Consider the following 56,353-nt stretch of genomic DNA (forward strand, 5'->3'; position numbering starts at 1 on the left):
TCGGACACCCGGTCGCGCAGCTCGGTGATGAGCGGCTTGATGTCCATGCCGGGCACCAGCGGCCCCAGCAGCTTGGCGAACCGGCCCAGTTGGGTCAGATCGGACAGCAGCGCCTCACCCGCCCCCGGATACTGCACCTTGACCGCGACGTCGCGTCCGTCGTGCCAGACCGCCCGGTGCACCTGGCCGATCGAGGCCGCCGCCGACGGCTGGTCGTCGAACTCCAGGAACAGATCCCGCCAGTCCTCCCCGAGCCGCTCCGCCAGCGCCGCGTGCACCGACTTCGTCGGCATCGGCGGCGCGGCCTCCTGGAGCTTGGTCAGCGCCGTCCGGTAGGGGCCGGCGATCTGCTCGGGGAGCGCCGATTCGAAGACGGACAGCGCCTGACCGAGCTTCATGGCACCCCCCTTGAGCTGCCCGAGCGTGGTGAAGAGCTGTTCCGCGGTGCGCTGCTGCAGCTCCGCGGCGATCTTCTCCGCCGGCCGTCCGCCGATGCGTTTTCCCAGCCCGAGCGCCGTTCGCCCGGCGAACCCCAACGGCAGCGCGGCCAACTTGGCGGTACGGGTGACCGCCTTGCGGGGTAGATCAGACATGCGCCCCTCCAACTAGCTGAACAGCCACGCCGCGGACGGCGGTTACCGGGTCATTGTCCCGTGTGGTGCCCCTGTGGCCGCGGCGGATCCGGATGCCCGGAACCCGCCGCGCCGCACGGACACCGCGGATGCGGCTCGACGGGCCGGGGAGACCAGGCCGGACCCGGCAGTGCCAGCTCCAGCCGGACCCCCGCTCCCGACGAGGAGCCACCGTCGAGGAAGGCGAGCGCCCGCGCCACGGTCAGCCCCGCCACGACCGTGGCCAGTGCCATGTCGCACGACGGTACCCCCGAGGAGCGGCCGGACTTCCACTGGGCGAGCATCCGGGGCCACGCGGTGTCCCGGTCGGCCCGCCCCAGCTCAACGCAGCCCGCGCACGCCGACACCCGTGGCAGCACCAGCGGCCCCACCACCCCGGTGGCCTCCAGCACCCCCGCGTACATATGAGGTGTACCGGAGGAGACCAGCTCATGTGCCGTCAGGGGATCCGGTGCGTAGGCGCCGAGGCCGTCGCGGGGTGCGAGGACCACCAGGGCCAGGGGCGGCTCGGCCTCCGCCCCCGCGCGGTCCGTCCCCGCCCCGCCGCCCCGGGCCCGCGGCCGGGGCACGGGCGCGACCTGCCGGACCACCTGCCGCGCGGCGGCGTCCCGCCGCTCCCCGGTCCGCTCGGGCCCCACCCCCGCGGGCGAGACGTCCCACGGCTCGACGCGACCGCCGTCCAGCACGTCGACCCGGCCCACCCCCGAAGCCGACAGCAGCGCCGCCACGGCCGCCCCCACCCGTCCGGCACCGCGCACCTGCACCCGCATTGCCTGCCGCGCCGCCATCAGCCGCATCGCCGCCCCCGGCCCGGAGTGCAGCACCGACAGCGACGCCAGGTCCGGCCGCAGCCGCTCCAGGGCGCCGCCCCGGCTCCGCAACGCGGCGGCCCCCTCGCCGCCGCCCCGCGCGTCGTCGAGCAGCCCGGCCTCGCCCAGCCGCTCCACCAGTGCGTCCGCGCGGCCCTCCGGCAGCCCCATGCCGCGCGCCTCCTCACGCAGCAGCGGCATGCCACGCGTCCCGTCGAGGAGGCCGAGGAAGGCGCCGGTCGCCGTGTCCACCGGCCCCACGACCACCGCGTGCGCGGGCGCGATCCCGAACTGCACCATGTCCCGGTTCCGCCAGGAGCGCCGCAGCGCGGGCTTGACCATCGGATGCGCGAAGCCAGCGGCGGCCACGGGCACGGCAGCGGCCGCGGAATCCGCGAAGCCCGCGGCGGGCGCGGCGGGCGCGGCGGGCATGGTCGGCGTGGAGCTCAAGGACGTCGTCTGCATGGTTCCCCCCTCGGTCGGACCTCAGCTTGCCCGCCCCGGCCGGTCACCGTGCGAAGTTATCCACAGGCGCGGAGTGATTGTCGTACAAGCCCTGCGAACTGCGGGTGTTTCCCCCGACAACCGACGGAGGGGCGGGACTTCCCGCACCGCCAGCGGGTAACGTCGGGCTCGTGCCCGTCGACCCCCTGCACAGCGCCGCAAGACCACCGCGCAGCGCTCCGAGCCCGCTCCAGTCGGCCCCGGAGGCCCGTGCGGTCGAGGTCCGACGGAGCGCGCGCCGACGCAGGACGGTCTCCGCCTACCGCGAGGGCGACCGCACGATCGTCCTCATCCCCGCCCGCATGTCGGACGCCGAGGAACAGCGCTGGGTCACCGTGATGCTCGACAAGCTCGCGGCGCAGGAGAGCAAGCGGATGCTGGGCGACGCCGAGCTCGCCGAGCGGGCCCGCCGCCTCTCCGAGCAGTATCTGGACGGCCGGGCCCGCCCCGACTCGGTCCGCTGGGTGACCAACCAGAACACCCGCTGGGGCTCGTGCACCCCCGCCGAGGGCAGCATCCGCCTCTCGCACCGCCTCCAGGGCATGCCCGAGTACGTCGTCGACTACGTCCTCCTGCACGAGCTGGCGCATCTGCTCGTACCGGGCCACGGCCCCGAGTTCTGGCGGCTCCTGGAGTCCTACCCGCGCACCGAGCGCGCCCGCGGATACCTCGAGGGCGTGGTCTCCGCGGACCGGCTGCCCCACCTTCCCGGCGCCCGCAGCGAGTGACGGGCCCGCCCCGGAATCACGTCCTGTCGGTATCAGCCGTTAGCCTGGCGCAACGCATTCACCACAGGTTCGGATGGGGGACGGTCGTCACGCATGTCCAGGGAATTCCAGCGCGGCCACAAGGCCAAGATCACTGACCTGACGGCGGGGACCGATCTGTACGTGGGAGTGCAGATCGGCGGCCCCGGCCTGTCCTTCGACATCAGCTGCTTCGGCCTCGACGCCGCCGAGCGGCTCTCCGACGACCGGTACTTCATCTTCTTCAACCAGCCGAAGTCGCCCGAGGAGGCGATCCAGCAGCTCGGGGCGCAGGCGGGGGACACGGAGTCCTTCCGCGTCACCCTCGACCGGATCCCCGCGCACATCCACAAGCTCTCCTTCACCGCGACGGTGGACGGCGCGGGCCAGATGTCGCAGATCGGCCCCGGCTACCTCCGTGTCGTCGCGGGCGGCGTGGAGGTGGCCCGCTACTCCTTCACCGGTGCCGAGTTCAGCACCGAGCGCGCGGTGATGCTGGGCGACTTCTACCTGAAGGACGTCTGGCGGTTCGCCGCCGTCGGGCAGGGCTTCGACGGTGGTCTGGAAGCGCTGCTGAGGAACTTCGGTGGCGAGGTGCTGGAAGAGGAGGAGCCCGCGCCCGCCCCGGCGGCGGCCGCCCCCTCCTTCGCGCCTCCGGCGCAGGCCAGTGCGCCTCCCGCCTTCGCACCGCCCGCCGCCGCCCAGGCGGCCCCCGCGGCGCCCGTCGCCCCGGCTCCGGCCCCGGCGCCCGTGCCCGCGCAGGGCTTCGCACCCCCGCCCGGCAGCACCCCGCCGCCCGCGGCCGCCCCGCAGGCGCACATGGCACCGACCATGGCCGCGCCCCTCGCGCCCCCCGGGTTCTTCTCCGGCGGCCAGACCCCGGCGGGCGGCGTCGTCCCGCCGCCCCCCGGCCCGCCCGGAGTGCCCGGCCAGCACGCCCCGCACGGCCAGCCGGCGCCCGCCCACGGCTACCCGGCCCAGCAGTCCTACGGTCAGCCGGTCGCGCCCCCGCAGCCCGCCCCGCCCTACCCGGGCCAGCCGGCCCCGTACGGAGGCCCCGCGCCCGTCGCGGCGCCGCAGGGCGCCGGTGCGGCCCCCGTCGCCCCCGGTGTCCAGGGAGCCTTCGACAAGTACCGCGAGGCGCCCAACGGGCAGCGCTGGACCCTGCAGAACCACAGCCTCATCCGCGTCGACCTGGGCGCCGACCCGCAGCCCGTGCTCGCCCGGCAGGGCAGCATGGTCCTCTACCAGGGCAAGGTCGACTTCAGCTACAAGGGCGCCGGCTTCATGGGCCGCATCGTCGGCAACGCGACCGGCCAGGAGATGCAGCTGATGCGCTGCACGGGCCGCGGGCAGGTCTTCCTCGCCGAGAACTCCGCGCACGTCCACCCCATCCAGCTGGAGAACGACGCGATCTGCGTCTCCGCGGACGCCGTGCTCGCCTTCGACGAGTCGCTGCACCACGAGGTCCGCCGGATCGAGGGCCACGGCATCCCCGGCGGCGCGCTGTTCACCATGCAGTTCCAGGGCAGCGGCACCGTCGTCGTCAAGACGCACGGCACCCCGGTGGTGCTGCCGGTAACCCCGACCACCTACGCCGACAGCAACGCCATCGTCGCCTGGTCGGCGGCCGCCCAGGTCGTCATCTCCAGCCAGGTGCGGCTGCGCCGCAACTCCTACCCGGGCCACAGCGGGGAGACCGTCAATCTCCAATTCCGCGGCGCGCCCGGAAACTTCATCGTCGTCCAGCCCTACGAGGTCTGAGGGAGCCCGTCATGGACCAGTCGCTGATCGCGGGCCACGCCCCGACCCCGCCCGCCGCCCGCATGGAGAACCACGGCAGCAGCATGCTCAAGGTCGCCATGCAGAGCGGCCACGACCTGTTCGCCCGCACCGGCTCGATGGTCGCCTACGAGGGCTACATCCAGTACGAGGCGAACGCCCCCGCCGTCCGCCAGATGGCCTCCCAGTGGCTCACCGGCGAGGGCGCGCCTCTCATGAAGTGCACCGGTGACGGCATCCTCTACCTCGCCGACTACGGCGCGGACGTCGTCTGCATCAACCTCAACGGGGAATCCGTCTCCGTCAACGGCACCAACCTGCTCGCCTTCGACGCACACCTGCAGTGGGGCGTCGAACGCGTCAAGGGCATGGCCAAGTTCGCCGGCCAGGGCCTGTTCAACGTCGCCGTCAGCGGCACCGGCTGGGTCGCCCTGACCTCGCGCGGCGCGCCCATCGTCGTCGACTGCGGAAGCGGCGAGGACGAGACGTACGTGGACCCCGACGCCCTCGTCGCCTGGTCCAGCAATCTGCGGATGAAGGGGAAGCGCAGCTTCAAGGCTTCCTCGATGATCGGCCGCGGCAGCGGCGAGGCGTACCAACTGGGCTTCTCCGGCCAGGGATTCGTGGTGGTACAGCCCAGCGAGGACAGCACCGACCGGCTCCGGGCCCGGGGCTGAGGGGACGACGACAGACATGCAGAGCCCGCTCTTCGGCCACACCGAGGCCCAGACGCAGGACCGCTACGCCCTGCAGAACCCGCAGATGCTGCGCGTGGCGCTCACCGGACACGACGACGTGCTCGCCCGCAAGGGCTCGATGGTCGCCTACCAGGGCCTCATCGAGTTCGACGGCGAATACCGCACGCGCACCCAGCAGTACGCGCAGGCGCACACCGGCGAAGGCCTGGATCTGATGCGCTGCTCCGGCCAGGGCACGGTCTTCCTCGCCAACCTCGGCCAGCACGTCCACGTCGTCGACGTGGACCACCAGGGGCTGACCGTGGACGGTTCGTACGTCCTCGCGCTGGACTCCACCCTGCACTGGGAGACGGTCGCGGTGGACAGCCAGCAGGGCATCTCCGGCACCGGCGCGTACAACCTCAACATCACCGGCCAGGGCAAGGTCGCGCTGATGACCTCGGGACAGCCGCTGATGCTCCACTCCACGGGGCACAACTACGTCTACGCCGACGCCGACGCGGTCGTCGCCTGGTCGTCCTCGCTGCGCGTCAACATGCAGGCGCAGACGTCCTCCTCGAGCGTGTGGCGGCGGCGCGGCAGCACGGGCGAGGGCTGGGAGCTCAGCTTCCAGGGCCAGGGCTACGTACTGGTCCAGCCCAGCGAGTTGCTGCCGCCGCAGGGCGCGCAGATCGGCCAGGGCCTCGCCGCGCAGTACGGCTTCGGCCAGAACGGCGCGCACGGCCAGAACCAGGGCAACATCTGGTCCAACTGAGCCCATGGGTAAGGGGCGCCACCCACTGGGTGGCGCCCCTTACCCATGACTTCTAGAGGCGCGTGAGCGTCCGCCGCACCAGCTGGACGACGGAGTCGTCGGCCACGCCGGCGACCTCCTCATAGGGGAACCAGCGCAGGTCCAGCGACTCGTCGCTGATGGCGGCCTCCGCGCCCTCCGGCACCAGCGCCGCGTACTGGACGTCCAGGTGCCAGTTGCAGGGCGCCGGAATCGGGTGCCGGTCCAGCCGCACCGGGCCGCCCGGCAGCAGCGTCAGGCCCGCGATACCGGACTCCTCGGTGGCCTCGCGCAGCGCGGCCTCCTCGAGCGTGGCGTCACCGGGCTCGCAGTGGCCGCCCATCTGGAGCCACATCCGCAGCTTGCGGTGGAGCGTGAGCAGCACCCTGCCCTGTGCCGGATCGATCACCAGGGCGCTCGCCGTGACGTGCCCCGCCTGGCAGGGCTTCCACATCCCGTCCGGGTGCGCGGCGAGGTGGTCCAGGTACAGGCCGCGCAGCTCCTGCTGGTCCCCGTACTCCTTCAGGACGAGGACCGCGTTCTCGTGAAGGCTCACTTCTTCTCGTCGCCCTCGCCCTGGTCGCCCTCGTCGGACTTCTTCTCCGCGGAGCCCTTCGCGGCCTCGCCGAGCATCTTGTCGATCTCGGAGAAGTCCAGGTGCTCACGGTGGACGAACCCGTCCGGGTCGTCCAGGTCCGCGGCCGTCGGCAGCATGTCCGGGTGCTCCCAGAGCCCGTCACGGCCCTCCAGGCCGCGCGCGTCCGTGAGCGAGGCCCACAGCCGGGAGGCGTCCCGCAGCCGGCGGGGACGCAGCTCCAGGCCGATCAGCGTGGCGAAGGTCTGCTCCGCCGGGCCGCCGGAGGCGCGGCGCCTGCGCAGCGTCTCGCGCAGCGCGCCGGCGGACGGCAGATGCGGCGCGGCCGCCGCGTGCACGACCGCGTCCACCCAGCCCTCGACCAGCGCGAGCGCGGTCTCCAGGCGGGCCAGCGCGGCCTTCTGCTCCGGGGTGTCCTCCGGCTGGAACATGCCCTGCTGGAGAGCCTCCTGCAGCTGCTCCGGGTGCGAGGGGTCGAGCTGGCCGACGACGTCCTCCAGCTTGGAGGTGTCGACCTTGATGCCGCGGGCGTAGCCCTCGACGGCACCGAACAGATGCGAGCGCAGCCACGGCACATGGGCGAAGAGCCGCTGGTGGGCGGCCTCGCGCAGGGCCAGGTACAGCCGCACCTCGTCCTGCGGGACGCCCAGGCCGGAGCCGAACGCCTCGATGTTCACCGGCAGCAGCGCCGCCTTGCCCGCGGGGCCCAGCGGCAGGCCGATGTCGGTCGAACCGACCACCTCGCCCGCCAGCACGCCCACGGCCTGGCCGATCTGGGTGCCGAACATGGCACCGCCCATGCTGCGCATCATCCCCAGCAGCGGGCCCGCCATGGCCTGCATCTCCTCGGGCAGCACACCGCCCATGGCCGCCCCGACGCGCTCGGCGACCGGGTCCACCAGGTCCTTCCACACCGGCAGGGTCGCCTCGACCCACTCCGCGCGGCTCCAGGCGACGGCCGTGCCCGAGCCCGACGGCAGCGACGTCACGCCGTCCAGCCACAGGTCGGCCAGGCGCACCGCCTCCTCGACCGCGGCCCGCTCGCCGGCCGTGACGCTGGCGTCCTTGCTGCCGTCCGCCGTGCCCTGGGCCACGGTCTGGCGCGCGATGTCCTTGGCCATGCCCCAGTTCACCGGGCCGCCCTCGTAGGAGAGCATCTGCCCGAGCTGCTGGAAGGCGGCGCCAAGATCGCCCGGGTTCATGGACCCGAACATCGCGGCGAAGGGGTTGTCCCCGCCGCCGGCGGGCCCGCCGAACCCGAACGGATTCGCGGGTCCCTGGCCGCCCTGGCCGCCGCCCTTCTTCTTGCCGTCGTCGCCGTTCTCCGGCTCCTCCGGCGGAAGACCGAATCCGAATGGGGTGTCACTCACGGGTTTCCTCGGCTCGTAGGGCCGCCGGCTGTGGACCGGCGGCGAAATGCCCGACAACACCACCAAGCGTAGACACCTCGCCGCTATCCGGGCTTGGTGCTCCGCTCGCCCGGGGCCTGCGGCAGGATGGACGTCACCTGGTACGTACGCGTCATGACAAACGTGATGGCACATACGTACTGAAGACAACCGCTGGAGACGCCCGGTGAGTTCCCCCGACCGAGAAGTTCGCGCAGCGCGAAACGGTTCCGCGCTGGACAGTACGACCCCGCACGGCCGACGGCCAGTCGTCGCGGTCACCGGCGCTGCCCGCGGCGTCGGCGCGCTGCTCACGCGGCGGCTCGCCGCATCCGAGGAGATCAAGCACGTCGTGGCCATCGACGAGCGCCGCGGAGACGTGAGCGAGGCGCAATGGCACGTCCTCGACGTCCGCGACCCGGTGATCGCCGAGAAGCTGCGGGGCGTCGACGTCGTCGTCCACCTCGCACTCGACCTCGACCTGGAGACCGACGCCGCCGCCCGCACCGCCTACAACGTGCGCGGTACACAGACCGTGCTGACGGCCGCGGCGGCCGCCGGCGTGCACCGGGTGGTGCTGTGCACCTCCGCCATGGTCTACGGGGCCCGCCCCGACAACGACGTGCCCCTCGCCGAGGACGCCGAGCTGCGGGCGACCGCGGAGGCGACGGGCGTGGGCGACCTGCTGGAGATAGAGCGGCTGGCCAGGCGCGCGCCCCGGGCGCACCCCGGCCTGAACGTCACGGTGCTGCGCCCGGCCGTCCTGGTCGGCGGCACCGACACCGCATTGACCCGCTACTTCGAGTCGCCCCGCCTCCTGGTGGTCGCCGGATCCCGGCCCACCTGGCAGTTCTGCCACGTGGAGGACCTGGTGAGCGCGCTGGAGTTCGCCGCTCTGGAGAAGGCCGAGGGCGAGCTGGCCGTCGGCTGCGACGGCTGGCTCGAGCAGGAAGAGGTCGAGGAGCTCACCGGCATCCGGCGCATGGAGCTGCCGTCGGCCGTCGCCCTCGGCGCCGCCTCGCGCCTGCACCGCCTGGGCCTCACCCCGTCGCCGGCCGGCGACCTGGAATACACGATGCACCCCTGGGTGGTCAGCGGCCACCGCCTCCACGACGCCGGCTGGCGGCCCCGGTGGACCAACGAGGAGGTCCTCGCGGAGCTGCTCGACGAGGTCGCGGGCCGGCACACGGTCGCCGGCCGCCGGCTGGGCCGCAAGGACGCCACCGCCGCGGGCGCCGCCGGCGCCACTGTCGCGCTGCTGGGCACCGCCGCACTGGTGCGCCGGGCCCGTAAGGCCCGCCGTCGGCTGTAGGGCCGTGAAGGGCCCGTAGAAGCGCACGGAGCCGGGCGCACGAAAACTGGTCGAACCGCCGTTCCCCGCGGCCGGTCCCGTACGGCACGATGGACCGTATGGCGCGCACCCACGACCACCCCGGCGAACTCGCGGCCGCGGACCCCATCCGGCTCCTCGCGGTCCGCGACGCCCCGCTGTCCCTGGACGAGGTCTTCACGGCGGTCGGCGACGACGCCGCGGGCGGCACCGCGCTCTTCGTGGGCACCGTGCGTGACCACGACGGCGGCGCGGACGTCTCGGCGCTCGGCTACTCGGCGCACCCCACCGCGGAGGCCGAGCTGCGCCGCGTCGCGGAGAAGGTCGCGGCGGACTTCCCCGTGCGGGCGATGGCCGCGGTGCACCGCGTGGGGGAGCTGGCCGTCGGGGACCTGGCCGTGGTGGTGGCGGTCTCCTGCCCGCACCGGGCGGAGGCGTTCGAGGCGTGCCGAAGACTGATCGACGACCTCAAGAGCGAGGTGCCGATATGGAAGCACCAGAGGTTCGCCGACGGGGCCGAGGAGTGGGTGGGGATCTAGCCCCGTCCGGGGAGCGCCAAAGTCGCCCACTTACGGACCGTCCCTGGTTGCGTAACCGGCACCCTGACGTAAGCGTTGAGACCGAAGACGACTAATCTGCTCATCAGTTCAGTTGTGATCGCGTATGGGGTCGGAGGCCGGCATGGCGGCGCTTGCTTGGTTGCTGATTCCGGTGGGTGCGGCCGTCGTCGCCGCCCTGTGGGGGAGCTGGGCGGCCCGGAACCGCAAGGCCGGGGATGTCGCGGAACTGGCGGGTTATGAGAAGTTCCGGCGGGCGATGGAGCGGACCGAGTCCGGTTCCTGACCGCCGCCTGAGCGGAGCGGCCGGTATCTGCCCCGTACGGACCGCCCCGGAAGTGGACTGTCGGACCCGTCCCGTACTGTCGTTCCATGCCCCGCCGCACAGCGACGATGCTCGCCTCCCTTCTTATGCTGATCGCGCTCCTGTGCGCAGGCGTGCTGATTCCCGTGCCCTACTCGGAGATGTCCCCGGGCCCCACGGTCAACACGCTGGGTGAGCACGGCGGCGAGCCGGTGCTGCAGATCTCCGGGCACAAGACGTACCCGACCACCGGTCACCTCAACATGACGACGGTCCGGGTGACCGGCTCGCAGTACCGGATGAATCTGGTCGAAGCGGTCTACGGCTGGCTGGCGCACGACAATCTGGTCGTTCCGCACAGCACCCTCTACCCCGACGACAAGTCCCCGGACGAGCTCAACCAGGAGACGGCGGAGGAATTCAGCCAGTCCCAGGAGAGCGCCAAGGTCGCGGCCCTGAAACAGCTGGGCATCCCGGTCGGCACCCGCGTCGTGGTGTCCTCCGTGGTCAAGGGCAGCCCCGCCGAGGGGGCGCTGCACGCCGGTGATGTGATCAAGGCCGTGGACGGCACGGAGATCAAGGAGCCCGGGGACGTCGCCCGGCTGGTGACCCGGCACAAGCCGGGCGAGAAGGTGACCTTCCTCGTCGTGCCCGCCAAGGAGGCCGCCGCCGCGGAGAAGGAGAAGCGGCAGCCGAAGGTGGAGGACACCGTCGCCCTCACCACGAACAAGGCCGCCGACGACAGCCGGGCCATCGTCGGCATCCAGGCGGGGACGGACCACACCTTCCCGTTCTCCATCAACATCAAGCTGGCGGACGTGGGCGGCCCGAGCGCCGGGCTGATGTTCGCCCTGGGCATAGTCGACAAGCTCACGCCCGAGGACCTGACCGGCGGGAAGTTCATCGCCGGCACGGGGACGATCGACGAGTCCGGCAAGGTCGGGCCGATCGGCGGCATCGAGATGAAGACGGTGGGGGCCCGCTCCAAGGGCGCGCGCTACTTCCTGACCCCGAAGGACAACTGCGCGGCCGCTGCGAAGGACACCCCCTCGGGTCTGACCTTGATCAAGGTCGACACGATGAAGGACGCGATGCAGTCCCTGGAGAAGCTCCGCAAGGGGGACACGGCCGGCCTGCCGCAGTGCGCGACACGCTGACCGGCCCCGTCCCCCTGCGGTGATGGCGCCTTCGGTCCGCTAGTCCGCGAACGTGGCGGCAAGGGCCTCCGCGAGGCCCGGCACCAGGTCGGCGCCGGTGAGGACCTCGGTCGGCGAGTCCTTCTCGCGCAGCCGCAGGGCCGACTCGCGCGCGCCGTCGCGCAGGACCGCCACCGTCATCCGGACCTCCTGGCGGTCCGGGTGCTTGGCGACCCACGCGGCGAGCTGCTTGTCGTTCATTCCATGGGGCACGGACGCCTCGGCCGACGGCGGGAGCATCAGCCGCTCCACGGTCAGGGCGCAGCCCACGACCGCTTCGGGCCAGGCGATGGTGCCGAGGAACTTGTCGAGGGCGGTGCCCTTGGGCAGCTCCTCCTGCTCGATGGGGGTGTAGGAGGTAGTCGTGGAAGGGGCGTCGTCGAGGCCGAGCTGAGCGGCCAGGTTGGGCTCCTGGGAGCGGAGCTTGGCCGTGTCGACCAGGGCGAACAGCCGTGCGGGCTGGTCCCAGCCGAGCCCGGACGCGTACTCGTCGATCTCGAGCACGGCGCGCGTCAGCGGACTGGCGGCCATCGGGGTGCCGGGCTCGTGGGAGCCGGGAAGGTTCGAACCGGTATTGCTGGACATGGTCAATATCGTGCCCTGAGAGAGCCCGAAATCGGGAACCGAGTAAAGCCTCGGTAAGTTGCCACAGTGGGTCCTACTATCACCTGGGCCTGATCGACAGCTCCATCGACAGCGAACTTCGAGGTGCGCACCTTGGCTTTCCAGATGCCGGACCGCGGCGGAGGCCCGACAGGGCCACGGATCAGAGTCGGCCGACCGTCCCGGCGGGTCCGGACCCTGCTGATGACCTTGGGCGTGCTGGCCGTGCTGGCCATGCTCTTCGTCATGTTCGCGGGGTTCTGGACCGACTGGCTCTGGTACCGCTCGGTGGATTATTCCTCCGTCTTCACCACCACTCTCGGCACCAAGATCGGCCTCTTCGCCGTCTTCGGCCTGCTGATGGCCCTGGCCGTGGGGACCAACATCTGGCTGGCGCACCGACTGCGCCCGCCGCTGAGCGCGATGTCGGTCGAGCAGCAGAGCCTCGACCGCTACCGCATGAGCATCGCCCCGTACAAGAAGTGGGTGCTGCTGGCGGTCACCGCGCTGGTCGGCCTGGTCGCGGGCGCCTCCGCCGCCGGGCAGTGGCGCACGTGGCTGCAGTGGGTCAACGGCGTCTCCTTCGGCCAGAAGGACCCGCAGTTCCACAAGGACATCTCCTTCTACACCTTCGACCTGCCGTGGTACCGCTTCCTGCTGAGCTTCGGCTTCGCCGCGGCGGTCCTGTCGCTGATCGCGGCCGCGCTGGTGCACTACCTCTACGGCGGTCTGCGGCTCACCAGCCCCGGCGGACGGGCCACGGCCGCGGCCACGGGCCATCTGTCCGTGCTGCTCGGCCTCTTCGTGACGCTCAAGGCCGTCGCCTACTGGCTGGACCGGTACGGGCTGGCGGTGAAGTCCAGCGGGCTGAAGTCGACCGAGGGCTGGACGGGTCTGCGCTATGTGGACGCCAACGCCTATCTGCCGGCCAAGACGATTCTCTTCATCATCGCGCTGATCTGCGCGGTGCTGTTCTTCGCGACGCTGTGGCGGCGCACCTGGCAGCTGCCGGTGATCGGCTTCGGTCTGATGGTGCTGTCGGCGGTGCTGATCGGCGGGCTCTACCCGGCGATCGTGCAGAAGTTCCAGGTCCAGCCGAACGAGCAGGCCAAGGAAGCGCCGTACATCAAGAAGAACATCACGGCCACGCGTGAGGCGTACGGCATCGACGGCGCCCAGGTGAAGGATTACCAGGGCACCAGCGACCTCAAGGGCAAGGACAAGGAGAAGCTGCGGGCCGAGGCGAATTCCACGGCCAGCCTGCGCCTTCTCGACCCCAATATCGTCTCGCCCACCTTCCAGCAGCTCCAGCAGGTGCGCGGGTACTACCAGTTCCCGTCCACCCTGGACGTCGACCGCTACAAGGTCGACGGCAAGGAGCAGGACACGGTCATCGGTCTGCGCGAGCTCAACATCAACGGCATTCCCGAGCGCAACTGGATCAACGACCACTTCAAGTACACCCACGGTTACGGCGCCATCACCGCGAAGGGCACCTCGACCGGCGACGGCGGTTCCCCGGACTTCACCGAGAAGAACCTGCCGACGGAGGGCAAGCTCGGGAAGTACGAGCAGCGGGTGTACTACGGCGAGAAGACCACGCAGTACTCCATCGTGGGCGGCCCGCAGAAGGAGCTGGACTACTCCGGCGACCAGGGCGAGAAGAGCTTCAGCTACAAGGGCAAGAGCGGCGTCGACCTCTCGAACCCCGTCAACCGCGCCGCCTACGCGGTGGCCTTCGGCGAGCCCCAGATCCTCTACTCGGGCGCCATCGGCGAGGGCTCGCGGATCCTGTACAACCGCACGCCGAAGGAGCGCGTCGAATCGGTCGCCCCGTGGCTGACCATCGACGGTGACGCCTACCCGGCCGTGGTCGACGGGCGCATCCAGTGGATCGTGGACGCCTACACCACGACCAACGGCTACCCGTACGCCTCCCGCACCACCCTCGGCGACACCACCGCCGACTCGCTGACCACCGGCCAGCGTGCCGTGGTGGCCCAGCAGAACCAGGTCAACTACATCCGCAACTCGGTCAAGGCGACCGTCGACGCCTACGACGGCACGGTCAAGCTGTACCAGTGGGACACCAAGGACCCGGTGCTCAAGACGTGGATGAAGGCCTTCCCGGGGACGGTGAAGGCGAAGAGCGAGATCGGCGCCGGTCTGATGGACCATCTCCGGTACCCGCAGGACCTTTTCAAGGTCCAGCGTGAACTGCTCACCCGGTACCACGTCACCAACCCCGGTACGTTCTACACCGGCAGCGAGCGCTGGCAGGTGCCGGACGACCCGACCAACAAGTCGGGCAACGCGGTTCCGCCGTATTACCTGAGCATGCGGATGCCGGACCAGAAGGCGCAGTCCTTCTCGCTGACCACGACGTTCACCCCGAAGAGCCGGGAGAACCTCGGTGCCTTCATGGCCGTGGACGCCGACGCGAAGAGCCCGGACTACGGGAAGATCAGAGTTCTGAAACTCCCCGCCGAAAGCCCGACGTCCGGCCCGCAGCAGGTGCAGAGCAAGTTCAACGGCGATCCCGAAATCGCCAATAAGATCAATATCCTGAAGCGCGGCGACTCCGAGATCGAGTACGGCAATCTCCTGACCGTGCCGCTCGACAACGGGCTGCTCTACGTCGAACCCGTCTATGTGCGTGGTGCGGGCACCAACTACCCGCTGCTGAAAAAGGTGCTGGTCACCTATGGCGACAAGACCGCCTTCGAGGACAACCTCACCCAGGCGCTCGACGTGGTCTTCGGCGTGAAGAGCCCCGAGCCCGGCACCACCAAGCCGCCGGCCGAGGGGCCGACGAAGCCGCCCGTGCAGGACCCGACGGTCAAGCAGGCCCTCAAGGACGCCCAGGACGCCTTCGACGCCGGCCAGAAGGCGCTCGACAACAAGGACTGGACGGCCTACGGCAAGGCCCAGCAGGACCTGAAGGACGCGCTCGACCGGGCGGCCAAGGCCGAGGCCAAGGCCGCCGGGAACGCCCCCAAGCCGGGCAGCTAGCAAGGCCCGCCCCGCGCCGTGGTACGGTTGTTCCACAACGGCGCGGGGTGGAGCAGCTCGGTAGCTCGCTGGGCTCATAACCCAGAGGTCGCAGGTTCAAATCCTGTCCCCGCTACTCAAAGACAAGGCCCGGAGTCCCAGGACTCCGGGCCTTGTCGTGTTGCCCGGACCTGCCCGGCGGCCGCCCGCCGGGCACGGAACGACGCCGATCGCCCGGCACGCGTGGTCTGTGCGGGTTATGTGCGGGGGTTTTGATTAGAGTTTGGGGCACCGCCGTGTCGGGAAGTCGGGAAGTCGACAAAACGCTGAAGTGACCTCACTGGCTGCGGCATTCCAGGTGTACGCAGGTTGCGGGAGTGCGACGATGGGACTTATGGGGGACAAGGCGAGGCTGTTGGAAACACGTCGGCTTGTAGGAGCTCCCGGGGACGGGAGCGATCAGGACGACCGGGACCCGTCGTCGCGCGGCTCGGGGGAGGGCTCCTCCTCCGACACCGACTGTGCCGCGGAAGCGGTGGACCTCGAGTTGGAGACCGCACGCCGTCGCGCCGCGGAGTCCGGTGACCCCGCATCCCTGAGCATGCTCGGCGCGTTGCTGCTGCGCCGGGGCGATCTCGACGGCGCCGAACGGCACTTGCGCGCCGCTACCGCCGAGGGCGACCGCTCGGCCGCCAACAACCTGGGCGTCCTGCTGCACCAGCGCGGCTACGCCGACGAGGCCGCCACCTGGTGGCGGGTGGCCGCCGTCGCCGGCTCCGCCCCCGCCGCCCACTCCCTGGGCCGCTACCACCGCGAGCGCGGCGACGAGCCCGCGGCCGAGTACTGGCTGCGCCAGTCCGCGGAGTCCGGGCACGCCCTGGGCGCCTACGCCCTGGCCGATCTGCTGGAGCACCGCAGCGACGTGGGCGCCGAGCGCTGGTTCCGCTCCGCCGCCGAGCGGGGGCACCGCGAGGCCGCGTACCGCCTGGCGCGGATACTCGACGGCCGGGCGCCGTCGGCCACGGCCCTGTCCGGCGGGCTCGCCGCGGGCCTGGGCCCCGCCACCGGCGCACGGCACGTCTCCGCGGGCGGCGGTGACACCTCCGTACGCGACCTGCGCGCCGCCGCCGCGGGCCGCCGCGGCCAGGACGGACCGGCCGGCGAGGCCGAGCAGTGGTACCGCCAGGCCGCCGCCCGCGGCCACCGGCGCGCCGCCCTGCACCTGGGCACCCTGTTGGAGGGGCGGGGCGAGACGCAGGAGGCCGCGCGCTGGTACCTGACCTCCGCCAAGGACGGCGAGCCCCGGGCCGCCTGCGCCCTCGGCTTCCTGCTGCGCGACGCCGGCGACTGCGACAGCGCCGCCATCTGGTGGCGCCGCGCCGCCCAGGAGGGCGACGGCAACGCCGCCAACGCCCTGGGCGCCCTGCACGCCGACCGCGGCGAGCCCCAGCAGGCCGAGCGCTGGTACCGCGCCGCCCTGGACGCGGGAGACGTCAACGGCGCGTACAACCTCGCCCTGCTCTGCGCCGAGCAGGGCCGCACGGCCCAGGCCGAGCAGTGGTACCGCCGGGCCGCCTACGCCGGTCACAAGGAGGCCGCCAACGCGCTGGCGGTGCTGTTGCTCCAGGGCGGCGACTCCGCGGGCGCCGAGCCGTGGTTCTCCAAGGCCGCCGAGGCCGGCAGCGTCGACGCCGCGTTCAACCTCGGCATCCTCTACGCCGGGCGCGACGAGGACCGCATGGCCTTCCAGTGGTACGAGCGCGCCGCCGTCGCCGGGCACACGGACGCGGCCCTGCAGGTCGCCATGGTCCTGCTGCGGGACGGCGGCGCCGAGAACACCGAGGCGGCCGAGCGCCACCTGCGCGTGGCCGTGCGCGGCGGCAGCGCCGAGGCCGCCTTCCGGCTGGGCGCGCTGCTCGACCGCGAGGAAGAGACCCGCTTCGAGTGCGAGGAGTGGTACGAGCGGGCCGCCCGGCAGGGCCACCGGCGGGCCCAGGTGCGCCTGGGCATGCTGGTCGCCGAGCGGGGCGACGTGGTGGGGGCCGCGCACTGGTACCGCGAGGCCGCCGAGGCCGGCAGCCGCAACGGCGCCTTCAACCTCGGCCTGCTGCTCGCCCGCGAGGGCAGCGAGCCGGAGGCGGCGATGTGGTGGGCCCGGGCCGCCGAGGCCGGGCACGGCCGCGCCGCGCTGCGGCTCGCCCTGCTGGCCGCGCGCCGGGGCGGTCTGGCCGAGGGGCAGATGTGGTGCGCGCGGGCGGTCGAGCTGGGCCCCCCGGAGGTCGCCGAGCGGGCCGCCCGGCTGCAGGAGGCGTTGCAGCAGGAGCTCACCGCGTAAGGCGGGGCAGGGGCGTACGCGAGCGGAGCGGTAAAGAAATTTGCACGCGTGGTCACGGACGGGTTAGGGTGGGGTCAACGACGCGGGGTGGAGCAGCTCGGTAGCTCGCTGGGCTCATAACCCAGAGGTCGCAGGTTCAAATCCTGTCCCCGCTACTGAAACGAAAGGCCCGGATCTTCGGATCCGGGCCTTTCGTCATGCCGTGGCGCAGTCGGGGCAGATCCCGCGGTAGGTGACCTCGACCGCCGAGACCTGGAAGCCGAAGCGCTCCTCGGCCGGCAGCCCGCCCAGCAGATCGCCCGCGGGGTGCACGTCGCGGATCGTCCCGCAGCGCGAGCACACCAGGTGCTGGTGCGCGTGGTGGGCGTTGGGGTCGTAGCGCTTGGCGCGGCCGTCCGTGCTCACCTCGAGGACCTCGCCCAGCGAGACGAGCTCTCCGAGGGTGTTGTACACCGTCGCACGCGAGATCTCCGGCAGCAGGCCGGTCGCCTTGGCGTGCACCTCGTCGGCGGTGTAGTGCACATGGTCCCCGTCGAGCACTTCGGCGACGACGCGCCGCTGCGCGGTCAGCCGCCAGCCGCGTCCCCGGAGCCGTTCCAGCAGGTCACTCATGCCATTCACCTATCAGTCAGATAGGACCAGCGTAGCAGCGGCCTTCGTCCATCCATGGAATCCATATTCTTATGAGATCCATCTTGACTTAGACAAAGTCCAATGTAGGATCGGATTCGGCTCAGGCCACGGCAGACGATTCGACGACGGAGGCGTACGTGACGGTGAACGGCGAGGCGGCGACGGCGGTGGGCCCGCTGACCACGGAGTCCGGTGCTCCGGTTGCGGACAACCAGAACAGCGAGACCGCGGGCCTCGGCGGCCCCGTCCTCGTGCAGGACCAGCTCCTGATCGAGAAGCTCGCGCACTTCAACCGCGAGCGGGTGCCGGAGCGCGTCGTGCACGCCCGCGGCGCGGGGGCCTACGGCACCTTCACCGTGACGGCGGACGTCTCGCGCTACACCCGGGCGAACTTCCTCTCCCAGGTCGGCAAGCAGACGGAGACGTTCCTGCGCTTCTCCACCGTCGCCGGCAACCTGGGCTCGGCCGACGCGGTGCGCGACCCCCGTGGCTTCGCGCTGAAGTTCTACACCGAAGAGGGCAACTACGACCTCGTCGGCAACAACACCCCGGTGTTCTTCATCAAGGACGCCATCAAGTTCCCCGACTTCATCCACACCCAGAAGCGCGACCCGTACACCGGCTCGCAGGAGGCGGACAACGTCTGGGACTTCTGGGGGCTCTCGCCCGAGGCCACCCACCAGGTGACCTGGCTCTTCGGCGACCGCGGCATCCCGGCCTCGTACCGCCACATGAACGGCTACGGCTCCCACACCTACCAGTGGAACAACGAGGCCGGCGAGGTCTTCTGGGTCAAGTACCACTTCAAGACCGACCAGGGCATCGAGAACCTGACCACGGCAGAGGCGGCCGAGACCTCGGGTCTGGACCCCGACAGCCACCAGCGCGACCTGCGCGAGGCCATCGAGCGCGGGGACTTCCCGACCTGGACCGTGCAGGTGCAGATCATGCCGGCGGACGACGCGGCGACCTACCGCTTCAACCCGTTCGACCTCACCAAGGTGTGGCCGCACGAGGACTACCCGCCGATCGAGATCGGCAAGCTGGAGCTCAACCGCAACCCCGACAACATCTTCGCCGAGGTCGAGCAGTCGATCTTCTCGCCGGCGCACTTCGTGCCGGGCATCGGCCCGTCCCCCGACAAGATGCTCCAGGGCCGGCTCTTCGCCTACGGCGACGCCCACCGCTACCGCGTCGGCATCAACGCCGACCAGCTGCCGGTCAACCGCCCGCACGCCACGGAGGCGCGCAGCCACTCCCGTGACGGCTTCCTGTACGACGGCCGGCACAAGGGCGCCAAGAACTACGAGCCCAACAGCTTCGGCGGCCCGGTGCAGACCGGCCGGCCGCTGTGGCAGCCGACGCCCGTCAGCGGTTACACGGGCAACGACGCCGCCCCCTCGCACGCCGAGGACAACGACTTCGTCCAGGCGGGCAACCTCTACCGGCTGATGTCGGAGGAGGAGAAGGAGCGCCTGATCGCCAACCTCGCGGGCTTCATAGCGAAGGTCTCGCGCGACGACATCGTCGAGCGGGCGGTCAACAACTTCCGCCAGGCGGACCCCGACTACGGCAAGCGGCTGGACGCCGCGGTCCAGGCCCTACGCGGCTGATCAGCCACTGGACGCTTGCCGTACAAACCGGAGAGGCCGGACGCCAAAGGGCTCTGGCCTCTCCGGCCGTCCTACGCCGGGACCGCGCCGGCGCGCTCGCGGGCCGGCAGCCAGCAGCGGATGATGTCGCGCACCGACAGCACGCCCACGGCCCCGCGCTCGTCCAGGACGATCAGATGCCGGAACTCGCCGCGCGACATCGCGGCGGCCGCCTCCTCCAGGGTCCACTCGGGGGCCGCGAAGACCACGTCCGTGGTGGTGTGCCCGTGGGCGGTCTCGCGATCGGGGTCGTGGCCCGCCCCGACCGCGTTGAGTATGTCGCGCTCGGTGAGGATGCCGAGGCCGCTGGTGTCGGGGTCGAGGACGACTGCCGCGCCGATCCTGCGCGCGTACATCAGTCGTGCCGCCTGCCGGAGGGTGTGTTCGGGGCCGATGGTCAGGACCACCGTGCTCATGGCGTCGCGGACGAGCATGGCCGTAAGCCACCTCCTTGGAGGGCTGCGGATCAGTCCGGCGGAACCGTGAACCGGCGGCCGCACACGGCACACCGGGGTTCACAAGTTCACAAGCGTCGGGGCTGTCAGCGTCGCATGCCGTGCGGGGGCCGAACAAGGCTTGCGCAGCACTGGATTTTGCCAACTTTTTACGACTGTCTGAGGGTTTAAAGCCGTTACTGCCGCAGATAGCTCAGCAGCTCGTCGTGCAGCAGCCCGTTGGACGCGGCGGCGTTCCCGCTGTGCGGTCCCGGACGCCCGTCCAGGCCGGTGAAGCGGCCGCCGGCCTCCTCGACGATGACGACGTTCGCCGCCATGTCCCACAGCGACAGCTCCGGTTCCGCGCAGATGTCCACCGAACCCTCGGCCACCATCATGTACGGCCAGAAGTCGCCGTAGCCCCGCGTCCGCCAGCAGTCGCGCGTCAGGTCCAGGAAGCCCGGCAGCATCCCGCGCTCCTCCCAGCCCGTCAGCGAGGAGTACGCGAACGACGCGTCGTCGATCCGGCCGACCCGCGAGACCTGCAGCCGCGACGCCGAGGTCAGGCTCCGCCCGGTGTAGGCGCCCGAGTCCTTCGCCGCCCACCACCGGCGGCCCAGCGCCGGCGCGGAGACCACGCCGACCACGGGCCGGAAGCCGCCCTCGCCCTGCACCATCAGCGAGATCAGCGTCGCCCACACCGGCACACCGCGCACATAGTTCTTCGTGCCGTCGATCGGGTCGATCACCCAGCGGCGCGGGCCCATGCCCTCGCTGCCGAACTCCTCGCCCAGCACGGCGTCGCGCGGCCGGGCACGCTGGAGATGACCACGGATCAGCTCTTCGGCGGCCTTGTCCGCCTCGCTCACCGGAGTCATGTCCGGTTTGGTCTCGACCTTCAGGTCGAGGGCCTTGAAGCGGTCCATGGTGGCCGCGTCGGCGGCATCCGCCAGGACGTGGGCCAGCCGCAGATCATCGTGGTAGTCGGACATGCCACGCACACTACCCGCGGCCAAGGCCAGGTCACGCGCGGCGCGACCTGCCGGGGCTCTTGACAGCGTCTGGCGGCGCGTCAATTCTGTGGCCTGGCCACAACCGTCGTGCGGCCGTACGGCCGGGGAGGCGACGATGCCCGCGGCACGAGAACTCTTACTGGACGCGGCCTTCGCCGCGCTCGGCGCCCGGCCCTGGCACGGAGTCCGGATGGTCGACGTCGCAGCGGCGGCCGGGGTCTCCCGGCAGACCCTCTACAACGAATTCGGCAGCAAGGACGGGCTCGCGCGGGCCCTGGTGCGCCGTGAGGCGGACGCCTTCCTCGCCGGAGTGGACCGCTCCCTCGCCGAGGCCGCCGCCCGGGACGGCGCCGACGCCGGGGACTGCTGCGCGGCCGCCGCCCTGTGGACCCTGCGCACGGCACGGGCCAACCCCTTCGTGCGGGCCGCGCTCACCGGCTGCCGCGGCGACCGGCTGCCGCCCGCCGCGGCGCCCCCGGTCCCGCCGCCGCGCACCCCGCGCGACGCGCGCCCCCTGCGCGGCGGCCCCACGCCGGGAGCGCTGACCGAGCGGATACGCGACAGCGCGGCCGTCGCCGCGGACTCGGCCGGCGGGGCCGTGCCCCGGCAGGGCCCACGGGACCCCAAGGGCACGCGGCGGGCCTGTGAGGCGGCGGTACGGCTGACGCTGTCCTACGTCCTCGCCCCGGCCGCCACGGACGAGGAGGCGGCGGACGACGTGGCCCGGCTCGTCCGCGCCCTGCTGCGGGCGGCGGCCCGGTGAGGGTGCCGTGGGGTCAGTGCGCGGAGCCCGACAGCTGGAGTCCTATGACGCCGACGATCACGAACGCGATCGAGACGAGCTTGAGCGTCGAGACGAGGTCGCCCAGGAAGACCATGCCGTAGATCGCGGTCCCGGCGGCGCCGATGCCCGTCCACACGGCGTACGCCGGACCGACGTCGAGCTTCTTCAGAGAGAGCGTCAGAAGGCCGAAGCTGCCCAGCGCGAAGCACGCGAAGGCGATCGTGGGCCAGAGCCGGGTGAAGCCGTGCGAGAGCTTGAGACAGACGGCGAAGCCGGTTTCCAGAAGCCCGGCGACAACGACCAGCAGCCACGCCATCAGATTGCCTCCCGTTCCGCGGACCGCCCGTCTGCCCGGTGTCTTCATGCCCTTGCCGGTGGCGGTCATTCGCAAACGTAGGCGATCAGTCGCCTTCGCGCCGCTCCCTCGTCGCCAGCAACCGGCGCAGCGAGTACAGCCGCTGGGGGTCGGCGTGGCCGTCCTCGACCCACTGGTCCAGCGCGCAGTCCGGCTCGTCGTGGCTGCACGCGCGCGGGCAGCCCTCCGTGCCCGGCTCCAGGTCGGGGAAGGCGTGGATGACCCGCGAGGGGTCCACGTGGTGGAGCCCGAAGGACCGCACGCCCGGGGTGTCGATGACCCAGCCCGTGCCGTCCGGCAGCGGCAGGGCCAGCGCGGAGGTGGTGGTGTGCCGGCCGCGCCCGGTGACGGCGTTGACGTGGCCGGTGGCCCGCTGCCGCTCCACGAGCGCGTTGACCAGCGTGGTCTTGCCGACGCCGGAGTGCCCGACGAACGCGGTGATGCGGCCCTCCAGCTTCTCGCGGACCCGGCGGGCGGCATCGCCCTCGGTCAGCTCCTCGCGGCTGGTGACGACGTAGCGGATGCCGAAGGACCCGTAGGACTCCATCAGCTTCTCCGCGGAGGCCAGATCCGACTTCGTCAGCACGAGCAGCGGCTCGAGCCCCGCGTCGAACGCCGCGACCAGGCAGCGGTCGATCAGGCGGGGGCGCGGCTCGGGGTCGGCGAGCGCGGTGACGATCGCCAGCTGGTCGGCGTTGGCGACGACGACCCGCTCGTACGGATCGTCGTCGTCGGCGGTGCGGCGCAGCACGGAGCTGCGCTCCTCGACCCGGACGATGCGGGCGAGGGTGTCCTTGGCGCCGCTGAGGTCGCCGACCACCGCGACCCGGTCGCCGACCACGGCACTCTTGCGGCCCAGCTCGCGGGCCTTCATCGCCACGACCGTGCGGCCGTCGATGAGGACGTGCAGCCGGCCGCGGTCCACGGTCAGGACGAAGCCCTCGGAGGCGTCCTCGTGCTTGGGCCTGATGGTCGTGCGCGGGCGGTTGCCCTTGCGGTTGGGGCGGACGCGGACGTCGTCCTCGTCGGTGTGCTTGCCGTAGCGGCGCATGGTGCTTCCAGGCTCTCTCAGCTTCTCGGCGCCGTCGTCGCCCCCGCGACGGAGCCGAGCATCCCGGTCCACAGCTCCGGGAAGTCGGGCAGGGTCTTGGCCGTGGTGGCCACGTTCTCCACCTCGACGCCGTCGACGGCCAGGCCGATGACGGCGGCGGCGGTGGCCAGCCGGTGGTCCTCGTAGGTGTGGAACACGCCGCCGTGCAGGGGGCGCGGGCGGATGCGCAGGCCGTCCTCGGTCTCGGTGACGTCGCCGCCGAGCTCGTTGATCTCCTTGGCCAGGGCGGCCAGCCGGTCGGTCTCGTGCAGCCGCAGGTGGGCGATGCCGCGCAGGACGGACTCGGTCTCGGCCAGGGCCGCGACGGCCGCGATCACCGGGGTGAGTTCGCCGACCTCGTGCAGGTCGGCGTCGATGCCGGTGATGCGCCCGGTGCCGGTGAAGGTCAGGCCCGCGTCGGTGAGCTCGCAGCCGCCGCCCATGGCGGTGAAGATCTCGCGGAGCGCGTCACCGGGCTGGGTCGTGCGCTCGGGCCAGTCGGGGATGGTGACCCTGCCGCCGGTGACCAGGGCCGCCGCCAGGAAGGGCGCCGCGTTGGACAGGTCGGGCTCGACGACCAGGTCGCGGCCCAGGAGGGCGCTGGGGGAGACCCGCCAGACGTTCGGCTCGCCGCCGGACTCGGGGGTGTCGACCTGCGCGCCGGCCGCCCGCAGCATGTCCACGGTCATGCGGATGTGCGGCATGGACGGCAGGACGGCGCCCACGTGGCGGACCTCGACGCCCTGGTTGAAGCGCGGGCCGGACAGCAGCAGCGCGCTGACGAACTGGGAGGACGAGGAGGCGTCGATCTCCACCGGGCCGCCGTCCAGCGCCCCGGCGCCGTGCACGGTCAGGGGGAGCGCGCCGCGGTCGTTGTCGTCGATGCGGGCGCCCAGGGCGCGCAGCGCGTCGATCACGCCGTGCAGGGGGCGCTCGTAGCTGCGGGGGTCGCCGTCGAAGCGGATGGCGCCGTCGGCGAGCGCGGCGACGGGCGGCAGGAAGCGCATCACCGTGCCGGCGTTGCCGACGTCGACGGTGGCCGGTCCGTGCAGCCGGGCCGGGATGACCCGCCAGGCCTCGCCGGTGCCGTCGGGGCCCACGCCCTCCTCGATGCCGACGCCCATGGCGCGCAGCGCCTCGGCCATCAGCACGGTGTCGCGCGAGCGCAGCGGGCGGCGCACCCAGCCGGGCTCGGCGGCGAGAGAGGCCAGGACCAGCGCACGGTTGGTGACCGACTTCGATCCGGGCACGGTGACCGTCGCGTCGACGGCCCCGGTCGCGAGGGGGGCGGGCCAGAGGTCGGTGTGCGCGGGGCTCTCGGTCATGCCTTTACCTTACTGAGGTTCTCCCCATGGTTCGGTCCGCGAGGGCGGCTGTCAGCCCGGTCACCGCCCGAGCAGCCAGCGGCCGCCCCCGGTCAGGGAGCACAGCGACACGACGTGGAACAGTCCCAGCCACACCGCCGCGGGGACGTTCGTCAGCCGCGCCAGCTGGTCGGCGTCGGAGTCCGGGGCGCCCCCGTGCCGGCGCTTGCGCTGCAGTTCGAAGGCGGGCCGCACGCCGCCCAGGAGCAGGAACCACACCACCCCGTAGGCGAACGCCGCCTGCACGCCCGGGCCCGCCAGCCAGGAGACCAGGACGAAGGCCGCCCCGGTGAGCACCACGGTCAGCGCCCCGTAGGCGTTGCGGATCATCACCAGCATGGCGGCGAGCAGGGCCGCGGCCCCCCACAGCAGGGCGGTGATGTGCCCGGCGGCCAGCAGCGCGGCGCCGGCCAGGCCCAGCAGGGAGGGGGCGGTGTAGCCGGCGGCCGCGGTGAGGATCATGCCGGGGCCGGTGGGGCGGCCGCGCGAGACGGTCAGCCCGGAGGTGTCGGAGTGCAGCCGGATGCCGTCCAGACGCCGCCCGCTGAGCAGGGCCACGAGTGCGTGGCCACCCTCGTGGGCGATGGTGATGGCGTTACGCGTGAGGCGCCAGACGCTGTACGGGGTGATCGCCCCGAGGGCTATGACGGCGGTGGCGACGACCAGCCAGGTCGGAGGGTGGGGCTGGGTGCCGAAGACGCGGTTCCATAGCTCGGTGGCGGTGGTGCTGTTGTCCATCTGTGAGCCGCTCCTTGCGTCTTCGTGGCAGTGTGGCACTCATGTGCGGGCGATATGCGGCGAGCCGGCGGCCGGAGGATCTGGCCGGGCTCTTCGGGGTGGAGAAGTGGGAACCGGAGGAGACGCTTGCTCCGGACTGGAACGTGGCGCCGACGAAGAGCGTCCATGCGGTGCTCGAGCGTCCTGTGAAAGACGCCGCTGACCGGCGTCCGGTTCGTCAGCTGCGTGTTCTGCGGTGGGGGCTGGTGCCCTCGTGGGCGAAATCCCCGGAGGGCGCGGCGAAGATGATCAATGCCCGGTCCGAGACGGTCCATGAGAAGCCGTCCTTCCGCCGGGCCTTCGAGGCGCGGCGCTGCCTGCTCCCCGCGGACGGCTACTACGAGTGGGTCACCGGGGCGCAGGAGAGGGAACTGGAGGAGAAGGGACGCCGCAAGCGGACCCGTAAGCAGCCCTACTTCGTGACGCCCTCCGACGGCTCGGTCATGGCGCTCGCCGGCATATACGAGTTCTGGCGCGACCCCACCCTGCCGCCGGACCACCCGCAGGCCTGGTGGGCGACGTGCTCGGTGCTCACCACGGAGGCGGAGACGCGGCCGTTCGCCGGCCCGGACGCGGCGGCCGAGCCCGGCCCCCGCTCGCTGGCGGAGATCCACCCGAGGATGCCGCTGGTCCTGCCGCCGGAGCGGTGGTCGGCGTGGCTGGACCCGACGACCACCGACCCCGCCGAGCTGCGGTCGCTGCTGGCGCCCCCGCCCGCCGGCCTCGTCCGGGCGTACCCCGTCACCACCGCGGTCAGCGACGTCCGCAACAACGGGCCCGAGCTGCTGGCCGAGCTGCCGGCGCCGGAGGAGTCGACGCTGTTCTGAGCGGGACCCGCGCGGCACCTCGGCGGCGGAAGCGGGCCGGCACGGCAGGATGGACGGCGTGACGACAAAGATCGCAGAGACCGTGCAGGACGTGCCGACCCCGGCCGGGGACGCCCGCATCCACTGGTACCTGGCGCCGAAGGCCCACCTCGTGCTGGCCCTGGGGCACGGCGCGGGCGGCGGGGTCGAGGCCCGCGACCTGCGGGCGCTCGCCGCCGACCTGCCCGCGTACGGGGTGACGGTCGCCCTCGTCGAGCAGCCGTGGCGGGTCGCCGGCAAGTCGGTCGCGCCCGCGCCGAAGACCCTGGACCAGGCATGGCACGCGCTGTGGCCCGCGCTCGCCGCGCCCGGGCTGCCCGTGGTCGCCGGCGGCCGCAGCGCGGGGGCCCGCGTCGCCTGCCGCACGGCCGCCGCCCTGGGGGCGGCCGGGGTGCTGGCCCTGAGCTTCCCGCTGCACCCGCCGGGCAAGCCGGAGAAGTCCCGCGCCGAGGAGCTGACCGGGACGGGCCTGCCCACCCTCGTGGTGCAGGGCGCCCGCGACCCGTTCGGCCGCCCCCAGGAGTTCCCGCCCGGCACCGAACCCGTCGCCGTGCCGCACGCCGACCACGGCTTCGCGGTGCCGAAGAAGGCGGACGTCACCCAGGAGGAAGCACTGGCCGTGATCACGTACGCGGTCAGGACCTGGCTCAAGGGCCTCTGAAACCACCGGGAAACCACCGGCCACACGACGGGAATGATCCAAGCGGCCCCACTGTTGTCCGGTCTGTAGTCACGTACCGGCACAGACGAAGGAATGGGAGCTCCCCGCATGGGTTCGATCGCATGCCCGTCCCGCCCGCAGACGGCCGACCTCGGATGGGCGGTCATGGGCGTGGCCCAGCCGGCCGTGGCTGGAGCGGCGGGCGGACCGGATCGTCGTCTATTCTCCGATTCGAGCGGGTCCGTTTCGGGTGCCGCCATGGCGTTGGAGGAGGTGGGTCCGGTCACTGGGACCGACACGGGGGCCGATGACAGCCAGAAGCGAGGACCCGTCGGCGGCGCAGCGGGCGCGGAGGGCGGCGAGACCGTGGCGGAGCGCAACGCGCGCTTCGAGCGCGACGCACTGACCTTCCTCGACCAGATGTACTCGGCCGCGCTGCGTATGACGCGCAACGCAGCCGACGCCGAGGACCTGGTGCAGGAGACGTACGCGAAGGCCTACGCGTCCTTCCACCAGTTCCGTGACGGCACGAACCTCAAGGCGTGGCTGTACCGCATCCTGACCAACACCTTCATCAACTCGTACCGCAAGAAGCAGCGCGAGCCGCTGCGCAGCGCGTCCGAGGAGATCGAGGACTGGCAGCTCGCGCGCGCCGAGTCGCACATGTCGACCGGGCTGCGCTCCGCCGAGTCCCAGGCGCTCGACCACCTTCCCGACTCCGATGTCAAGGAGGCCCTGCAGGCCATCCCCGAGGAGTTCCGCATAGCGGTCTACCTCGCGGACGTCGAGGGCTTTGCGTACAAGGAGATCGCGGACATCATGGGTACCCCCATCGGCACGGTGATGTCCCGGCTCCACCGGGGCCGTCGTCAGCTGCGCGGACTGCTGGAGGACTACGCCCGCGAGCGCGGTCTGGTCCCGGCCGGGGCCACCGCCCCCGCGCGGAACGGTTCCGACGAGTCGCACAATCGGAAAGGCTCGGACTCATGAGCTGCGGAGACCCGCACGAGACGGACTGCTCTGAAGTCCTCGACCATCTCTACGAGTTTCTCGATCACGAGATGCCCGACGGCGACTGCGCCAAGTTCGAGGTGCACATCGACGAGTGCTCGCCGTGCCTGGAGAAGTACGGCCTGGAGCAGGCGGTGAAGAAGCTCGTCAAGCGCTGCTGCGGCCACGACGACGTCCCGGCCGACCTCCGCTCGAAGGTCATGGGCCGCATCGAGCTGATCCGCTCCGGTCAGTCCGTACCGGAGCAGGACGTGGTGGCCGAGGCGAAGGCGGCGGAGGCCGCCGCGCAGCAGGACTGATCCACTGATCCAAACCGCCGTACCGGGGAACGTCACCCGAACGGACGGTGCAATACCCGGAGGGCCGTTTTCCGGCCGCCGCTGAGCCTATTCTCCCCATCCAGACGCCATGTCCAAGGGTCGGGGAGGACGCGCCATGTGGGCACTTCCGGCGGCGGCGCGCGTGTACATCGCGTGTGCCGTACTCGCCGCCGCGGTGTGCGCCGTACCCGCCGTGCGGGAGGCGTCCACCGTGCCCTGGGGCACGCTCGTGCTGCTGACGATCGTCTGCGCGGCCTGTGAACGGCTGCCGCGCCGCCCGCTGACGCCGCCGGTGCTCCTCGCCGCGGCGTTCCTGCTGCCGCCGGGCGCGGCCGGCCTGGTCGCGGTGCCGGGCGCGCTCCTCGGGCGGGCCGGGCGACGCCCGGTGGGGGTGCGGCGGCTGTGGCACGCGGCGCAGTTCTCGCTCGCCACCACCGCGGCCTCCTGCGTCTACGGGCTGGGAGCCCCCCGCGTCGTCACGGCGCCCGCGTTCCCCCACGCCCTGCTCCCGGCGCTCGCCGCCGGTCTCGTCCTCGCCCTCGTCGTCGCCGTGCTCGACGGCGGCGTGCTCGTCACCGCCGAGGGGCACTCCCCGCGCACCGCCTGGCACGGCGCCCTGCCGGGAGCCCTCCTGCCGCCGCTCGTCCACGGCCCCACCGGTCTGATGGCGGCCGCCCTGTGGCACAGCTCGTACGGCCCCCCGGCGGCGCTGCTCGTGCTGCTCCCCCTGGCCCTGGCCGCCCGGGTCCTCGACCGCTGCCGCCGCGAGCGCGCCGCGCACCAGGCCACGGTCCGCGCCCTCGTGCAGGCCGTCGACCTCAAGGACCACTACACCCGCGGCCACAGCGAGCGCGTCGGCCGCGCCTCCGTGCTGATCGCCCGGGAGCTGGGCATCAGCGGCGACCGCCTCGAAGCGCTCCGCTTCGCCGGCACCCTGCACGACGTCGGCAAGCTCGGCATCCCCACCCGCCTGCTGCGCAAGGACGGCCCCCTCACCCCCGAGGAGCGCCGCGTCATCGAGCTCCACCCCGAGTACGGCCACGAGATGGTCCACGGCATCGGCTTCCTCGAGGAGGCGCGCGCCGCGATCCTCCACCACCACGAGCGTCTGGACGGCAGCGGCTACCCCCACGGGCTGACCGGCCGTCAGATCCCGGAGTTCGCCCGGGTGGTGGCGGTGGCCGACGCCTTCGACGCCATGACCTCCACCCGCAGCTACAGCCGCGCCCGCCCGGTCCCGGTGGCCCTGGCCGAGCTCCACCGCTGCGCGGGGTCGCAGTTCGACCCCCGCATGGTGGCCGCCCTCTCCCGCGCGCTCGACCGCCACGGCTGGCGCCCCGCCGGGGGCGCCCCGGCGGAGCTCTCCCCGGTCCCGCCCCTGTCCGTGGCCGGGGGCGCCGCCACCGGCCCCCCGGCGCCCCGGGGGGCGGCGCCTTCCGCCGGGCCCAGCCGAAACGTCCCTGTTGATCACTGTCGGGTGGCCGCGGATGAGTAGGCGCCCGCTCGTGCGGGGCGTGCACGCCTTCGCCGGCGCGGCGGCCGTGGCCGCCCTGCTGTGGACCGCCTGGCGCGGCGTCGAGCAGCCGCACGTGGCCCTGGCCTACGGAGTGCTCATCGCGCTGGGGGAAGCCGCCAGGCGGCGGCCCAGACCCTCGGCCGGAACCCGCGAGACCGCACCCGTCGGCTCCGCCGGAACGCTCGCCTACGCCCTGCTCGGCGAGGTCGGCGGCGAACCCACCTCGCACGGGGCGCCACAGGTCGTCGCGGTCGTCCTCGGCGCCACCCTCGCCGGGGCCGTGGGCCGGCCCCCCGCGCTCGACCGCCTCACCCGCCGGGTCCTCAACGCCGGCTTCGCCGCCCTCTGCTTCCAGCCGCTGCACGCCTTCGGCGCCCTCGGCCGCTGGCCGGCCCACAGCCCCTACTACGCCCTGTTCCTGCTGCTCCCCCTCGCCCTCACCGCCCTGTGCGACGCCGCCCTCGCCGCCGCGCTCGCCCGCGCCCGCACCGGCGGCCCTTACGGGCCCGCCCTGCGCGAGGAGCTGCGCGCCCTGCCCGGCATCGGCGCGGCGATCGGGGCCACCGGCGTGGTGATGGCCCTGGCCGTGGCCGCGGCCGGACTCTGGGCGCTGCCCGTGTTCTGCCTGCCGCTGCTGGTCACCCAGCTGTCCATCCACCGCTACGAGGCCGTGCGCGCCACCCGCCGCCAGACCATCGCCTCCCTCGCCCGCACCACCGAGATCGCCGGTTACACCCCCGCCGGGCACGCCCGCCGCGTGGCCACCCTCAGCCGGGCGGTCGGCAGGGAGCTCGGCCTGTCCGGCGCGGACCTCACCGTCGTGGAGTACGCGGCCCTCATGCACGACATTGGCCAGCTCTCCCTCCTCGACCCCCTGCCCGCCGGCGCGACCGAGCCGCTGCCCCCCGAGCAGCGCCGCCGCATCGCCCTGCTGGGCGGCGCCGTGGTGCGCCAGACCGGCGTCGCCCCCGAAGTCGCCCTGGTGGTCGAACGGCAGGCGGACCCGTACCGCGACCAGCCGCTCACCGCCCGCATCGTCCGCACCGTCAACGCCTACGACGATCTCGCCGGCGACCCGGCGTGCGGCCCCCTGCGCGCGCTGGAGCGGCTGCGCCTGGCCACGGCGTACGACCACGAGCCCCGGGTGGTGGAGGCGCTCGCCAGGGTGCTCGCGCGCGGCGGATGCGCGCCACCGGACCTGTGAGACCCGGGCGAACCGGGACTAGCCAGCCGAACCCACGGGTAATGAGCGGGCGTCCGAAGGGGCATGGTTGGATGCGAAGAGACGAAGAGAATGGCGAGAATGCGGAAATCGGGGGGTGTCGTGCGCGCTGCCGTCGGCAAGGAGGTGTGGTGGGCACCGCTCCCCGAAGCAGTCGAGGAGTGGCAGGGCGCCGTCCGTGAGGACGGTGGTCGTCACCCGGTCCATCCGGCGTGGTCGCACGCAGAAACCGGCAGGCGGGAATCGTGAGGATCTTCGGCAGGGTACGGCACCGGCCTTCCGCCTCGTGGCGGCAGGCCACCGACCGTGCCTTCACTCTCATCGGCGACGGCCGGTACGAGGACGCGGGCGCGCTGCTGACGCGCGCGGCCGACATGGAGCCGTGGCTGTCCGAGTCCTGGTTCAACCTGGCCCTGTTGCACAAGTTCCGGCACGACTGGGAGCAGGCCCGCGCCGCCGGCCTGCGGGCCGTCGCGCTGCTGGACCGCGAGGCGGGCGCCCCGGACTGGTGGAACGTGGGCATCGCCGCCACGGCCCTGCAGGACTGGCCGCTGGCCCGCCGCGCCTGGCAGGCGTACGGGCTGCGGGTGCCCGGCGAGGGCGGCCCGGCCGCCGAGCCGGTCGGCATGGAGCTCGGCAGCGCGGCCGTGCGGCTCTCCCCGGAGGGCGAGGCCGAGGTGGTCTGGGGCCGCCGGCTGGACCCGGCGCGCATGGAGGTGCTCTCCATTCCGCTGCCCTCCTCCGGCCGGCGCTGGGGCGAGGTCGTGCTGCACGACGGCGTGCCGCACGGCGAGCGCGTCACGGCCGCCGGGCCGTCCTACCCCGTCTTCGACGAGATCGAGCTGTGGGCCCCCTCGCCCGTCCCGACCTGGGTCGTCCTCCTGGAGGCCGCCACCGAGGCCGACCGGGACGCCCTGGAACGGCTCGCGGCCGACGCGGGCTTCGCGGCCGAGGACTGGTCCTCCTCCGTGCGCCTGCTGTGCCGTACGTGCTCGGAGAGCCGGATGCCCAGCGACGAGGGCGACGGCGAGCACCTCGACCCCCACGACCACAGCGAGCCCGGCCACCCCGGCCCGCTGGGTCACCGCACCGCGGGCACCGGCTCGGGCTCCCTGTGGGTGCCCGAGCGCGAGTGCGGCATCGCGGCCCCCGCGGGGCTCGTCCGCGGCCTGCTCGACGGCTGGGTGGCCGACAGCCCCGACACCCGTGAATGGCGGGATCTCGAAGAGGTCTGCTGAGGCGTCGCCATGGTCCCCGTACCCTGTATGGGGCCCGGTGGATTCCGGGCAGGATATTGCTTTCGGGTTGTGAGAAAGGCATACGGCGGACATGGCGCAGCAAGACACCGACCAGCCGGTGAACGACGAGTCGAACGAGTCCGCCGAGTCGGCCGCGGCCGGCGAGTTCATCGTGGACACCGAGGACTGTGAGGCGCGCGAGCTCGCGCACCGTGAGCGCGGCACCTCCCGCCCGATCACCGTCGTCGGCAACCCCGTCCTGCACAAGGAGTGCAAGGACGTGACCGAGTTCGGCGACGAGCTCGCGCAGCTCATCGACGACATGTTCGCCAGCCAGCGCACCGCCGAGGGCGTCGGCCTGGCCGCCAACCAGATCGGCGTCGACCTCAAGGTCTTCGTCTACGACTGCCCCGACGACGAGGGCGTCCGCCACGTCGGCCACGTCGTCAACCCGGTGCTCGACGACCTGCCGGCCGACCGCCGCATCCTCGACGACTCCAACGAGGGCTGCCTGTCGGTGCCGACCGCCTACGCCTCGCTCGCGCGCCCGGACTACGCCGTGGTGCGGGGCCAGGACATGCACGGCAACCCGATCGCCGTCGAGGGCACGGGCTACTTCGCGCGCTGCCTGCAGCACGAGACCGACCACCTGTACGGCTACCTGTACATCGACCGCCTCTCCAAGCGCGACCGCAAGGACGCCCTGCGGCAGATGGCCGAGGGCACGCCGCGCTACCCGGTCGTCGCGAACGACTGAGACGGGCCTGATGGTTGCCGGACGGGCCGGACGTCAGCCCGTCCGGCGCCTCAGGGCAGGGAGACGCAGGCCGCCGCCCGTTCCAGCAGCAGCGCGCGCTCGCGCTCGTTGCGGGTGAGGGCCGCCGCCCGTACGAACTCCCCGCGGGCCTCCTCGGAGCGGCCCACTTTCACCAGCAGGTCGCCGCGCACGCTCGGCAGCAGGTGGTACTCCGCGAGCGCCGGCTCCCCGGCCAGCGCGTCCACCAGCTCCAGCCCGGCCTCCGGGCCGTACGCCATCCCGACCGCCACCGCCCGGTTGAGCTCGACCACCGGCGACGGCATGCGCTCGGCGAGCGTCGCGTACAGCGCCGCGATGCGCTCCCAGTCCGTCTCCTGCGCCGTACGCGCCCGCGCGTGACAGGCGGCGATGGCGGCCTGCAGCGCGTACGGGCCCAGCGCGCCGCCCAGCCGTTCCGCCCGCTCCAGGGAGGCCAGCCCGCGCCGGATCAGCAGTCGGTCCCAGCGCGCCCGGTCCTGGTCGAGCAGGAGGACGGGCTCGCCGCGGGGCCCGGTGCGGGCGGCCGAGCGGGAGGCCTGGATCTCCATCAGGGCCACCAGGCCGTGGACCTCCGGCTCCTTCGGCATCAGGCCCGCCAGGACCCGGCCCAGGCGCAGGGCCTCCTCGCAGAGCGCCGGGCGCATCCAGTCGTCGCCGGCCGTGGCGGCATAGCCCTCGTTGAAGATGAGGTAGACGACCTCCAGGACGGAGGACAGCCGCTCGCCCAGTTCGTCTCCCTGCGGCACTTCGAAGGGCACGCCCGCGTGGGCGAGGGACCGTTTCGCCCGGACGATGCGCTGGGCGACCGTGGGCTCCGCGACCAGGAAGGCGCGGGCGATCTCGTCGGTCTTCAGCCCGCCGAGCAGGCGCAGGGTCAGCGCCACGCGGGCTTCCGTGGACAGCACCGGATGGCAGGCGGTGAAGACGAGGCGCAGGAGGTCGTCCTCGATGTCGTCCTCGACCGGGAGGGAATCCTGCGGAGCCTGCTGCTCCCTCTGCAGCTCGTGCCCGAGGAGGGCGAGCTTGCGCGCGTAGGTCTCCCTGCGGCGGACGAGGTCGACGGCGCGGTGTCTGGCGGTGGCCATGAGCCAGGCGCCCGGCTTGTCCGGGACGCCCGACTCCGGCCACTGCTCGAGGGCCGCGACCAGCGCGTCCTGTGCGAGCTCCTCGGCGATGCCGACGTCGCGCACGATGCGGGTGAGGCCGGCGATGAGGCGCGGGGACTCGATTCTCCACACCGCGTCGATCGCGCGGTGGGTGTCGGAAGCCGTCACGCGCCCATCGTAGGGACTACTGCTGTGCCTTCCGGCGCAGCTCGTCCCGCAGGGCCTCCTCGCGCGCCGCCTCCTCGGGCGGCAGGACGTCCGCGGGGAAGTCGGACGGCTCGAAGATCTGCCGGACCTCGACCTCCCCGTCCTCGAAGGGGACGCGCCGGGCCCACTCCAGGGCCTCGTCCCGGTCCTTGACCTGGATGATCCAGAAGCCCGCGATGAGCTCCTTCGTCTCGGCGAAGGGCCCGTCGGTCACGGTGCGCCGGCTGCCCGAGTACGAGACCCGGGCGCCCTTGGACGAGGGGTGCAGGCCGTCGCCGGCGAGCATGGCACCGGCCTTGACCAGCTGCTCGTTGTACTGCCCCATCTCGGCGATCAGCTCCTTGGTCGGCATGACACCGGCCTCGGAGTCCTCGCTCGCCTTGACGATCATCATAAAGCGCGGCATAACGACAATCTCCCGTTCGATCGGTACGTGAGCTGGGCTGTTCCCAACCCTTCACCTGTACGTCGAACGGGAGACGCCGGAATCGACGTGTCGCGCCGATTTTTCGGAACCGGTCCGTCAGGACCGGATTCCTAGAACTCGTCGTCGAAGGAGACCGAGCCCTCGACCGCCACCTGGTACGCGGACGCGCGGCGCTCGAAGAAGTTGGTCAGCTCCTGGACGTTCTGCAGCTCCATGAAGGAGAAAGGGTTCTCCGAGCCGAAGACCGGCTTGAAGCCCAGTCGCACCAGGCGCTGGTCGGCCACGCACTGCAGGTACTCGCGCATGGACTCGGTGTTCATGCCCGGCAGGCCCTCGCCGCACAGGTCGCGGCCGAACTGCAGCTCCGCCTCGACGGCCTCCTTCAGCATGTCCGTGACCTGCTGCTGGAGCTCGTCGTCGAAGAGGTCGGGCTCCTCCTGGCGGACGGTGTCCACGACCTCGAACGCGAAGTTCATGTGCATGGTCTCGTCGCGGAAGACCCAGTTGGTGCCGGTCGCCAGGCCGTGCAGCAGGCCGCGGCTGCGGAACCAGTACACGTAGGCGAAGGCGCCGTAGAAGAACAGGCCCTCGATGCACGCGGCGAAGCAGATCAGGTTGAGCAGGAAGCGACGGCGGTCGGCCTTCGTCTCCAGCCGCTCCAGCTTCTCGACCTCGTTGATCCACTTGAAGCAGAACTGGGCCTTCTCGCGGATGGAGGGGATGTTCTCCACCGCGTCGAACGCCGCGGCGCGGTCGTCCGGGTCGGGCAGGTAGGTGTCCAGCAGGGTCAGATAGAACTGGACGTGCACGGCCTCCTCGAAGAGCTGCCGCGACAGGTACAGCCGCGCCTCGGGGGAGTTGATGTGCTTGTACAGCGTCAGGACCAGGTTGTTCGCCACGATCGAGTCGCCGGTCGCGAAGAACGCGACCAGGCGGCCGATCATGTGCTGCTCGCCCGGCGAGAGCTTGGCGAGGTCGGCGACGTCCGAGTGGAGGTCGACCTCCTCCACGGTCCAGGTGTTCTTGATCGCGTCGCGGTAGCGGTCGTAGAAGTCCGGGTACCGCATCGGGCGCAGGGTCAGCTCGAAGCCCGGGTCGAGCAGGTTCTTCTCGGTGGAGCTCATTACTGGCAGGCCTCGCAGGACTCGGGGTTCTCAAGGGAGCAGGCGATGGCGTCCGCGTCGGGCGCGGCCTGCTGCACCGGGATGGTGGCGGCCGCACTGGCCGACCGGGCGATCCGGGTCGCCGGACGCGAGCGCAGGTAGTACGTCGTCTTGATGCCCTGCTTCCAGGCGTACGCGTACATCGAGCTGAGCTTGCCGATGGTGGGCGAGGCCATGAAGAGGTTCAGCGACTGGCTCTGGTCCAGGTACGGCGTACGGGCCGCGGCCATGTCGATCAGGTAGCGCTGCGGGATCTCCCAGGCGGTGCGGTACAGGTCGCGCACCTCCTGCGGGATCCACTTCAGGTCCTGGATCGAGCCGTTGGCGTCCGTCATGGCGTCGCGGGTCGTGCGGTCCCACACGCCGAGCTTCTTGAGGTCCTCCACCAGGTAGGTGTTGACCTGCAGGAACTCACCGGAGAGCGTCTCGCGCTTGAAGAGGTTGGAGACCTGCGGCTCGATGCACTCGTACACGCCCGCGATGGAGGCGATGGTCGCCGTGGGGGCGATCGCCAGCAGCAGCGAGTTGCGCATGCCGACCTCGGCGATGCGGGCGCGCAGCGCGTCCCAGCGGTCCGCCCAGGCCGGGACGGCGTTGGGGTAGTGGTCGGGGTGCAGCACGCCGCGGGCGGTGCGTGTCGCGGACCAGGCCGCGTGCGGGCCGTGCCGCTCGGCGAGGTCGGCGGAGGCCTCGTACGCCGCGAGCATGATCCGCTCGGAGATGCGGGTGGACAGCTCCTTCGCCTCGGGGGAGTCGAAGGGCAGGCGCAGGCGGAAGAAGACGTCCTGCAGGCCCATCAGGCCCAGGCCCACCGGGCGCCAGCGGTTGTTGGAGTTGCCGGCCTGCTCGGTCGGGTAGAAGTTGATGTCCACGACGCGGTCGAGGAACGTCACGGCCGTACGGACCGTACGGTCGAGCTTCTCCCAGTCCATCTCGCCGTCGGCACCCAGGTGCTGCGCGAGGTTGACCGAGCCGAGGTTGCAGACCGCGGTCTCGCTGTCGTCGGTGACCTCGAGGATCTCGGTGCAGAGGTTCGAGGAGTGGACGACCTTGCCCTTTTCGGCCGTCTGGTTGGCCGTGCGGTTGGCGGCGTCCTTGAACGTCATCCAGCCGTTGCCGGTCTGCGCGAGGGTGCGCATCATGCGGGCGTACAGCACGCGGGCCGGGATCTGCTTGACGGCCTTGCCCTCGGCCTCGTACCGGCGGTACGCGGCGTCGAACTCGTCGCCGTAGAGGTCGACCAGGTCGGGCGTGTCGGCGGGGGAGAACAGCGACCAGTCGGCGTCGGCCTCGACGCGGCGCATGAACTCGTCCGGGATCCAGTGCGCGATGTTGAGGTTGTGGGTGCGGCGGGCCTCCTCACCGGTGTTGTCGCGGAGCTCCAGGAACTCCTCGATGTCCGCGTGCCAGGTCTCCAGGTAGACGCAGGCGGCGCCCTTGCGCCGACCACCCTGGTTGACCGCCGCCACGGAGGCGTCGAGGGTGCGCAGGAACGGCACGATGCCGTTGGAGTGACCGTTGGTGCCGCGGATCAGCGAGCCGCGCGAGCGGATGCGGGAGTAGGACAGGCCGATGCCGCCCGCGTGCTTCGACAGGCGCGCCACCTGGTGGTAGCGGTCGTAGATCGAGTCCAGCTCGTCCAGCGGCGAGTCCAACAGGTAGCAGGACGACATCTGCGGGTGGCGGGTGCCGGAGTTGAAGAGCGTGGGGGAGGACGGCAGGTACGACAGCGTGCTGGTCAGCCGGTACAGCTCCGCGACGTCGTCCAGGGCCCGCTCCGAGTGGTCCTCGGCCAGACCGCAGGCCACGCGCAGCAGGAAGTGCTGCGGGGTCTCGATCACGTCGCGGTGGATCGGGTGGCGCAGCAGGTAGCGGCTGTGCAGGGTGCGCAGGCCGAAGTAGCCGAAACGGTCGTCGGCGCCGTCGGTCAGCGCCGTCTCGACCAGGGCGTCCAGGCGCTCGGCGTGGGTGGCCACGAAGGCGGCGGTCTCGTCCGCGATCAGGCCCTCGCGGTGGCCGACGGCGACCGAGGCGGAGAAGGACGTCGCACCCTGGCCGGCCGCCTCGTCGGCGATGGCACGGGTGAGCAGCCGGGCGGCGAGCTTGGAGTACTCCGGCTCCTCGGCGATGAGACCGGCGGCGGCCTCGGTGGCGAGGGAGCGCAGCTCGGCCTCGTCCGAACCGGGGTGCCGGCCGCGCAGCGCGGCGGCGGCGACCTTGCCCGGGTCGGTGGCGGGCAGATCGGCGGTGAGATCGGTCAGGGTGCGCAGCAGCGCGGTCCCGGGGCCGCCGGTCGCTTCCGCGTTCGCTGAGACCGGATCTGCGGGCGCGATGGTCACGTGTGGCTCTCCCTCGCTCGGCTGGGGTGGGCCGGGCGGGAGGCGCGCGACGGTCGCGTACGGGCATGCCGCTTGCACCAGGGCACACCTCGTAGGCGTCCGCCGGCCCAACCCGCGGGGCCCGGACGAATTCAACGCCCATAGCCGAGCCCAGGGCAGGCTCGGTGGTGGACGCGCTGTCGGCAGGTCCTCGGACTTCGGTGCGCTGTGTATATGCGCACACATACACCGTTGCGGGACAGTTCCGGATTTCCACCGGATTCCCCTGCGACGACAGCGAGGACGAGCATACATCTAGTGCCGGGCCTCGTACGCGCCCCCACATGTTGTGTCGTCCCGTCATGAAGCGGTTGCGGAATGTGCTAACGGGTGGGCCCGGCAGGGCAAGCGAAGAGGGCCGTCACGCCCCCTGGACGGGGGTGTGGCGGCCCTCTGGAGGGTGGGTCGGGTCAGTGCCCGCCGGGGGCCCCCACGGTGGCCGGGGGGAGGTCCGTACGGACGCCTGGGTCGCCGGCGTCGGCGGTGTAGTCCGACGGCCGGGTCTCGTCCACGCCGTCGGGCGCCTTCAGCGCCCTGAGGACGAACGTCGCGACGATGACGACGATCACATTGAGGACGAAGGCGGTGAGGCCGATGTAGCCCTTCTCGCCGATGAGCGGGATCAGGTTGGTGTTGCCGAAGTGGTCCTGGGTGGCGCTCGGCGTGTCGTACGCCCGCCAGGTGCCGTAGATCATCCCGGCCGCCCAGCCCGCGAGCAGCGCCCAGCGGTGGCACCAGCGGGTGAAGAGACCGCCGACCAGGGCCGGCACGGTCTGCAGGATCCAGATGCCGCCGAGCAGCTGGAAATTGATGGCGACCGTTTTGTCCATGGTCAGGACGAAGGCGAGGGCGCCGACCTTCACCAGCAGGGAGGCGAGCTTGGAGACCTTCGCCTCGTGTTCGGGAGAGGCGTCCGGCTTGATGAAGTCCTTGTAGATGTTGCGCGTGAAGAGATTTGCCGCCGCGATCGACATGATGGCGGCCGGAACGAGCGCGCCGATGCCGATGGCCGCGAAGGCCACACCCGTGAACCAGTCGGGGAACATGTCCTCGAAGAGCTGCGGGATCGCGAGCTGTCCGTTCTTCACCTTCACCCCGGCGGCGATGGCCATGAAGCCGAGCATGGCCAGCAGGCCCAGCATCAGGGAGTAAAGGGGAAGAATGGTGGTGTTGCGGCGGATGACATTGCGGCCCTTGCTGGAAAGCACCGCGGTCACCGAGTGCGGATAGAGGAACAGCGCCATCGCCGAGCCCAGGGCGAGCGTCGCGTACGCCCACTGCGCCTGCGGTCCGGTGATCAGCGAGCCGCGAGGCTTGCCGGTGGCCGGGTTTTCTGCCGCGAACGCCTCACCGGCCTTCGCGAAGATGTCGCCGAAGCCGCCGAGCTTCATCGGGATGTAGACGATCGCCACGATGATCACGATGTAGATCAAGGTGTCCTTGACGAACGCGATCAGCGCGGGCGCGCGCAGCCCCGAGGAATAGGTGTAGGCCGCGAGCACACCGAAGGCGATCAGCAGCGGCAGGTCCTTCACGAACCAGTTGGTGTTCTCCCCGCCGCCGACGCCCATGACGTCCAGAACCGCCTGGATGCCCACCAATTGCAGCGCGATGTACGGCATCGTGGCGAGTATTCCGGTCAACGCCAGGGCCAGCGAGAGGCCCTTGGAGCCGAACCGGCCCCGGACGAAGTCCGAGGACGTCACATAGCCGTGCTTGTGCGCGACCGACCAGAGGCGGGGCAGGAAGGTGAACACGAGCGGGTAACAGAGAATGGTGTACGGCACCGCGAAGAAGCCCGCCGCGCCGCCCGCGTAAATGGCGGCCGGGACGGCCACGAACGTATACGCGGTATAGAGGTCACCGCCCAGCAGGAACCAGGTGACCCAGGTGCCGAAGGAGCGGCCGCCCAGTCCCCACTCGTCGAGATTGTTCGCGTTCTCCGCGCGCCGCCACTTCGAGGCCAGAAAACCCATGACCGTGACGGCGAGGAAGAAGATGATGAAGACGGTGAGCGCGACACCGTTCACGCCGTCCTTCATCGCGGCTCACCTCCCGCACGCGCACGCGTCCGCCGCTCGTGGCGGCGCACGATGACATAGGCGACGACGGTGAGCAGCGTCGAGAGGACGACCCACAGCATCTGGTACCAGTAGAAGAAGGGGATACCGATGAAGGCCGGGGTGAGCCGGGAGTAGGAGTCGACCCAGAGCATCGCCGCGAACGGCAGGGCCAGGCATACGCCGGCGATGACCAGCGGCAGGGTGACGACCGGTTCGCGGCCACCCCCGGGTGGCTGCGCGGGTGGTTGCGACATGCGTGACTCCGTCCCCTGAGCGATCACTTGCGTAATGCGCAGGAAATCTAGGGGAGGGTGCCTCCGGACGTCACCCCCTATCCGCATATCGGAATGATTCAGAAGGTGCCGGTTCCGTTTGTGTGGGTTCCGTTTGCGTCGGTTCCGTTTGCGCCGGTGAGGAACTCGGCCGCGGCCAGGCCCGATACGCGAGTGGCCCCGTGGGTCGCGAGGTGCGGAGCGCCGGGGGTGTCGGCGCCGGGGACGCCCATCTCGACGACGACCGCGTCCGGGCGCCGCCGCAGGAGGCGGCCGAGGGCGCCGGCCATCCAGGAGTGCCGGGCCGCGTCGCGGACCACGACGACCAGCGGGCGGCCGACGGCGGGGACGAGGACGACGCGCTCCAAGACGGCCGCGTCGCGGGCGAGTTCGGGCTGCGTCAGCCGCACGGACGTGGTGGCGGGCCGCAGCGCGCGCAGGGGCGCGGCCAGCCCCCAGGGCGTCTGCCGGTCGATGGCGAGGGTGGAGGCGGGGGCGAGCTCGACGACGTGCGGGTCGGCGCCCAGGGGCAGCGCGGCGGTCGCCGCGCCGGTGACGCGCAGGGCGCGCCGGGCGGCGCGCAGCCCGACGTCGGAGCGCGCGCCGTGTTCGGCCGTACGGCCGCGGAACCGCTCCCCGGACCAGGCGGCGAACTCCGCGACCCGGCCCGCCGCCTCGGCCAGCCGCTCCTCCGGCAGGGTGCCGTCGTGAACCGCCTTGGCCAGTGCGGCCGTCAGCCGCTCGGTCGTCTCCTCCGCCGCGATCTCGCCGCCGACGCACACCGCGTCCGCGCCGCCCGCCACGGCGCGCACCGTCGCCCCGTCGATGCCGTAGCGGGAGGTCACGGCGCTCATCTCGATGCCGTCGGTGACGACCATCCCGTCGAAGCCCAGCCGGGTGCGCAGCAGGTCGACCAGGACGCGCCGGCTGAGCGTGGCCGGGAGGTCCGGATCGAGGGCGGGGACGAGGAGGTGACCGGTCATCACGGCGCGTACGCCCGCCCCGATCGCGGCGACGAAGGGTGGCAGGGCGGTCCCCGCGACCGAGGCGGCGGAGGCGGTGACGGTGGGCAGGTCGTGGTGGGAGTCGACGGCGGTGTCGCCGTGGCCGGGGAAGTGCTTGGCGCAGGCGGCGACCCCCGCCGACTGCAGCCCGCGCACCCAGGCCGCCGTGTGCCGGGCCACGAGGGCGGTGCTCGAGCCGAAGGACCGCACGCCGATGACTGGATTGCGGGGGTTGGAGTTGACGTCGGCGCTGGGCGCGTAGTCGAGGGTGACGCCGGCCGCGTGCAGCTCGCGGCCGATGTCCCGGGCGACCTCCTCGGTCAGCGCGGTGTCGTCGACCGAGCCCAGGGCGAGGTTGCCGGGGCGCGAGGCCCCGGTCCAGGCCTCCAGGCGGGTGACGTCGCCCGCCTCCTCGTCGATCGCGACGATCAGATCGGGGTTCTCGGCGCGCAGCGCGGCGGTGAGGCGGGCGACCTGTTCGGGCGTGGAGATGTTGCGCCCGAACAGGACGACGGAGGCGAGGCCCTGGTCGGCGATCCGGCGGCGGACCCAGTCGGGGGCCGTCGTGCCCTCGAATCCCGGCTGCAGCACCGCGTGGGTCAGGTGCGTGAGGCGCATGGGGGTCCCCCTCCGACTGGGCGGCCCGGTGCCGCCGGGTGCCGTGCACGCCCGGGGCCCCGTCGCCCGGACAGTCGGGATGTTGGACTGTACCAATGGGGGTGTCAAGGACGCGATGTGCTGCTGAGCGGCCCGAATGACCTGCCGGGAAGGGTGTGTTGAACTGTGGGTGATGGGGTCTCAGTTCGATGGTCGAACCGTCCGCGACATGTCAAGTGCCCGTCTATGCCCCCTGTTTGGGGAAAATAAAGTCTGTCATCAACAGGTAATGTGTGGGTAAAGTATCCGTAGCGGCAGCCGTGGAGAATCGGACACGATCACGGCTGCCGTCGGCACCCCGCTGCAGTGGTGCCCGAAACCGGCAATGCCGATCCGACCTGACATGACCCGACCCGACCACACCGCGCCCCCACCAGAATCAGGGGTGCAGGAGGCAGGCCAACATGAAGTCGCTCATTGACAACGCCCGTTCGTTCGCGAGCCACGTCGCCGAGAACGCCGAGACCTTCAGGCCCCTGGAGGCCGGACAGTCTCCCGAGGCCCTGTTCATCACCTGTTCCGACTCGCGCGTCGTACCGTCCCTCATCACGGGCGCACGCCCCGGCGAGCTCTTCGAGCTGCGCACGGCCGGCAACATCGTGCCCGAGTACCACGACGACCATCCCGCCGGTGAGACCGCGACCATCGAGTACGCCGTGCGCGTGCTCAACGTCCGCGACATCATCGTCTGCGGGCACTCCCACTGCGGGGCCGTGAGCGCCATAGTGCGGGACGACGACCTCTCCTCCGCCCCGGCCGTGCGCGGCTGGCTGGAGCGTGCCGTACCGCGGGCCGTGCGGGCCCCGCGGGCGAAGGACCCCTCCGCCGTCCCCGCCGACGTGGCGGACGCGGTGCAGCAACACGCGGTGGACCAGCTCGAGAGGCTGCGTGCCTACCCGTGCGTACGTGAACGCATCGAAGAGGGGCTGCTGTCCCTCCATGCCTGGTACTACGAGGTACACACCGGTGCGGTCATGGCGCACCGGCCCGGCGGTGACCGCGTATTCGGTCCGCTGTAGCGCGCAGCCACTTCACCCGAAGCACTCCGCCGCACCACCTTGAATCAAGGAACCCTCATCCATGTTCTCCAGCCTGAAAGACCCTCCCGTCCTACGGCGTGACGCACTCGCGTCACTCGTCGTCTTCCTGGTGGCCCTGCCGTTGTGCGTCGGCGTGGCCGTCGCCTCCGGCGTGCCCGCCGAGCTCGGACTGATCACCGGAATCGTCGGCGGCCTCGTCGTCGGCGCCATGCCCGGCAGCACCTTCCAGGTCAGCGGCCCGGCGGCCGGGCTCACCGTGCTCGTCTTCGAAGCCGTGCGGGAGTTCGGCCTGGGCACTCTCGGTGCCATCGTCCTCGTCACGGGACTGCTCCAACTCGCCCTGGGCGCCCTGCGCTTCGGCCGCTGGTTCCGGGCGATCTCCGTGGCCGTGGTGCAGGGCATGCTCGCCGGCATCGGGCTCGTCCTGCTCTTCGGCCAGCTCTACACCATGGCCGGGGTCAAGCAGCCGCGCTCCGGCCTCGAGAAGATAGCGGGCGTCCCCGGCCTCGTCGCGGACGTCGTCACCGACAGCGACGCGCTGGTCTCCTTCGCCGTCGGCGCCGGCACCATAGCCGTCCTCGTCCTGTGGAAGAAGCTCCCGGGGAAGGCCCAGCTGGTGCCCGCGCCGCTGGTGGCCGTCGCCCTGGCCACGGCCGTGACCGCGCTGGGCGGCCTGAACGTCGCCAACGTGAAGGTCCAGGGACTGATCGAGGCCATCCAGCCGCCCGGTCTGAACGACCTCACCTCCCTGGGCAGCGTCGCCGCCCTCGGTACGGTGCTCGCCTTCACCCTCATCGCCTCGGCGGAGACGCTGTTCAGCGCCGCCGCGGTCGACCGCATGCACGACGGCCCGCCCACGCACTACGACAAGGAACTGCTGGCCCAGGGTGTCGGCAACACCGTCTGCGGCGTCCTCGGCGCCCTGCCCATGACCGCGGTCATCGTCCGCAGCTCCGCCAACGTCCAGGCCGGCGCCAAGACGCCCCTGTCCCGGGTGTTGCACGGCGTCTGGCTGCTGCTGTTCGCCGTCATGCTGCCGACCGCGATCGGCATCATCCCCCTGGCCGCCCTCGCGGGCGTCCTGGTCCACGCCGGCTGCAAGCTCGTACCGTTCAAGGACCTCGCCCCGCTGTGGCGCGAGCACCGCGGCGAGCTCATCATCCTCGCGGTCACGGCCGTCGCCATCGTGACGACCAGCATGTTCGAGGGCGTGGTGCTGGGCCTGCTGCTCGCCGTCGTGAAGTCGGCGTGGGAGACCTCCCAAGTCGGCGTCGACGTACGCGATTTGACGGACGGCCGCATGGTGGTGGCCCTCACCGGAAACGCCACCTTCCTGCGACTTCCCCGCATCCTGGACACCCTGGAGGCCCTGCCCCAGGACCGCCCCATCGAGCTCGACCTCTCCGCCCTGCGCCACCTCGACCACGCGTGCCGCTCGGCACTGGAGGTCTGGGCGGAGCGGCACAACGCGGAGGGCGTGGAGGCGGTGCGGGTGCGGCACCCGGAGGTGGTGGCGGCGGCTTAGCCGAACGGGGTTCTTGGCGTGACGGCCATGGGGGTCTGGGCGAGGCCGCCCAGACCCCCTGGACGCGCCGGGGCTTCAACGGGGCTTTCCCCGGGCGTCAGAGCGCGGCGCCGCCGGTGCGGCGTCGGCGCGCCGCCACGACCAGGCCCGCACCCGCGGCGAGGGCGACGGCGCTGCCGCCCAGGGCCCACGGCAGTACGGGGTCGGCGCCGGTGGCGGCTATCTGGCCGCTGCCGGCGGAGGACTTTCCGCCCGCGCCGCGCCTGTCGCCGGCAGCGGGCTTCGCGGCGAGGTCGGTCGCCGGCTTGGCGCCATTGCCGCCGCTGCCGCCGCTGTTCTCCGGCTTGACCCGGTCGCCGGTGGACGGCTTGTCGCTCTTGCTGCCGCCGGCTCCGGCGTCGTCCTTGTTCTCCTTCTCCTTCTCCTTCTTTTCCTTCTCCTCGGCCTCCTTGGCGGCCTTCTCATCGGCCTCGTCCTTGGCGCGGGCCTCGTACTGACCGACCTCAAGGAAGTGCCGAACGTCCTCGGGCGTTCCCTTGAGCGCCTTCTTCGCGGCTTCCCGCACGGCGGGCCCGCCGGCGCTCAGAATCTGGACGGTACGGACCCGGTCGTCCGAGCGCCGGGCCGACTGGTAATCGGTCTTGAGGAACTTCACCCGGTCCTCGGGGGTGCCGTCGAGCGCCTTGTTCGCGACTTCCCGGACGCTCGGACCGACGTCCTTGCCCGCCCCGAGGATCCTCAGGATGGCCACACGATTGTCCTCGTCACGGGCTTTGTACTGGCCGGTGGTGAGGAAGGCACGCATGTCCTCGGGGGTGCCGTTGAGCGCCTTCTCCGCCGCTGCCTTGAGGCCGCGGCCGGGGTTCTCCTGACCGAGAATCCGCAGAATCGCGAACCTGTCCTCTTCGATCTGCTTCTTGTCGGTGCCTTGTTCCGGCTTCGCCTCAGCGGCCTTTTCCGGGGCGGAGGCCGCAGGCTCCTTGACGCTGTCGGCGGCGACCGCCGGCGAGGAGAAGAGAACGGCCGGGGCCAGCGCGGCGGCGACGACGGCCGCGGAAACACGGGCCAACTTCACGTGGTACACCTACTTTTCGCTAGCCCAAGCTGAGCCACGCCCACACCAGCATCATCCCGAAGAACGCGGCAAGGAGCTGGGTGGTCAGCTTGGGTGGGGAGCTTTGCTTTCCGAACAGCTTCTCGTCCTCGACGGCTTTCTTGAGCTCTTTGCCGCGTCCGACGAGGCCGAGAGGGAACACGAGCGTTCCTGTGGAATACATGAGCAGCACTGTTTCGAGATCATGTCCCCTCAGCTCGGCGGCCACCCACAGAATCACCACTCCGAGAAGAGGAACACAGGCCATTTTGACTTTGTGATCCCGTGTGGGCATCACGGGCACGCAGACGGCCAGGAGTAGCGCCGTCGCTATGGCGGCGATGATCCACCAGGCGTCTATCGAGATGTGCGGGGGGTGCAACATGATCTCCTTGATCGCTGTGGTGCCCGCAGGTGCGGGCACCACAGCTCGGCTGTTCACAGAGAGGTGATCAATTGATCAATCGAACCAGCTGGTGACCGATGAGTAGACGGATGAGGCGGCCTCGCCGAATGCTTTCTTCGTCATTGTTCCTGCCGACTTTACTATCCCGCCGGCGCTGCCGATGGCCCTGTTAAACCGTATCCCGGCCACTCCGAGACCGACCCCGATCGCGGAACTTATGAACTGAGGACTCCAGCCATGGGCGGCGAAGGTGACGGCAGCGCTGGCAACACCCGTGAAGAGCGAAATGGCGCCCGCTGCGGCTGCGAGGGGCTCAAGGCCTGTGAGCGCCGCACCGGCCGCGATGTAGCCGGTGACGGTGCTGGCGTTTCCCAACCACTCGGCAACCTTGTCGGCCCCCTTCGTGTCGCCGCCGCCCTTGTCACCGTCTTTGCCGCCCCCAGGCAACTCGGCCTTGTCGTTCTTGGAGTCGTTCTCCGGACGCTGGTTGTTCTTCGCGGCCTCTTCGGCCTGCTGACGCGCGGCTTCCGCCGCCGCCCGCTGCTCGGCCTCGCGCTTCTCGACCGCGATCTGCTTCGCCTCGCTCGCCGCCTGGCGCGCGGCCGCCGCGTCCTGGCCGGCCTGGACCGCGGCCTGCTGGGCCCGGCCGGCCGAGGCCTGGGCGTTGGCCGCAGAGGCCACCGCCTGCTGTGCGGAGAGGGCGGCCTGGGTGGCCGAGTAGTTGGCCTGACGGCTGGCGGTGCGCGCCTTGGCGGCGGCGTCCTTGGCCTTCTTGGCGGACGCGGCCGCGCTCGCGGCCGACGCGTCGGCCTTCTTGGCGTACTCCTGCGCCCGCGTGGCATGGCCCCGCGCCTCGTCCGCCGACGCCTTGGCCTTGGCGGCGTGGCCCTTGGCCTCGTCCGCCCTGCCCTGGGCGTGTGCCGCGGCCTCGGCCGCGGTCGCCGCGTTCCCGTATGCCTCGGACGTGGCCTTGGACGCGATGCTGATCTGGGCCTGGACCGCCGCGATGTGGGCCGCGGTGTCCTGATCCGCCTGGGCGGCGCGGAACTGCGCGCGCTCGACGAAGGCGCGCCGCATCGAGACCGTGCCCTCGAGGGCCACCTGCGCGGTGGCCTTCATGGCCGGGCCACCCTCGTTCAGGAGCCGCAACGTCTGGAAGCGGTCGTCCTCGGCCTGCGCCTTGGCGTAGCCCGTGGTGAGGAATGAGCGCAGTGCCTCGACGGAACTGTCGTCGAGTGCCTTGCTCGCGGCCTCCTTGACGGCCTTGCCCGCGTCGTTGATGATCCGCAGGATTTGGTAGCGGTACTCCTCGCGCTGACCCTCGAAGGCGCCCTTCGTCAGAAACGCCTGCACCTCGGCGGGGCCCTTGGCGAGGGCGCCCTGTGCGGCCGCGGCCGTCTTGGGGGAGCCGATCCGGCTGAAGAAGACCGCCTTCTCGCGGTCGTCCTGTTCCTCGGCCGTGCGTCGGTCCTGCTTCACCCAGGCCAGCATGGACTCGTCGGAGCCCGACAGAGCGTCCTCGGCCGCCGCACGGGTCCAGGTGCCCGTGCTCGACAGCAGGTTGACGGCCGCCTGACGGGCCAGCTTCGCCGCGCCCGGGGCGTCCTTGTCCTGCTTCTCGCCGGCCTCGGAGATCAGCTTCTTGGTGGTCTCGTCGGTCTGGGCAGCCTGGGTCTGCTGCTTGTCGACGACCGACCGCATCTCGTCTTCGAAGGCCTTGCGGCCTCGCGCGTCGTCGAGGGCCGCAGCGAGGTCCGCCTGCAGCATCTTTTCCTCGGCCTCGCGGGCGACCTTGAACACGGTCTCGGCCTGCTTGGTCGCGTCGCCCGCCGTCTTGGCGGCCTCGAGCGCGGCGGTGGCGTGCGCCTTGGCCTTGTCGGCCGCGTCCTGGGCCTTGCCCGCCTCGTCCGCGGCCTTGTCGGCGGCCTTGGCCGCCGCGTCCGCGTGCCGGGCCGCGTCGTTGGCCGCCGTGCGGGTGGCACGGGCGGCGGCAGCCGCCTGGTTCGACAAGGAGACCGCGTTGCCGGCAGCGCGGGTCGCGCGGTCGGCCTCGTAGCGGGCGGTGGCCGCCGCCTGCTTGGCGCGGGCCGCCTCAGCCTGGGCGACACCGGCGTGTCCGCTCGACTCCGCGGCGGCCTCGGCCGCGGCGGCGGCGTTGCGGGCGGCACTGGCCGCCGCTGCGCCGGATTGGCCGGCCGCTGCGGACGCGTTCGCCGCCTGGTCGGCAGCGGCCGCGGCGGTGCGGGCACCCGCTGCGGCGTTCCGGGCCAGCTCGGCGGCCTGGCGGGCCGCCTTGGCCTGGCCGGCGTCCGCCATGGCGGCGTTCGCCGCCTGGTAGGCGCGGGCCGCGGCCTGGCCGGCGGCGGCAGCGGCCGAAGCGGCGTTGGAAGCCGCACGGGCCGCCGTACGGGCCGCGGACACCGCATTGTTCGACGCACGGATGGCGGTGCGGGCCGCCTCGGCAGCACCTTCGGCCGCCTGGGCGGCCTTCGTGGCGAAACGGCCGGCCTTGTCGGCGTCAGACTTGGCCGCGGCGGTCTCCCGAGCCGCCTCCTCGGCGGCTTCCTTGGCCCTCGCCGCGGCCTTGTCGGCGACGGCGGAGGCTTCCAGCGCCGCGTCGGTCTCCGCCTTGGCCTTCTTACCGGCCTCGGTGGCGACCTGGGCCAGCTGCGTGACCGTCATCGTCTCCTGGTCGCGTGCCCGGGCCAGGTCCAGGCCACGCTCCAGAAACTCGGCTATATCGCCGGCATCCCCGTTCATGGCACGCTCGGCGGCCTGCTTCACAGCGGGGCCGCCGGAGTTCATGACACGCAGTACTTCGAACCGGTTGTCCTCGTTGGTGGCCTTCTCCAGGCCCTCCTGAAGGAATGTGTCCAGAACCTCGGGCGTGCCCTTGTCGAGGGCGCGCTGGCCCTCACGATTGACGGCCTTGCCGCCCCCGTTCATGGCCCGCAGGACCGCGAAGCGCCTGTCGTCCTGCAGCGGATTCTGGAATCCATCCTTGACGAATGCGAGTACGTCCTCGTCGGAGCCGGACAGTGCCTTGTCGGCCGCTGCGGAGACACCCTTTCCGGCACTCGCCATCGTCTTGAGGATGGCGTAACGGGCATCCTCGACCTGGGACCGGTGCCTCGCATCCCTGAGGAAGGCACGCATATCTGCGGGGGAGCCGGCCAGGGCCTTGACGGCTTCGCGCTTGGTCGCCGTACCGCCGGTCTTCCAGGCTTCCACGGCCTGGGCCCGGGCATTTTCCGGAAGCGCTGACTCTCCCGTCTGTGCAGGGAGCGCTGCTGCCACGGAAGTTCCGAAGACGACTGCTGCCGTGGTCATGGCAGCCAGCTCGGCCAGCCTTCTGCGCGTATGCCTCAGCTGGCGCGACGCGATTGACAGTCGCATGTCAGGTGTTTCCCCCTTTGGGATCGCTTATTGAAGGCAAGAGGGGGCGTGGCCACGCGCCGCCAAGCATGATCGCATAGGCAAAGGTGAGGAAAAGTGAAGGCAAATCGTGGATTTTTAAAGAAATGGCCTACGGTGGCGATTCCGCCTCTGCTCGCAACTCGCCCCGGCGAGAGAAAGATTGATGACCCATCAGGCAAGTCAATCGATAGGTGACTCTTCGGCGGGATCGCCATGGTGACGGTTCAATAACATTCGCCAGGCTTGAGTCGGTCTGATGTCAGGTGATAGTCATGCATGCCGATGGGGTGTTCTGTCCCATTCAGGCCAACTAGTTGAAATGCGAGTCATCGTGCGGATACCCACACGCCTGCTGGCCGTCGGCCTCGCAGGCGGCGCCCTCGTCGGTAGCGCCCTCCTGCTTGCGGGAGGGGCCAGTGCCGTGAACGGCGCCGGCGCACCACGGGCTGCCCAGGGATCGACTGAACAGCCTCCCTCGGCGGTTGAGGACTTCTCCTACCCGAACGCGGAAAAGATCTTCAAGGAGAAGGGGCTCAAGCTGAAGCGCGGGGACGGGCACATCCTTCTTGCCGAGTGCGGCAGCAGCCCCAACCTGCTCAAGTTCATTGCGCGCGACCGCGATGACTTCTGCTTCAAGGTCGTCGGCAACAAGGGATACCTCTCTCTGGAGGTTCCTTCGGTCGGTGGTGTTCAGAGCAGTGACCATGCGGCCAAGGTCAAGATGGAGGTCGGTGACAAGCAGGCGTCCTTCGACATCCCGAAGAACTCCTGGCGAGCCATCGGGGAGACCGCCGACCCCGCAGGCCGGGAACACACGCTGATCGAGATCATCGCCAGCCGTTAGCTCCGAGGTCGAGCCTGACTTCGGTACCCACACCACCACCTCACGGAAATCAACGTGCCCGATATGCGTTCTCGCGTAGCTTCGCTGGCAGGAGTCCTGGCGACGGCCGTCGTGGCCGGCGTACTCACCGCCACCCCGTCCCAGGCCGTCATCGGTGATGAGGCCAAGGATGCTTCGTACACCTTCACCGCCAAACTCGACATCGGCGACGGCAAGCGCAGCTGCACCGCCGCCCTCGTCGAGAAGCAGTGGCTCGTCACCGCTGCCAGCTGCTTCGCCGACGGCTCCGCTCAGGGCGGTAAGGTCGCCGCCGGTGCCCCCAAGCTCAAGACGACCGCCACCATCGGCCGGACCGACCTGTCCAGCGGCACTGGTCAAGTCCAGGACGTCGTCGAGCTCGTCCCGCGCGAGGACCGCGACCTGGTGATGGCCAAGCTGGCCAAGCCCGTCAGCGGTGTCACCCCCGCCGAGATCGGCTTCAAGCCGCTCGCGCAGGGCGAGGAGCTGCGCGTCGCCGGCTACGGCCGTACCAAGGGTGAGTGGGTTCCCGACAAGCTGCACTCGGCGAAGTTCACTGTGAGTGCCCTGCGGGACGGCTCCGTCGAACTCGCCGGTGCGAGCGCTGACGCCGCCGTCTGCAAGGGCGACACCGGTGGCCCCGCCTTCCGTGAGGTCGGCGGACGCTACGAGCTCGTCGGCGTCAACAGCACGTCCTGGCAGGGCGGCTGCTTCGGCAACGAGGACGAGATGCGCAAGGGTGCCGTCGACACGCGTGTCGACGACATCGCGGGCTGGGTCCAGTCCGTCTCCTCCCGCACGCTGCTGCCGCGCTCGAGCTGGAAGTACGCCGCCTACACCGCCTCCGGCTACTTCACCGGTGGGTCGAACGACGGCAAGCGCCGCATGGACCTGTTCGTCGTCTGGAAGGACGGCGAGGCCACTCTCTTCCAGGGCGCCGACCACGACGATCCGAAGCAGCCCTTCTCCGCCGAGTACAAGATCGCGGGCAAGGGCAGCTACTGGACGGACGCCCGCGCGGTCACCGGTGGCAAGTTCACCGAGGACGGCTCCGACGGCATCACCGTCCGCTGGGCCAGCGGCAAGGTCTCGACGTACATGCACGTCGACCAGAACGGCGTCCACGACGAGAAGACGCTCCGCCCCGGTGGCGGTGACAACCCGTTCTGGAAGAACGCCCGGCTGATCACGGCCGGCCGCTACACCGAGAACTCCCTGCGCGACGACGTTCTCGTTCTCTGGGAGGACGGCTCGACGTCGATGTACTCCGACATCGGCACCAAGGGCCTCAGCGGCTGGACCCAGCTGACGAAGGCGGACAACGGCTGGAAGAACGCCGTCCAGATCAGTGCCGGCGAGTTCACCGGCAAGAAGACCGCCGACCTCCTCATCCGCTGGAACGACGGCCAGGCGCAGGTCTTCCCGGGAGTCGACACCGCCGGCTATCACGGCAGCCGGATCACCGTCCGGCCTGTCGACTCGGCGTGGAAGAACGCCCAGACGCTGACGGTCGGCTCCTTCACCGCCCCCGGCAAGGGCCCGAACGACGTCCTCGTCGGGTGGAACGACGGCAACGTCAGCTACTACCCCGGCATCGACGCCGCCGGCACGCACGGCGAGGTCCAGCTCGTCGGCTGAGGCCGATGCCCATCACGGTCCGGTCATCGCACCCGGTGGCCGGACCTGAGCGTGTCCTGCCCACGCTCGCCGCCACCCCCTCAAGGAAAGACATATGAACCGCAGTAGTTCGCGCGCAGCGTGGGCAGCTGGTTTCCTCACCACCGCCGTCGCGTCCAGTGCGCTGGTCGCCGCCCCCGCGCACGCCGTCACCGGCGATGCGGCCAAGGACGGCCAGTACGTCTCGACCGTCAAGCTCGACATCGGCGAAGGCAAGCGCGCCTGCACCGGCACGCTCGTCGACGTGCAGTGGGTGCTGACCGCCGGCAGCTGCTTCGCCGACACCACGCAGCCGGGCGCCAAGGTCGCCCCCGGCGCGCCGCAGTTGAAGACCCAGGCGACCGTCGGGGCCGGGCAAGTGCGGGACGTCGTCGAGCTGGTCCCGCGTGACGACCGCGACCTCGTCATGGTGCGGCTCGCCGCCCCCGTCGCCGACGTCAAGCCCGCCACACTCGGCTCCGTCGCCCCCGCCAAGGGCGACACCCTGCGGGTCGCCGGCTACGGCCGTACCAAGGACGAGTGGGTGCCGGACCGTGTGCACTCGGGTGCCTTCGGCGTCGACGCCGTGAAGGGCACCAGCCTCGACATCACCGGCAAGGACGAGGCCGTCTGCAAGGGCGACACCGGCGGGCCGGTGGTCCGGGAGCGCGACGGGCGCGAGGAGCTGGTCGCCGTCAGCAGTGCCTCCTGGCAGGGCGGCTGCTTCGGCAACGAGGACGAGACCCGCAAGGGCGCCGTCGCGAGCCGGACCGACGACGTCGGCTTCTGGATCCAGCAGGTTCGTGGTCTCCCGAAGCGCTACGCGACGACCACGGGCGACTTCGACGGTGACGGCAAGGCCGATGTCGCCATGCTGACCGACTACGGTCCGTCGAAGGACGGCCGGGGCCGGGCGGCGCTGTGGGTGCACACCGCCACCGGCGACGGCTTCAAGGAGCCGCGCGCCGTGTGGGGCACCGGCTCGGACAGCTGGCGGTGGGACGCCGTCAAGCTGACGTCCGGTGACTTCAACGGCGACGGCAAGACTGACATCGGCGCGCTGTACAACTACGGCAAGACCCCTGACGGCCGAAGCAGCACCGGTCTGTTCACCTTCACCAGCAACGGGACCGGCTTCAACGCCCCCGTGAAGGTCTGGGAGAGCGGTTCCAGCACCTGGAAGAGCTGGAACTGGGACGCCAGCAAGGTCGCGTCCGGTGACTTCAACGGCGACGGCAAGGCCGACATCGCCGTCCTCTACAACTACGGCAACAACGGAAGCCGCAACGAGAGCGGCCTGCTGACCTTCACCAGCGACGGCAACGGCTTCGGCGAACCCCGCAAGGCGTGGGAGAGCGGCTCGACCAGCTGGAACTGGAACAGCAGCAAGATGGTCGCCGGTGACTTCAACGGCGACGGCAAGAGCGACATCGCCGTCCTCTACGGCAACGGCACGACCTCCGACAGCCGCAACGAGACGGCCCTGTGGCTCATCGCCGACAACAGCAACGGCTTCGTCGAGCACCGCAAGGTCTGGAACAGCCTGACCTGGGAGGGCCGCAGCTGGAGCTGGAAGGCCAGCAAGGTCGCGGCCGGTGACTTCAACGGCGACGGCAAGGCCGACATTGCCGTCCTGTACGACTACGGCACGGTCTCCGGCAAGAGCAAGACCGGCCTGTGGGTCTTCTCCGGCACCAAGGACGGCTTCACCGACCCGCGCAAGGTCTGGGAGAGCGGAACCACGGTCGACAGCTGGAACTGGGCCGCGAGCGAGCTCGCCACCGGTGACTTCAACGGCGACGGCAAGGCCGACGTCAGCGTCACCTACGCCTACGGCCAGGGCTCCGACGGCCGTGCGTCGGCCGCTCTGTGGACCTTCACCAGCAGCGGGAGCGGCTTCAACGCCCCCGTGAAGGCCTGGAACAGTGACCTGAAGCGCTGATTCGTCCCGTGGGGCCGGCACCCCGTGTGCCGGCCCCACACCCGCGTCGCTACGCAGCACCGCAGTACGTACGTCAGGAAACCGCCGCCCCATGAAGCTCGCCCCCCTCCACCTCACCGGCCGCACCCGCCGCGGGCTGTGTGGGATCGCCCTCGCCGCGTCCCTCTCCACGGCCGCCGCCGCGGGGCCGCTCACCGCACAGGCGGACCCGGCCGCTCCCGGACCGGACAGCGCGCAGGGCTCACAGCCCAGGGGTGTGCCCAACCTCGTCCTCCCCGATCTTCGGAAGCCCCCGCAGCTCGGCCTGTCGGCCAACGGTGAAGCCGGTATTCCGGTCACCGCTCTGGACGCGTACAAGAAGGCCGCGCAGGCGCTGGCCGCGAGCCAGCCGGGGTGCCGCATTCCCTGGGAGCTGGTCGCCGGGATCGGGCGCGTCGAATCCGTGCACGCCTCGGGCTACGGGCTGCGCACCGACGGGACCACCGAGAAGGCCATCCGGGGGCCGCGCCTGGACGGGAAGCAGTTCGCGCTGATCCGGGACACCGACGGCGGGCGGTGGGACGGGGACACCGAGTACGACCGGGCCGTCGGGCCCACGCAGTTCATCCCGTCCACATGGGCGACTTGGGGCGCCGACGGAAACGGCGACGGGGTCAAGGACCCGAACAACATCTACGACGCCGCCCTCGGCACCGCCCGCTACCTGTGCGCCGGAGACCGCAACCTGAGCAACGCGGCCGACCTCGACAAGGCCATCCTGAGCTACAACAACTCGCGCGAGTACGTCAACGCCGTGCTGGAATGGATGCGTACGTACCAGGGCGGCAAGGTCACGGCCCTGCCCGACGACACTCCTGCCACCCCGTACCGTCCCGACCCCACGGGCGGCAGCGGCAGCGTCAGCCGGACGGTCGTTCCGGTGCGGACCGGCAGCCGGCCCGGCGAGCGGGCCACCACGCCGACCGGCAAGCCGGCGTCCAAGCCGTCGCCCCGGCCCGACGTGAAGCCCGAGCCCGAACCCAAGCCCGAGCCCAAGCCTGATCCCCGCGTCGTCACCCGGCTCGAGGCCGTCGGGGACCGGAGCCTTGCGGCCGAGACCGGGCAGGAGCTCGGCCCGAGCCTCCAGGTCCGCGCCGTGAACGCCTACGGCGACGGCGTCCCGGGCGCGGACGTCACCTTCGAGATCGTCGGGGGCGACAGCGAACGCTTCCCCGGCGCAGCGGTAGGCGTCACCGTCGCCGCGGACGGGCACGGCATCGCCACGGTTCCGGCGCTCCGCCTCGGCGACCGGCCCGGTGGCTTCGAGATCAAGGCGACTGTCCAGGGCAGGCCCGGCCAGGGGGTCGCCTTCCGGGTGACCGTCCGCCTCGCTCCCACCGCCACCGCCGACACCCTGACGCTGCTCGGCCAGCAGCCCCCGCCTGCCGCGGCCGGCGGCGACTTCACCGGAGACGTGCGGGTCAAGGCCACCCGCTACGCCGAGCCCGCCACCGGGACGAAGGTCACCGCGACCCTGATCACGGGCAAGGAGAGCGCCGCCGAGGACACCGTCGAGAACGCTGTCGGGCCGTACTTCACGGGCGCGGACGGCGCGCCCGTCCGCACCCTCGTCCTCCCGGCGCCGGGAGCCGACGGCGTGATCGCGCTGCCGCCGATCCACGCCGGTCAGCACCCCGGCACCTACGTCCTGCGCCTTGCCACTCCCGACGGCATCACCGTGGACATCGTGCTCACCGTCACGCAGTGAGCGCGGGCACCGCGAGCGTCAGCCGGCCGTTCCGCCCTGGTTCACGGCCATGACCATCACCGAGCCGACGAGCACCAGGCGGTCCGTCAGCGCGTCGACCTGCTGTCGCTGTTCCGGCGGGAGGTGCCAGTCCTCCCACCATGAGGTCTCCTGGGGGCTTATCGGGCCCGACCACTCGGCCTCCCACGCCTGCGCCAGCTGGGCCGACAGCGGCCGGACCGACGCGGCCAGGCCGCCGTAGGCGCCCAGGAGGGCCATCATGTGGCTGGCCGGCAGCCATGACTGCCAGGCCGCCAGCATCTCGTCGGCAAGGTAGGAGACGTCCTCCAGCCACAGCACGTGCTGAGTGCCCCAGCCCTGGGGGGTGGGGCACGCGGGCATGCCCGGCAGCAGGCGTTGCGGCAGCCCGTCGCG

The 56,353-nt window shown here is 71.4% G+C and carries 49 protein-coding genes, 2 tRNA genes and 1 riboswitch (2 of these 52 running past the window's edge); of the genes, 28 read left to right on the top strand and 23 right to left on the bottom strand.

The annotated features are described in order from the left end of the window. Both ACIGXW_RS10325 and ACIGXW_RS10330 read right to left on the bottom strand, forming a co-directional pair. Positions 1–593 carry the start of an ABC1 kinase family protein gene (locus tag ACIGXW_RS10325; protein ID WP_399571875.1) on the bottom strand. 772 nt of this gene lie to the left of the window's left edge, so 593 of the gene's 1,365 nt are visible here — the first part of the coding sequence; the start codon lies at positions 591–593; the stop codon falls past the left edge of the window. Between the two features lie 50 nt (positions 594–643). Further along, positions 644–1,783, bottom strand: coding sequence for a ThiF family adenylyltransferase (locus tag ACIGXW_RS10330; RefSeq protein ID WP_399572507.1), 1,140 nt, complete (start codon positions 1,781–1,783; stop codon positions 644–646). Between the two features lie 293 nt (positions 1,784–2,076). On the opposite strand from ACIGXW_RS10330, the gene ACIGXW_RS10335 reads away from it, so the two are divergent. From ACIGXW_RS10335 to ACIGXW_RS10350, 4 genes are all read left to right on the top strand, one after another. Continuing rightward, positions 2,077–2,673 (top strand): M48 family metallopeptidase, encoded by a 597-nt coding sequence (locus tag ACIGXW_RS10335; RefSeq protein ID WP_071963293.1) that lies wholly within the window; start codon positions 2,077–2,079, stop codon positions 2,671–2,673. Between the two features lie 93 nt (positions 2,674–2,766). Further along, positions 2,767–4,455 (top strand): TerD family protein, encoded by a 1,689-nt coding sequence (locus ACIGXW_RS10340; RefSeq protein ID WP_071963294.1) that lies wholly within the window; start codon positions 2,767–2,769, stop codon positions 4,453–4,455. Positions 4,456–4,466: 11 nt separating this feature from the next. Next, positions 4,467–5,150 (top strand): AIM24 family protein, encoded by a 684-nt coding sequence (locus tag ACIGXW_RS10345; protein ID WP_071963295.1) that lies wholly within the window; start codon positions 4,467–4,469, stop codon positions 5,148–5,150. A gap of 16 nt (positions 5,151–5,166) precedes the next feature. Then, positions 5,167–5,925, top strand: coding sequence for an AIM24 family protein (locus ACIGXW_RS10350; RefSeq protein WP_399571880.1), 759 nt, complete (start codon positions 5,167–5,169; stop codon positions 5,923–5,925). Positions 5,926–5,977: 52 nt separating this feature from the next. Here ACIGXW_RS10350 and ACIGXW_RS10355 read toward each other — a convergent pair whose 3' ends face one another. Continuing rightward, on the bottom strand, positions 5,978–6,499 hold the full coding sequence (locus tag ACIGXW_RS10355) for an NUDIX hydrolase (protein WP_071963297.1): 522 nt from the start codon (positions 6,497–6,499) through the stop codon (positions 5,978–5,980). Next, positions 6,496–7,908 (bottom strand): zinc-dependent metalloprotease, encoded by a 1,413-nt coding sequence (locus ACIGXW_RS10360; protein WP_399571882.1) that lies wholly within the window; start codon positions 7,906–7,908, stop codon positions 6,496–6,498. Before ACIGXW_RS10360 ends, ACIGXW_RS10355 begins: the two co-directional genes overlap by 4 nt. A gap of 205 nt (positions 7,909–8,113) precedes the next feature. On the opposite strand from ACIGXW_RS10360, the gene ACIGXW_RS10365 reads away from it, so the two are divergent. From ACIGXW_RS10365 to ACIGXW_RS10380, 4 genes are all read left to right on the top strand, one after another. Further along, entirely contained in the window at positions 8,114–9,238 is a 1,125-nt protein-coding gene (locus ACIGXW_RS10365) for an SDR family oxidoreductase (protein ID WP_361885410.1), read from the top strand. A 98-nt stretch (positions 9,239–9,336) separates the two neighbouring features. After that, positions 9,337–9,795, top strand: coding sequence for a molybdenum cofactor biosynthesis protein MoaE (locus ACIGXW_RS10370; RefSeq protein WP_218182905.1), 459 nt, complete (start codon positions 9,337–9,339; stop codon positions 9,793–9,795). 142 nt (positions 9,796–9,937) lie between these two features. Continuing rightward, on the top strand, positions 9,938–10,099 hold the full coding sequence (locus tag ACIGXW_RS10375; RefSeq protein WP_177338282.1) for a hypothetical protein: 162 nt from the start codon (positions 9,938–9,940) through the stop codon (positions 10,097–10,099). A gap of 86 nt (positions 10,100–10,185) precedes the next feature. Beyond that, complete coding sequence (locus tag ACIGXW_RS10380) at positions 10,186–11,274, top strand: PDZ domain-containing protein (RefSeq protein ID WP_071965147.1); 1,089 nt, start codon at positions 10,186–10,188, stop codon at positions 11,272–11,274. A 39-nt stretch (positions 11,275–11,313) separates the two neighbouring features. Here the strand turns inward: ACIGXW_RS10380 and ACIGXW_RS10385 are convergent, their stop codons facing one another. Then, complete coding sequence (locus tag ACIGXW_RS10385; RefSeq protein WP_071965148.1) at positions 11,314–11,898, bottom strand: PPA1309 family protein; 585 nt, start codon at positions 11,896–11,898, stop codon at positions 11,314–11,316. Positions 11,899–12,042: 144 nt separating this feature from the next. Between ACIGXW_RS10385 and ACIGXW_RS10390 the strand changes: the two genes are divergently transcribed. The 4 genes from ACIGXW_RS10390 (at position 12,043) to ACIGXW_RS10405 (ending at position 17,397) form a co-directional block, all read left to right on the top strand. Further along, positions 12,043–14,928 carry a UPF0182 family protein gene (locus ACIGXW_RS10390; RefSeq protein ID WP_399572509.1) on the top strand — a complete coding sequence of 962 codons (2,886 nt, stop codon included), beginning with the start codon at positions 12,043–12,045 and terminating at the stop codon, positions 14,926–14,928. A 41-nt stretch (positions 14,929–14,969) separates the two neighbouring features. Then, a tRNA-Met gene (locus tag ACIGXW_RS10395) sits at positions 14,970–15,043 on the top strand. 249 nt (positions 15,044–15,292) lie between these two features. Continuing rightward, the gene (locus ACIGXW_RS10400; protein ID WP_399571884.1) at positions 15,293–17,242 is read left to right on the top strand and encodes a tetratricopeptide repeat protein; all 1,950 of its coding nucleotides are present in this window, start codon (positions 15,293–15,295) and stop codon (positions 17,240–17,242) included. Positions 17,243–17,323: 81 nt separating this feature from the next. Then, a tRNA-Met gene (locus tag ACIGXW_RS10405) sits at positions 17,324–17,397 on the top strand. A gap of 40 nt (positions 17,398–17,437) precedes the next feature. On the opposite strand, the gene ACIGXW_RS10410 is transcribed toward ACIGXW_RS10405, so the two are convergent. After that, on the bottom strand, positions 17,438–17,854 hold the full coding sequence (locus ACIGXW_RS10410) for a Fur family transcriptional regulator (protein ID WP_360906779.1): 417 nt from the start codon (positions 17,852–17,854) through the stop codon (positions 17,438–17,440). Positions 17,855–18,012: 158 nt separating this feature from the next. Here ACIGXW_RS10410 and ACIGXW_RS10415 point away from each other — a divergent pair, with 158 nt between their 5' ends. After that, positions 18,013–19,488, top strand: coding sequence for a catalase (locus ACIGXW_RS10415; RefSeq protein WP_399571887.1), 1,476 nt, complete (start codon positions 18,013–18,015; stop codon positions 19,486–19,488). 71 nt (positions 19,489–19,559) lie between these two features. Here ACIGXW_RS10415 and ACIGXW_RS10420 read toward each other — a convergent pair whose 3' ends face one another. Continuing rightward, entirely contained in the window at positions 19,560–19,961 is a 402-nt protein-coding gene (locus ACIGXW_RS10420) for a CBS domain-containing protein (protein ID WP_360906783.1), read from the bottom strand. A 197-nt stretch (positions 19,962–20,158) separates the two neighbouring features. Beyond that, entirely contained in the window at positions 20,159–20,953 is a 795-nt protein-coding gene (gene hisN, locus ACIGXW_RS10425) for a histidinol-phosphatase (RefSeq protein WP_071965152.1), read from the bottom strand. 136 nt (positions 20,954–21,089) lie between these two features. On the opposite strand from hisN, the gene ACIGXW_RS10430 reads away from it, so the two are divergent. Beyond that, the gene (locus ACIGXW_RS10430; RefSeq protein WP_399571889.1) at positions 21,090–21,737 is read left to right on the top strand and encodes a TetR family transcriptional regulator; all 648 of its coding nucleotides are present in this window, start codon (positions 21,090–21,092) and stop codon (positions 21,735–21,737) included. Positions 21,738–21,750: 13 nt separating this feature from the next. Here ACIGXW_RS10430 and ACIGXW_RS10435 read toward each other — a convergent pair whose 3' ends face one another. The 4 genes from ACIGXW_RS10435 to ACIGXW_RS10450 form a co-directional block, all read right to left on the bottom strand. Continuing rightward, positions 21,751–22,074, bottom strand: coding sequence for a multidrug efflux SMR transporter (locus ACIGXW_RS10435; protein WP_030022114.1), 324 nt, complete (start codon positions 22,072–22,074; stop codon positions 21,751–21,753). Between the two features lie 85 nt (positions 22,075–22,159). Beyond that, positions 22,160–23,164 (bottom strand): ribosome small subunit-dependent GTPase A, encoded by a 1,005-nt coding sequence (rsgA, locus tag ACIGXW_RS10440; RefSeq protein WP_360906786.1) that lies wholly within the window; start codon positions 23,162–23,164, stop codon positions 22,160–22,162. 17 nt (positions 23,165–23,181) lie between these two features. Further along, complete coding sequence (aroA, locus tag ACIGXW_RS10445) at positions 23,182–24,528, bottom strand: 3-phosphoshikimate 1-carboxyvinyltransferase (RefSeq protein WP_399571892.1); 1,347 nt, start codon at positions 24,526–24,528, stop codon at positions 23,182–23,184. A 60-nt stretch (positions 24,529–24,588) separates the two neighbouring features. Then, positions 24,589–25,305 carry a M50 family metallopeptidase gene (locus ACIGXW_RS10450; RefSeq protein WP_071965157.1) on the bottom strand — a complete coding sequence of 239 codons (717 nt, stop codon included), beginning with the start codon at positions 25,303–25,305 and terminating at the stop codon, positions 24,589–24,591. Positions 25,306–25,346: 41 nt separating this feature from the next. On the opposite strand from ACIGXW_RS10450, the gene ACIGXW_RS10455 reads away from it, so the two are divergent. From ACIGXW_RS10455 to def, 8 genes are all read left to right on the top strand, one after another. Further along, positions 25,347–26,171 (top strand): SOS response-associated peptidase, encoded by an 825-nt coding sequence (locus ACIGXW_RS10455; RefSeq protein ID WP_399571894.1) that lies wholly within the window; start codon positions 25,347–25,349, stop codon positions 26,169–26,171. Between the two features lie 49 nt (positions 26,172–26,220). Then, complete coding sequence (locus ACIGXW_RS10460; RefSeq protein ID WP_399571896.1) at positions 26,221–26,871, top strand: alpha/beta family hydrolase; 651 nt, start codon at positions 26,221–26,223, stop codon at positions 26,869–26,871. Positions 26,872–27,144: 273 nt separating this feature from the next. After that, positions 27,145–27,861: a sigma-70 family RNA polymerase sigma factor gene (locus ACIGXW_RS10465; protein ID WP_071965158.1), complete on the top strand. Its 717-nt coding sequence runs from the start codon at positions 27,145–27,147 to the stop codon at positions 27,859–27,861. Next, positions 27,858–28,181: a mycothiol system anti-sigma-R factor gene (rsrA, locus tag ACIGXW_RS10470; protein ID WP_071965159.1), complete on the top strand. Its 324-nt coding sequence runs from the start codon at positions 27,858–27,860 to the stop codon at positions 28,179–28,181. The genes ACIGXW_RS10465 and rsrA overlap by 4 nt, the downstream gene beginning before the upstream one ends. Positions 28,182–28,317: 136 nt before the next feature. Continuing rightward, positions 28,318–29,697, top strand: a complete 1,380-nt coding sequence (locus tag ACIGXW_RS10475; protein ID WP_399571898.1) for an HD-GYP domain-containing protein — start codon at positions 28,318–28,320, stop codon at positions 29,695–29,697. Next, positions 29,690–30,922 carry an HD-GYP domain-containing protein gene (locus tag ACIGXW_RS10480; RefSeq protein ID WP_399571900.1) on the top strand — a complete coding sequence of 411 codons (1,233 nt, stop codon included), beginning with the start codon at positions 29,690–29,692 and terminating at the stop codon, positions 30,920–30,922. The genes ACIGXW_RS10475 and ACIGXW_RS10480 overlap by 8 nt, the downstream gene beginning before the upstream one ends. Positions 30,923–31,185: 263 nt before the next feature. After that, positions 31,186–32,178: a hypothetical protein gene (locus ACIGXW_RS10485; protein WP_071962429.1), complete on the top strand. Its 993-nt coding sequence runs from the start codon at positions 31,186–31,188 to the stop codon at positions 32,176–32,178. A gap of 91 nt (positions 32,179–32,269) precedes the next feature. Then, a complete protein-coding gene (gene def, locus ACIGXW_RS10490) occupies positions 32,270–32,935 on the top strand; it encodes a peptide deformylase (RefSeq protein ID WP_399571903.1) in 666 nt (221 codons plus the stop codon). Between the two features lie 50 nt (positions 32,936–32,985). Here def and ACIGXW_RS10495 read toward each other — a convergent pair whose 3' ends face one another. The 7 genes from ACIGXW_RS10495 to ACIGXW_RS10525 all read right to left on the bottom strand — a co-directional run bounded on the left by ACIGXW_RS10495 (position 32,986) and on the right by ACIGXW_RS10525 (position 42,212). Next, a complete protein-coding gene (locus tag ACIGXW_RS10495) occupies positions 32,986–34,248 on the bottom strand; it encodes an RNA polymerase sigma factor (protein WP_399571905.1) in 1,263 nt (420 codons plus the stop codon). Positions 34,249–34,264: 16 nt separating this feature from the next. Next, positions 34,265–34,681 (bottom strand): YciI family protein, encoded by a 417-nt coding sequence (locus ACIGXW_RS10500; RefSeq protein ID WP_360906804.1) that lies wholly within the window; start codon positions 34,679–34,681, stop codon positions 34,265–34,267. Positions 34,682–34,824: 143 nt separating this feature from the next. Then, complete coding sequence (locus ACIGXW_RS10505) at positions 34,825–35,838, bottom strand: ribonucleotide-diphosphate reductase subunit beta (RefSeq protein WP_071962416.1); 1,014 nt, start codon at positions 35,836–35,838, stop codon at positions 34,825–34,827. Next, a complete protein-coding gene (locus ACIGXW_RS10510) occupies positions 35,838–38,216 on the bottom strand; it encodes a ribonucleoside-diphosphate reductase subunit alpha (RefSeq protein ID WP_399571907.1) in 2,379 nt (792 codons plus the stop codon). Before ACIGXW_RS10510 ends, ACIGXW_RS10505 begins: the two co-directional genes overlap by 1 nt. Positions 38,217–38,379: 163 nt before the next feature. After that, a riboswitch (cobalamin riboswitch) is annotated at positions 38,380–38,523 on the bottom strand. Between the two features lie 142 nt (positions 38,524–38,665). Beyond that, a complete protein-coding gene (gene mctP / locus ACIGXW_RS10515) occupies positions 38,666–40,297 on the bottom strand; it encodes a monocarboxylate uptake permease MctP (RefSeq protein WP_399571909.1) in 1,632 nt (543 codons plus the stop codon). Then, positions 40,294–40,572, bottom strand: a complete 279-nt coding sequence (locus ACIGXW_RS10520) for a DUF3311 domain-containing protein (protein WP_071962414.1) — start codon at positions 40,570–40,572, stop codon at positions 40,294–40,296. The genes mctP and ACIGXW_RS10520 overlap by 4 nt, the downstream gene beginning before the upstream one ends. A 98-nt stretch (positions 40,573–40,670) precedes the next feature. Then, the gene (locus tag ACIGXW_RS10525) at positions 40,671–42,212 is read right to left on the bottom strand and encodes a glycoside hydrolase family 3 protein (protein ID WP_399571912.1); all 1,542 of its coding nucleotides are present in this window, start codon (positions 42,210–42,212) and stop codon (positions 40,671–40,673) included. 443 nt (positions 42,213–42,655) lie between these two features. Here ACIGXW_RS10525 and ACIGXW_RS10530 point away from each other — a divergent pair, with 443 nt between their 5' ends. After that, positions 42,656–43,270, top strand: a complete 615-nt coding sequence (locus ACIGXW_RS10530) for a carbonic anhydrase (RefSeq protein ID WP_399571913.1) — start codon at positions 42,656–42,658, stop codon at positions 43,268–43,270. A gap of 61 nt (positions 43,271–43,331) precedes the next feature. Then, positions 43,332–44,816 (top strand): SulP family inorganic anion transporter, encoded by a 1,485-nt coding sequence (locus ACIGXW_RS10535; protein WP_399571915.1) that lies wholly within the window; start codon positions 43,332–43,334, stop codon positions 44,814–44,816. 97 nt (positions 44,817–44,913) lie between these two features. Here ACIGXW_RS10535 and ACIGXW_RS10540 read toward each other — a convergent pair whose 3' ends face one another. The 3 genes from ACIGXW_RS10540 to ACIGXW_RS10550 are packed head-to-tail and all read right to left on the bottom strand — an operon-like array spanning position 44,914 to position 49,546. After that, the gene (locus ACIGXW_RS10540) at positions 44,914–45,891 is read right to left on the bottom strand and encodes an ALF repeat-containing protein (RefSeq protein ID WP_399571917.1); all 978 of its coding nucleotides are present in this window, start codon (positions 45,889–45,891) and stop codon (positions 44,914–44,916) included. A 19-nt stretch (positions 45,892–45,910) separates the two neighbouring features. Continuing rightward, complete coding sequence (locus ACIGXW_RS10545) at positions 45,911–46,351, bottom strand: hypothetical protein (protein ID WP_399571919.1); 441 nt, start codon at positions 46,349–46,351, stop codon at positions 45,911–45,913. A gap of 18 nt (positions 46,352–46,369) precedes the next feature. Then, entirely contained in the window at positions 46,370–49,546 is a 3,177-nt protein-coding gene (locus tag ACIGXW_RS10550; protein WP_399571922.1) for an ALF repeat-containing protein, read from the bottom strand. A 505-nt stretch (positions 49,547–50,051) separates the two neighbouring features. Between ACIGXW_RS10550 and ACIGXW_RS10555 the strand changes: the two genes are divergently transcribed. From ACIGXW_RS10555 to ACIGXW_RS10570, 4 genes are all read left to right on the top strand, one after another. Next, positions 50,052–50,576, top strand: a complete 525-nt coding sequence (locus ACIGXW_RS10555) for a hypothetical protein (protein ID WP_399571925.1) — start codon at positions 50,052–50,054, stop codon at positions 50,574–50,576. 63 nt (positions 50,577–50,639) lie between these two features. Further along, positions 50,640–52,232 (top strand): S1 family peptidase, encoded by a 1,593-nt coding sequence (locus ACIGXW_RS10560; RefSeq protein WP_399571926.1) that lies wholly within the window; start codon positions 50,640–50,642, stop codon positions 52,230–52,232. 94 nt (positions 52,233–52,326) lie between these two features. Further along, a complete protein-coding gene (locus ACIGXW_RS10565; protein ID WP_399571928.1) occupies positions 52,327–54,192 on the top strand; it encodes an FG-GAP-like repeat-containing protein in 1,866 nt (621 codons plus the stop codon). A gap of 91 nt (positions 54,193–54,283) precedes the next feature. Then, positions 54,284–55,939: a lytic transglycosylase domain-containing protein gene (locus ACIGXW_RS10570; protein ID WP_399571930.1), complete on the top strand. Its 1,656-nt coding sequence runs from the start codon at positions 54,284–54,286 to the stop codon at positions 55,937–55,939. A gap of 18 nt (positions 55,940–55,957) precedes the next feature. On the opposite strand, the gene ACIGXW_RS10575 is transcribed toward ACIGXW_RS10570, so the two are convergent. After that, positions 55,958–56,353, bottom strand: partial view of a hypothetical protein gene (locus ACIGXW_RS10575; protein ID WP_399571932.1) — the 3' portion only. 108 nt of this gene lie beyond the right edge of the window; 396 of the gene's 504 nt are visible here — the last part of the coding sequence; its start codon lies off the right edge, out of view; the stop codon is at positions 55,958–55,960.

The sequence above is a fragment of the Streptomyces sp. NPDC053079 genome (assembly GCF_044546695.1).
Taxonomy (GTDB): Bacteria; Actinomycetota; Actinomycetes; order Streptomycetales; family Streptomycetaceae; genus Streptomyces.

Excerpts from the sequence above, each read along its gene's own strand:
- ACIGXW_RS10330 (WP_399572507.1), bottom strand. The coding sequence starts at position 1,783 with ATGGTCAAGCCCGCGCTGCGGCGCTCCTGGCGGAACCGGGACATGGTG.
- ACIGXW_RS10340 (WP_071963294.1), top strand. The coding sequence starts at position 2,767 with ATGTCCAGGGAATTCCAGCGCGGCCACAAGGCCAAGATCACTGACCTG.
- ACIGXW_RS10345 (WP_071963295.1), top strand. The coding sequence starts at position 4,467 with ATGGACCAGTCGCTGATCGCGGGCCACGCCCCGACCCCGCCCGCCGCC.
- ACIGXW_RS10350 (WP_399571880.1), top strand. The coding sequence starts at position 5,167 with ATGCAGAGCCCGCTCTTCGGCCACACCGAGGCCCAGACGCAGGACCGC.
- ACIGXW_RS10370 (WP_218182905.1), top strand. The coding sequence starts at position 9,337 with ATGGCGCGCACCCACGACCACCCCGGCGAACTCGCGGCCGCGGACCCC.
- ACIGXW_RS10375 (WP_177338282.1), top strand. The coding sequence starts at position 9,938 with ATGGCGGCGCTTGCTTGGTTGCTGATTCCGGTGGGTGCGGCCGTCGTC.
- ACIGXW_RS10380 (WP_071965147.1), top strand. The coding sequence starts at position 10,186 with ATGCCCCGCCGCACAGCGACGATGCTCGCCTCCCTTCTTATGCTGATC.
- ACIGXW_RS10385 (WP_071965148.1), bottom strand. The coding sequence starts at position 11,898 with ATGTCCAGCAATACCGGTTCGAACCTTCCCGGCTCCCACGAGCCCGGC.
- ACIGXW_RS10390 (WP_399572509.1), top strand. The coding sequence starts at position 12,043 with ATGCCGGACCGCGGCGGAGGCCCGACAGGGCCACGGATCAGAGTCGGC.
- ACIGXW_RS10400 (WP_399571884.1), top strand. The coding sequence starts at position 15,293 with ATGGGACTTATGGGGGACAAGGCGAGGCTGTTGGAAACACGTCGGCTT.
- ACIGXW_RS10410 (WP_360906779.1), bottom strand. The coding sequence starts at position 17,854 with ATGAGTGACCTGCTGGAACGGCTCCGGGGACGCGGCTGGCGGCTGACC.
- ACIGXW_RS10420 (WP_360906783.1), bottom strand. The coding sequence starts at position 19,961 with ATGCTCGTCCGCGACGCCATGAGCACGGTGGTCCTGACCATCGGCCCC.
- hisN (WP_071965152.1), bottom strand. The coding sequence starts at position 20,953 with ATGTCCGACTACCACGATGATCTGCGGCTGGCCCACGTCCTGGCGGAT.
- ACIGXW_RS10430 (WP_399571889.1), top strand. The coding sequence starts at position 21,090 with ATGCCCGCGGCACGAGAACTCTTACTGGACGCGGCCTTCGCCGCGCTC.
- ACIGXW_RS10435 (WP_030022114.1), bottom strand. The coding sequence starts at position 22,074 with ATGGCGTGGCTGCTGGTCGTTGTCGCCGGGCTTCTGGAAACCGGCTTC.
- rsgA (WP_360906786.1), bottom strand. The coding sequence starts at position 23,164 with ATGCGCCGCTACGGCAAGCACACCGACGAGGACGACGTCCGCGTCCGC.
- aroA (WP_399571892.1), bottom strand. The coding sequence starts at position 24,528 with ATGACCGAGAGCCCCGCGCACACCGACCTCTGGCCCGCCCCCCTCGCG.
- ACIGXW_RS10450 (WP_071965157.1), bottom strand. The coding sequence starts at position 25,305 with ATGGACAACAGCACCACCGCCACCGAGCTATGGAACCGCGTCTTCGGC.
- ACIGXW_RS10455 (WP_399571894.1), top strand. The coding sequence starts at position 25,347 with ATGTGCGGGCGATATGCGGCGAGCCGGCGGCCGGAGGATCTGGCCGGG.
- ACIGXW_RS10460 (WP_399571896.1), top strand. The coding sequence starts at position 26,221 with ATGGACGGCGTGACGACAAAGATCGCAGAGACCGTGCAGGACGTGCCG.
- rsrA (WP_071965159.1), top strand. The coding sequence starts at position 27,858 with ATGAGCTGCGGAGACCCGCACGAGACGGACTGCTCTGAAGTCCTCGAC.
- ACIGXW_RS10475 (WP_399571898.1), top strand. The coding sequence starts at position 28,318 with ATGTGGGCACTTCCGGCGGCGGCGCGCGTGTACATCGCGTGTGCCGTA.
- ACIGXW_RS10480 (WP_399571900.1), top strand. The coding sequence starts at position 29,690 with ATGAGTAGGCGCCCGCTCGTGCGGGGCGTGCACGCCTTCGCCGGCGCG.
- def (WP_399571903.1), top strand. The coding sequence starts at position 32,270 with ATGGCGCAGCAAGACACCGACCAGCCGGTGAACGACGAGTCGAACGAG.
- ACIGXW_RS10500 (WP_360906804.1), bottom strand. The coding sequence starts at position 34,681 with ATGATGATCGTCAAGGCGAGCGAGGACTCCGAGGCCGGTGTCATGCCG.
- ACIGXW_RS10505 (WP_071962416.1), bottom strand. The coding sequence starts at position 35,838 with ATGAGCTCCACCGAGAAGAACCTGCTCGACCCGGGCTTCGAGCTGACC.
- mctP (WP_399571909.1), bottom strand. The coding sequence starts at position 40,297 with ATGAAGGACGGCGTGAACGGTGTCGCGCTCACCGTCTTCATCATCTTC.
- ACIGXW_RS10520 (WP_071962414.1), bottom strand. The coding sequence starts at position 40,572 with ATGTCGCAACCACCCGCGCAGCCACCCGGGGGTGGCCGCGAACCGGTC.
- ACIGXW_RS10525 (WP_399571912.1), bottom strand. The coding sequence starts at position 42,212 with ATGCGCCTCACGCACCTGACCCACGCGGTGCTGCAGCCGGGATTCGAG.
- ACIGXW_RS10530 (WP_399571913.1), top strand. The coding sequence starts at position 42,656 with ATGAAGTCGCTCATTGACAACGCCCGTTCGTTCGCGAGCCACGTCGCC.
- ACIGXW_RS10535 (WP_399571915.1), top strand. The coding sequence starts at position 43,332 with ATGTTCTCCAGCCTGAAAGACCCTCCCGTCCTACGGCGTGACGCACTC.
- ACIGXW_RS10555 (WP_399571925.1), top strand. The coding sequence starts at position 50,052 with ATGCGAGTCATCGTGCGGATACCCACACGCCTGCTGGCCGTCGGCCTC.
- ACIGXW_RS10560 (WP_399571926.1), top strand. The coding sequence starts at position 50,640 with ATGCGTTCTCGCGTAGCTTCGCTGGCAGGAGTCCTGGCGACGGCCGTC.
- ACIGXW_RS10565 (WP_399571928.1), top strand. The coding sequence starts at position 52,327 with ATGAACCGCAGTAGTTCGCGCGCAGCGTGGGCAGCTGGTTTCCTCACC.
- ACIGXW_RS10570 (WP_399571930.1), top strand. The coding sequence starts at position 54,284 with ATGAAGCTCGCCCCCCTCCACCTCACCGGCCGCACCCGCCGCGGGCTG.